This is a genomic window from Pseudoalteromonas sp. SS15 (genome assembly GCF_049257195.1).
Classification (GTDB): Bacteria; Pseudomonadota; Gammaproteobacteria; order Enterobacterales; family Alteromonadaceae; genus Pseudoalteromonas.
Genome location: NZ_JBMMUD010000003.1, coordinates 1 through 57,671, shown reverse-complemented (window position 1 = coordinate 57,671; position 57,671 = coordinate 1). Strand labels below are relative to the sequence as shown.

Below are 57,671 nucleotides of genomic sequence, written 5' to 3'. Positions count from 1 at the left end.
TTTTCTGCCATCATGGTTTTTATCACCATAAGTCGACTCAAGCACTAGCACATCGGCTTTATAAGGAGGTTTTGGCGAAGGTAAAAGAGGCGTGTAAGGCGCACCCAAGTCACCAGAAAAAACTATTCGCTTGGTTTTTTGGGATTGTTCATGACATTGCCCTACATCGATTTCAACATACGCAGAACCTAGTATGTGACCTGCACGCTGAAATCGTATTTTTGCCTCAGACTCGCAGCTTAAATTAACTTTATGCCATTGATTAAACTCTATAGGCACAATCAGTTTTTGTAACAAATTTAGACAAGTATTAATTAATGCTTGTTCTCGTGTCACGCCAACTTTCAGTGCATCTTCTATCACTAGCGGTAATAATTTGGCGGTTGCAGGGGTACAATAAATTGGCTTGGAAAAACCTGCGGCCAACAAATAAGGAATACGCCCAACATGATCAATATGACAATGGGTGATGATAAGCGCTGAGACGGTTTGTATATCAAATTCGATACTTAGAGATTGCCGTGATTCTCCTCCTTGAAACAAGCCGCAATCAATGAGCAAGCTAGATAGCTCGCTGATAACCAGCTCATGACAAGAACCGGTTACCCCTTGGTTTGCACCATGGTGTTTTATAATTATTTCGCCATCTCCATTTGGCATAATGCGCTCCTTTTTAAAACAAGAGCAACAATATCTGAGTTAAAGGCATGGGTAAAGTGAAGAAAGCGATGGTTGGTGGAGAAGTGAATTTAATAATGCCTCAAGAACCCGACATAAAGTACGTTGTGCTTTAGCGCAACAAGGCTTTTAAATTGATGCTATAAATTGAATTACCCGACATAAAGTCGGTGCTACCGAAACGTAAAACAACTTGCCGCCATGAACGATGATAAAACTACAGATTGAGTACTCCATTGCAACTGTTAAAGTTACTCATTTCACCTTGCGCAAAAATAACCTTGCTTCGCAACGTGTATTTTGCACGAAAATAAATACCTACATAATCACAAAACCAACCACTTTTAGAAGTGCATTGAGAAATACACTAACTTTATTCTTTCAGCTTCCAGCTTTTCGCTCATCTTCAATCACACCCAAAAATATCCCTTGTATACACTTTATGTTCAACATCTCTAAGCTCTTCGACCATTCGGTTTGATAAGATCACATCACTTTTTTGTTTTAGTTCTTCAAGTGAAGAAATAACTTTTGAATTGTAAAAACTATCTTCTTCTAAACTAGGCTCATAAATAATTACCTCTATGCCCTCTGCCTTTATGCGCTTCATTATTCCCTGTATAGCAGAAGCCCTAAAGTTATCAGAGCCTGTTTTCATAACGAGTCTATATATGCCAACGGTATTCGGTTTAAATTTTAAGACACTTTCAGCTACAAAGTCTTTGCGGGTGCGGTTTGCATCTACAATCGCCTTTATCATGTTGTTAGGAACTATTTCATAGTTTGCCAACAGCTGCTTAGTATCTTTAGGCAAACAATACCCACCATAACCAAATGAGGGGTTGTTATAATGGTCACCAATTCTGGGATCTAAGCCAACGCCTTCAATAATCTCCTTTGAGCATAATCCGAAAGACTCAGCATAACTATCAAGCTCATTGAAATAGGCAACTCGCATTGCAAGATAAGTATTTGAAAATAACTTAATCGCTTCCGCCTCAGTGGAAGGGAGAAGCAGCACTTTTACATCATCTTTTAATGCAGCTTGTTGTAGCAGTGATGCAAATTTTTCTGCTCGCTCGGACTTCTCACCAACAATGATCCGTGAAGGATACAGGTTATCGAAAAGCGCTCTGCCTTCTCTTAAAAACTCAGGTGAAAAAATTATATTTCCCCAACATTTTTCTGCCTTCATACGTTCAGTAAAACCCACAGGCACAGTAGATTTAATTATAACAATGGCATTTGGGTTTAAACATTTAACATCATCAATCACAGCTTCGACTGAAGCAGTATTAAAGAAGTTCGTTTCAGGGTCATAGTCTGTGGGTGTTGCAACAACGACATACTCTGCATCGGTCAAAGCCTGCAGTTTATTCGTTGTAGCTTCGAATTGAATTTCATTATTAAGCAAGACCTGTTCAATGTCTTTGTCTGAGAACGGTGCTATTCTTTGCTTGAGCTTTGCTACGCGTGTCTCGTCTATATCTAACGCTGTAACCTGATTATTTTTTGCAAGCAAAAGCGTATTAGATAGACCGACATAACCTGTGCCAACTACTGTTATTTTTGCCATACAAAGTCCTTGGACATTACATTTATAATTTAAGTATAGGAAATGTCATGATTTCATCTAGTTATATAAAAATAAAAATTTGTAGCTTTATAAAATGGAAATAAAACGCCTGTGGGGTGTGCTTTAACGCAACAAGGGTTTTATAACTCCCCTATAAATAGAATTACCCGACATAAAGTCGGTGCTACCGAATAAAATACTTTGGGCCATAAATAACTGCCTACCAATACAGATTGAGTACTCTATAGCAGCGACTAAAGTTGCTCATTTAACCTTGCGCTCAACGCTAGTCTTGCTGCGTGCACTATAAATGAAAAGTTCTGGATGCTGTGTTGTTTTACATCCATGTAGCTTCGCCCATCGGGTATCCATACCCTCACCTCCTCGTGCTGCGAAACTTCGTTTCGGTCTTAATAAGAGCTGAGTTGTAATACTTCCATGTAGCTTGAGAATATCTTGGCACTTTTTAAAACGGCTTAATTCACCTTGCGCAAAAATAACCTTGCTTCGCAACGTGTATTTTGCACGATTAGGCCTCACGCTCAACGCTAGTCTTGCTGCGCGCACTATAAATGGAAAGTTCTGGATGCAGTGTTGTTTTACATCCATGTAGCTTCGCCCATCGGGTATCCATACCCTCACCTCCTCGTGCTGCGAAACTTCGTTTCGGTCTTAATAAGAGCTGAGTTGTAATACTTCCATGTAGCTTGAGAATATCTTGGCACTTTTTAAAACGGCTTAATTCACCTTGCGCAAAAATAACCTTGCTTCGCAACGTGTATTTTGCACGATTAGGCCTCACGCTCAACGCTAGTCTTGCTGCGCGCACTCGCAAGCCTCAAGACGCGTTTCGCCCTTGTGCAAAAGTAACTTTGCTTCGCAACGTATATTTTGCACGATTGTAGGCGCTGACTTTATGTCACGCATAAAAAAGCGCGCTTCACCAAAAATGAACCGCGCCTTATTCTAGACTCGTAGACTAGCAAACTTTACGCTCGCTAACTTACAACTTATAACTTTTAAACACTTACTTATACGTCAAATAAGCTTCTCTTAATCTCGCTAAATTCGCATATACATAACTGCTAGAATTTCGGCCTTGATTCAAGAATGTGCGTTCCATGTTAATGCGCGTATACATTTTCGAAGCTTGACCTCTCACCAAGGCATTATGCGACTCACCAACACGCGTTGTTACCCCATGACGCCAAGCTTCATTGCCTTTAATTTGCCCATATGGCGTAACTGACATGTCTTTACGTGGGCTCAATGGAATACTGAACGCAATACCTACTTGTTGAGCAGCTGTATCAGCTGCGTAAATAGCAATATAGCTATCACCAAACCAGAAACGACTCTCTACTTTTACACCTTCATCAAGGGCCCAGAATTTACCCATACTGGCATGAAGCGTGATATCTTGCTCTGACCAATTATATTGATATTCAGCTAAATAATAATCACGAGAAGCATCATAATCTTGATACTCAAATTTAGCGATATTTGCACTTAGCTGATGGCGACCACCTGGGCTTATCCAAGTTGTTTCATTAATCACACCATAATATTCATGGTAGTTTCTGAACATACCCACTTGCGTCAGGTTATAAATATTAAACGGGAGTTCAAACGCTTGATAGAAAACGGCTTGATCAAGCCCGCCTTTTAAACGGCGCCCATTGAATGTATCGCCCTTCTCAAAATCTTCAGTATCCGCAACCACTTTTTGCATAGTCACATTTACACCAGCGCCTTTCCAAAGCGGTACTTCAACATCAGCACGAAGCGCCAATGAAAAATCATATACACCTAGCTCAGTTGCATAAGTTGCAGCCAGTGCAGGAGAGAAAGTAACCCGAGGTAGAAAGTATGGGCTTTGCTCTGCGGTATTGCCCACCCACATCATGCCAGATGGCGTTGCAACACTACCTTGGCGAACATCAAGATCTGGGCTTACACCTTCAGCTATAAACTGACGATAGTTATCAACAGAGCCTTGAATATTCAATAAACCAATATCGCTTTTCTCTAACTGAATTAAGAAGCGCGCATGCTCTTTGGTAATGAACTCACCGATTCGACCCATCACAAGACCCAATGCATCTAGGTCATTACGATTAAATACTCTGTTCTCGAACTTAACCACAACACTTGGCGTTTCGTTAAACCCAATACTGATATTTTCAAACCCATCTTCAATTAAAGCCAGTTTTAAACGGTGTACTTGGCTGCTCAAAGAAACGTTTTGTGTATTCTTAACCTGAGCGCTATCAGCTTCCGATTTGTCTACTTTAGTAATCTCTGTTTTTTTAAGCTCTGGCGCTCTTTCGTTAATAACGATTGACTTAGATAAGTCAGAAGGCTCTGAGTTTTTCGCTACAACAATAGCAGGCGCAGGTTTAATTTCTTTGTAGTTTTTACGTGCCTGGCTAGATAACGGCATAGTAAAGTTAACGCCATAATATGTGCTGTCATTTTCTGAATAGTCTGTATTACTATAAAAACGGCTAGTAAAAGTAAGTTCACCAATATCAAATAGCCACTCTTTCGGCACTGTTAAGCGCACAGCAGCGTTTACCGCTTCGGCATCATGCTCTACTTGCAATGCAAACCAATCAAGCGGCATCCACTCTACACCACCAAACGCGCCATTCATCATACCTGTTGCATGATCGCTTTTCGCAGCACCTAATGAAAACCTAAAGTCAGACCATTCTTTTGAAGCAACAGCAAAGTGAGTTCGATAGTTATTTGCAGCGCCACCAATATCTTTACTCCCTAAAGCAACACTAAGCCATTCTTTTGGAATAAATGGGATTTTATACTTAGCATTGAATGATAAATCACGGATTTGCTTTTGTTTTTCCACTTCATAATTAAAAAAGTTATCATGCATTGAGTTAGCAGCAATAAAACCACTTACTTCTAACCCATCAAACAATCCTGCAGAAAAAGCGAAATTATGACCATCCATATACTTAACCGCTTTATAATCAAGCATATTATTGTAGCTAAAATCAATATTACCGGATTCAAGCACTTCAGCGTTATTTGTATTTATTAAGCCAGTAAAGCCCGTAAAGTTACGGTATGTTTTAAGAGGCTCATCGGCAAAACTAGGCGCAGCAATAGCAACTAAGCCTGATGCGAGCAAAGGGAGTAGTTTAGACATAAATCCTAAGTCCAAGCGGTTATTATTTGTTCCAAAATTGTAAAAGCAATATAACACTGAAAGCGGAAAGCGGAAAGGACGAGTTGCGAGTTGCGAGTTGCGAGTTGCGAGTTGCGAGTTGCGAGTTGCGAGTTGCGAGTTGCGAGTTGCGAGTTGCGAGTTGCGAGTTGCGAGTTGCGAGTTGCGAGTTGCGAGTTGCGAGTTGCGATCAAATTGTACGTGAAATAGATTTCATGAGTCCACCTATCATTTTTGATAATTGCTCAGTTTCTGCAATCCAAGCATTTGCACAATCTTGAGATAATTCATTAATTTCTCTAGCAATATAGAGTTGAGTACGTAATTCACCGCAACTTCCTTTCGCATAAGATAAAAACTTAATGCAATCTTTAGCTGTAATTCTTTCATAACCTTCAGCAATATTAGAGGGAATAGATAAACTGGAACGTGTAATTTGATCTTTTAGTCCATATTCTTTAGATAACTTAAAAGCCTTATAAACTGAACAACTTAAAGCTAATGAGCGACGCCAAACTTCTAGATCTTCAAATCTCATATCAATCCCTGATAAAAACTACAACTTAATTTTAGTCAACCCGCAAACTTTGCTCTAGCTAACTCGCCAACTTGTATCTAGCTAACTCGCCAACTTGTATCTAGCTAACTCGCTAACTTGTAACTAGCTAACTAGCTAACTCGCTAACTTGTAACTAGCTAAATAATTACTTAAAACTAACAACTTTCCTATCTTCAACAATTTCTTGCTCAACACTTGTAGCTTTTGCATTCCAAACTAAATCACAAATTCCATCTGTTGGATTAAACCCTGTAGGTGCGTCTAACAATAGCTGGCGAATTTTTTCATGTTCAAAATTATGGCAAGCAATATCTAACGCTTCTAAAAAAACATTCAACTCAGCAAGTGGTAGCATTACCTCTTTAGCAGTCATAATGCGCTCATGAGTTGTGTTTTCGACGTTATCTCCAATCAATAACTCTTCATAAAGCTTTTCACCAGGTCGCAGACCTGTGCATTTAATCTCGATATCTCCATGAGGGTTAGATTCGGTTTTAACCTCAAGACCAGATAAATGCACCATCTTAGTAGCCAAATCTTTAATCTTTACAGATTCACCCATATCGAGAACAAAAACATCGCCACCTTTACCCATAGCCCCAGCTTGAATAACTAGCTGAGCGGCCTCAGGGATGGTCATAAAAAAACGAGTAATATCAGGATGAGTTAAAGTAATTGGCCCGCCTTCTTTTATCTGTCTTCTGAATAAAGGAACTACAGAACCTGAAGAACCTAATACATTGCCAAAACGCACCATACAGAAACGAGTTTTATGAACACCCTTTTCTTTGTTCTGAGCCAAGCCCTGCAAACAAAGTTCTGCCATGCGCTTAGTGGTACCCATTACATTAGTTGGGCGAACTGCTTTATCTGTACTCACCAAAACAAAAGTTTCAACTTTGGCATTAATTGCTGCTTTTGCTGAGTAATAAGTGCCAAATACATTATTGCGCACTCCTTCAACAACATTGTGCTCAACCAAAGGCACATGCTTATATGCCGCAGCGTGATAAACCGTTTGTACACCAAACGCAATCATACAGGTTTCTAAGCGATTAATGTGTTGTACAGAGCCCATGATAGGGATCAACTCAATATCTAACCCAAAAGAATTAATAGTTTCACTTAATTCTTTTTCAATTGAGTAAAGTGCAAATTCACTCAGCTCAAATAAAATGAGCTTTTTAGGTTTTTGCTTTATGATTTGACGACACAACTCAGAACCAATTGAACCGCCGGCACCTGTCACCATAACAGATTTAGCTTTGATATTTGCATCAAGTAAATCTTGCTTAGGTGAAACTGGATCTCGACCTAATAAATCTTCGATTTCAACATCTTTAATTTCATCAAGCGTGGCTCTGCCTTCAACTATATCTACCATGCCTGGAATAGTTAAGACTTCGAGCGGTAGGTTTTCTAGCTGCGCTAATATTTCTTTTCTTCTAGCCCTACTTTCACTTGGCATTGCTAGCAGAATTTTCTTAGCTTTTTTTCTCTCAATTAGACTAAAAATACCTTCAAACTGTATAACAGGTATACCTTGCAAAATAGCACCTTGTTTTGATTTGTCATCATCTAGAAAGGCACTAACAAAATATTCCTCCCCTACACCTATCGCCTGCGCTAGTTGCCTACCTGAAGAGCCCGCTCCATAAATAACAACTGGGGTTTTGTTGGCAGTAGCAATTCTACCTAGCATTGCTCTCACCATGATGCGTGAACCACCAACAGATAAAATTAATAACCAAGAATAGATGATAGGCATAGTACGAGGTATTGATACATGAGTAAAAAACGAACTCATTACCAAAACAACTGTACTAATTACAGCACCTATTACAATTGCGCCAACAACCTGCAGACCCACATACCGCAAAACTGCTCTATACAAGCCTAAATTGACAAAAACAAATAAGCTAGTAGGGAGTAAAATAGACAATAAAAGCCAATTACTTAATTCGAAAAACGGAGTGAAGCTATCTAAACGAACAACGAGTGCTAACCAAAAAGCACTAAAAATGAAAATAGAATCTATAAGAAGAGTAAAAAAACGCTTTTTTGAGCGAGAGGCATTACATAAAGCTCTAAACCAACTATCCACTGTATATCCCTGATAAATAAAACTCGGACTTATTAACTAGTCGAAGAAATTAAATATACACAAAAAATCAACAACTGTCATTTCAGAATTATTAAATAATCAACCTATTGTAGCCTTAGTAAATCCCCACCTTCCCCGTCTTTCCGAACTTGTCTCGGAATCCATTGCTTTTCAGACCCTGAAACAAGTTCTGGGTGACAACAACCCCGTCATTCCGAATTTGTTTCGAAATCTATGGTGTACTCATAGACCCTGAAACAAGATAATCTCGCCAACTTTAAACATAGCTAACTCGCAACTGCTAAAACCTGTAACTCTAGGCTTCAGCCCGTCAGCAACTAAAACCAGTCGCCATAAATGACGACCTACATTACAACAAAAACGCGCGGTGCAATTACCACATCACATTGCGCTTCTTAATATTTACTCGCTAACTTTTATCTCGCTAACTCGCAACTGATCGCTTACAGCTTCTTCACTCTATCTCCAGATCCCTTACCACCAACAGTCATGAATATGTATTTAAAGTAGTTACCAATATTCATCGTTTCTATCATTTCCCTATCAGTTTTAGCTAACAACTCTGGTGTTGACATGTCTATTTCATTCACTTGTGATAGCCCAGTAATTCCAGGGCGCACATCAAATACTTTTTGCTTATCTCGCGCAACAGTTAATTCTTCTTGATTGAACAAACCCGGTCTAGGCCCGACCAAGCTCATTTCACCTTTTAAAACATTCCAAAGCTGAGGTAACTCATCTAATTTAGTTTTACGTAAAAAGCCACCCAGAGGCGTTATTGAAGCAGTACTTGCTAAATGACTTGCAACAGACGCAGTTTCAACCTTCATTGTTCTGAACTTAACTAAAGTAAAAGGTTTTTTGTTACGACCCACTCTTTCTTGAGTAAATATGGGCGATCCAGTATCAAATAAACCAATGATGTAAATAATAACTAAAAATGGAAAAGCAAATAACAAACCAAATAAAGCTAAGAAGAAATCTAGTATGCGCAACATTAAGTTATTTATCCTTATAATTCTCATTAAAACAGCGAGCTATCCCTTCATCTAAAGATATTGGAGGTAGCCAGCCCAATGTTTTTTTAGTATGTTCAATATCGACAGTCAAGGAGTTAGTAAAACGCTCGATAACTGCTTTTCTTTTAAATATACTCCCTAAAAGTTTGAGGATATTAACAGGAATTGGTATCAACATGTTTGGTTTACCTTGAGCACTTAGCATCTTTACCAACAGCTGACTTGTCGACACATCCTCATCATCACTCACAAGAAAAGTCTCATTCTTAGCTTGTGGGTGGTCTATGCAAGTAACTATCAAATCCGTCAGATTATCAACTGAGACAAAGCTTCTCTTATTATTAATAGCACCCAGAGGCAAAGGTAAATTCCTACTTGTTAGTTTAACTAAACGCTCAAAGTTACCTGGCGCACCTTTGCCATAAACTAAAGGAGGCCTAATAATCACAACCTCCATACCCGTTTCTTTAGCTAGGCACCTAAGGTCTTGTTCTGCTTCTAATTTAGACAAGGCATAATCATCAACCGGCATCGGGTCATCACTAAACTTAAAAGGGCTTTCATTACAAACACCATTGACACCTATAGAGCTAATGTATATGAAGCGTTTTACTCCATTTTTTGCAGCTTGCTTTGCCAAATTTAAAGTCAGATCTCTATTCACCGCTCTAAACTGTTCTAGTGGCAAAGCAGCCTGTTCCTTGAGTATATGGGCTCTAGCAGCTAAATGAATCACACAATCAATACTACCCAATGCCGTTGAAAAGTCTGAACTAGCATCAATATTTTCATAAACATGAGTATATTCATGTATTTTTGATGGGCTTCTTAACAACAAATGTACTTGGTAGTTTAATTTTATTTTTTCAAATAGGTGCTTACCAATGAAGCCACTTGCCCCTGTCAAAAGTATATTTTTCATTACTTTTCTTTCTTAAAAAAGCTTAATAATTTAAATGGCAACTTCAGAGCAACCAGGACTAAATTAGTATAAAGATGATTTTCTCTGCAAGCTCTAACTATTTCTGAATTTTGATGAATTCTCCACTTTAGGCCCGAAGAGCTAATACCGCCCTCTCGCATAGAAACAAGTATTTTATCAATCCTCTGATACTTTATACCACGCAGAAAAAAACGAGCCATAAGCTCAAAATCAGCTGCTACGCGATAGTTCAACTTATAGTAGCCAAATTTATCAAACAGCTCTTTCCTAGCATAAAAAGTAGGGTGAGGAACCATAAAGCCAAATCTCATCTTCCATAATTTAAAACCTGACGATGAGTATATCCTTGAAAGCTGGTCTGAGCTTTCTTGTTTTACATATTTTAGATCGCCAAATACTGCATCCACATCTTCTGAAAAAGATTTAACCAGATGTTCGACACTTTTTTCACTAGAAAAAAAGTCATCAGAGTTTAAAATACCCACCACATCACCAGAAGCGACTTTAATACCCTTGTTCATGGCATCATATATGCCTTTATCAGGCTCACTGATGACCACGTCAATTTGCTCTTTTCTTTTTTCTAGGATATCTAAAGTACCGTCAGACGAAGCACCATCGATAACTATATATTCTATATTTGGGTAAGTTTGAGAAGCGACAGAATTAATTGTGTCTTCAATTGTTTTTGCGCTGTTATAGCAAACAGTAATAATACTTACCTTCATAATTTCAGACTCTGTATTTGAGAAAAAGCACCTAACATTAAGTTAATCGCTATCGATTCGACAGTTGACTCAACATAACATCTTAACTCCGGTGCATTACCAGAAGGTCTCAAGTGAACAACATCACCACATTCTGCCGTCAATCTTAAGCCATCTGTTTTACAAACAGACTTCACTTTACCTAACCCTAAGCTTTCTAAAAACTCATTCGGGTTTTCACTTAACTCAGCTATCAGCACCTTGCTCTTCTCTGTCGCAAAGTCTTTTAACCTATCACTCGCTGTAAAGCGTTGTGGTAAGTCTTTTAGCGAGCTTGCTATGCTGTCATCCATGGTTGCTACTATCAGCGCAGGCAATACCGCATCTCTTGTTGGCAGCGCTTTGAGAGGTTTACCATTAAATTCAAAATCACTCGCCAGTAAGTAACCACCATTCGCTTCAAAACCTGCTACACGCTGATAAGTTTTGCTTAACTCTGCAAAAGCCTCAATGACATAAGGTGAGCCTATTTTTGTTCTGGTTACGGTTTTAAAGCTACCAGACAGCTCAATGGCGGTATTACAGCTAACAGGGGTTGCGAGTGCTTCTATTGAGAGCGCTTGACTACAAAGCAGACCTAAAATATCACCCCTTAGCCACTCACCATCTTCACCAGCAACGAGTGGTCTATCGCCATCACCATCTGTTGAGAACAACATATCTAGGCGATATTCACTGACCCACTCTTTGGCTCTTTGTTTATCTTCATCTGATACAGCCTCAGTATCGATTGGGATAAATTCATCACTGCGACCTAGGCAAATAACCTCTGCGCCCAATTGCTCAAATAATGATTTATAAATATCTCTACCTGCACTCGAGTGCTCATAAATGCCCACTCGCTTACCTGCTAACGTCTCTTCGTTAAACAGGTGTGTATATCGAGTGGTATAAGCATTTTTTGCTTTATCACTTATCGGTAGACTGATGTCGACCAGATTCAAGTCAGCAAAATCAAAATCAGCACTCAGAATGGCTTGCTCATCTTGTTTGGTGATTTCACCATCAGGACGGTAGAACTTTAAGCCATTTCTATCAAATGGAATATGGCTGCCTGTAACCATAATACAAGGCATATTGTCTTGCATCGCTGTATAAGCAAGCGCCGGAGTAGGAACCACACCGTAATAAACAACGTCTATATTTAGTTGCTTTAAACCTGCTGCGCAGGCTTTGGCGATATCAAAACTGCTCGGGCGATTATCAATTGCAATGGCCATTGTATTAAATGCGAATTCACTTTTAATACTCTGAGCGAACGCAATTGAAAAGGCTGCACACACTTCTGGTGTAAAATCGGCAACAAGGCCTCTGGCACCACTAGTACCGAATGCAATACCACTTGTCTGAATGACTGATCTTGTATTCATAACTTAACCTTTCACTCTTCCGTAACGGTCTTCAAAACGCACAATGTCGTCTTCGCCTAAATAAGAGCCTGACTGCACTTCAATAAGCTCTAAATCTACTTTGCCAGGGTTTTCTAGTGCATGAACCGCGGTAATAGGAATGTATACTGATTCATTTTCAGTCACAAACTGCTCGGTATCATCGATTTGTACTTTTGCAGTACCAGAAACCACAATCCAATGCTCAGCTCTGTGGTGGTGCATTTGCACAGATAGTTTTGCACCTGGTTTAACCGTGATACGTTTTACTTGGAAGCGCTCACCGTTATCTACTGAGTCGTATTTACCCCAAGGACGGTATACTTCTCGGTGGAATGTCATCTCTGAGCGTTCGTCCAATTTTAATTGGTTAACAATTTGTTTTACTTTTTGAGATTCGTCTTTATGAGCAACTAGTACAGCATCTTTTGTATTAACGATGACTAAGTCTTCAACACCTACAGTTGTCACTAGCTTGTCTTCACCAAATACTAGCGTGTTCTTTGTATCAACAGATTTGACGTCACCGATGAAAGCGTTACCATTTTCATCTTGCTCAGACACTTCCCATAATGCTGCAAAGCCGCCTACATCATTCCAGTTTGCATCCATTGGTACTACAACAGCATCCTGTGTGTGTTCCATCACAGCATAATCAACAGATTCATCTGGGCATGCTTCAAATGCTTCTTTATCTACGCGCACAAAGTCCATGTCATTATTTTGTACTTGAACTGCTTTTTCACACGCTTCATAAATATCTGGACGAAATGCTTTTAGCTCTTCAAGGTAGCGACTTGCTTTAAACAAGAACATGCCGCTATTCCAGTAATAGTTACCACTGGCAATATATTCTTGCGCTGTTTCAAAATTTGGTTTTTCGACAAAGCTATCAACAACAAAGCCGTGTTCAACTTCAGCACCACGCTTAATATAGCCATAACCCGTTTCGGGCGTATTGCCAACAATACCAAAGGTCACTAATTTACCTTGCTCTGCTAACAATGTTGCTTTGTTAACACTTTCTTGGAAAGCAGCTTGGTTTTCAATGACGTGGTCAGCAGCTAGAACAAGCAATAGCGCATCTTGATTATCTTCAACTGCTTTGAAAGCGGCTAACGCAATAGCAGGCGCGGTATTACGACCCACTGGCTCTAAGAAGATGCCGCTATGTGCAGCTCCTATTTGACGAACTTGCTCTGCGGCAATAAAACGGTGCTCTTCATTACAAATTAACATCGCGGGTGCATGTTCAAGACCATTTAATCTTAAAATAGTCTCTTGCAGCATGGTGTTTTCACCATGCAACTTTAAAAATTGTTTTGGGTAGTTACCGCGTGATAATGGCCATAAACGTGTGCCTGAGCCGCCTGCCATAATGATTGGAAGTATCATATTCTTTATCCCTGTGTTTTTTGTAATGCTTCAAAGTACCATTTTGTATGCTTATGGACTTTTTTGTCTTCTAATAGGCTGCCTATATCGAACCATTGATATTTACCATGTTGAATATCATGCGGTAAGTCATTTAACGGTTTGCTCAACCTTAAGATGTAAGCAATGGCGACATAATGTGTGCTAAAGCCATCACCAAAAACATTGTCATCATAAAAATGGTCGTAAGGCCCTAAAAGAGTCGCTTCTGAGAGTGGAAATACTTCGCCAAGCTCTTCTTGAGTTAACCTTTCAAATGCCTCTGCAAGCGATTCATTTTTTAAAATCCGTCCGCCAGGCACAAACCAATTCCCTTGTGCTGGTTTATTTAGCCGCTCACCTAACAGTGCTTGGTTATTTTCATCTAATATAACCAAATCGATTGAAACAAGTGGCGCGCTTTCTATTACTGTCGAAAACGTATTTTTGTCTAGAAACATCCTATGTTCTCAATTATTTTCTAAAGTTATCTTGGTTTGCTAAAAACCATTCATATGTATCTTTTAAACCTGCCTCTAGGGAGATGCTATATTCCCACCCCAGTGACTTAAGGCGAGACACGTCCATCAGTTTACGCGGCGTGCCATCAGGCTTAGTCACATCAAATTCTATAGCACCTTCAAAACCGACTACTTTCGCAACTGTTTCGACAAGCTCTCTAATTGTACAATCTACGCCTGTGCCTACATTGATATGACTTAGCATCTCTTGTGTATTTGCACTGTATGTTTCTGCATCTAAGTTCATTACATGGATTGAGGCAGCTGCCATGTCGTCTACATGTAAAAACTCTCGCATCGGCTTACCTGTACCCCACGCAATCACTTTATCATCACCTGCCAATTTCGCTTCATGAAAGCGACGTATAAGTGCTGGAATAACATGAGAGTTTTCAGGGTGGAAGTTATCATTTTCACCATATAGATTGGTTGGCATAACAGAGCGATAATTACGACCATATTGACGATTATAGGATTCACACAGTTTGATACCTGCAATTTTAGCTATCGCATAAGGCTCATTAGTAGACTCTAAAATACCAGTTAACAGTGCGCTTTCTGTCATTGGTTGCTCTGCAAATTTAGGGTAGATACAACTTGACCCTAAAAACAGCAAATCATTAACATCAGATAAGTGTGCACTATGGATGATATTATTTTGAATCGTTAGATTTTCATAAATGAATTCTGCAGGGTAACTGTTATTCGCTACAATCCCGCCTACTTTTGCCGCAGCAAGATATACTTGGTCTATTTGATTCTCTTCAAAAAATGTACGAACCGCCTGCTGGTCAAGCAAGTTTAGCTCCGCTCTGCTTTTTGTAATAACCTTGATATCTTCTGATTGCTTTAACTTTCTAACAATCGCACTGCCAACCATACCATTATGGCCCGCGACAAACACTGTTTTAGAACTCATTTCTTTATCCATTATAAAACCCAGCATAAGCTGGGTTATCATTTAATTTCTGACTTGCTGCTTTGGGGTTACTCGACTGAAACACTCACATCATAGCCGTGAGACTTTAATAATGCATGCTGCTTCGCTTTAGCTAAATCGTGCTGAACCATCTCTGCACACATTTCTTCTACTGTAATTTCTGGTTCCCAACCTAACTTCTCTTTCGCCTTAGTTGGGTCGCCCAGTAATGTTTCAACTTCTGCTGGACGGAAATAACGCGGATCTACACGAACAATCACATCACCTACTGACAATGCCTCTGCGTTTTCGCCTTCAATCGCAACCACTGTTGCTATTTCATCAACACCTTCGCCGCTGAACTCAAGTGTTACACCCAGCTCTTTTGCTGATAAAGATACAAACTCTCTTACTGAGATTTGCTTACCTGTCGCGATTACAAAATCTTCTGGTGTATCTTGCTGAAGCATCATCCACTGCATGCGAACATAATCTTTTGCATGACCCCAGTCACGTAACGCATCCATATTACCTAGATATAAACATTTCTCTAAACCTTGAGAGATATTAGCAAGACCGCGTGTGATTTTACGCGTTACGAACGTTTCACCACGACGAGGAGATTCGTGGTTGAATAAAATACCGTTACATGCATACATACCGTAAGACTCACGGTAATTTACCGCAATCCAGTATGCATACATTTTTGCGACAGCGTAAGGTGAGCGAGGGTGAAAAGGCGTAGTTTCCTTTTGTGGGATCTCTTGTACCTCACCATAAAGCTCAGACGTTGAAGCTTGATAGAATTTAGTCTTTTTCTCTAATCCAAGAAAACGGATTGCTTCTAACAGGCGAAGTGTACCAATTGCATCTACATCAGCAGTATATTCTGGTGCTTCAAACGATACAGCTACATGGCTTTGAGCACCTAGATTGTATACCTCATCAGGTTGTACTTGTTTAAGAATACGAGTTAAGTTTGAAGTATCTGTTAGGTCACCATAATGAAGGAAAAAATTAGGGTTTTCTTCATGCCTGTCTTGATAGATATGATCTACACGCTCAGTATTAAAGCTTGAAGCACGACGTTTAATACCATGAACCTCATAACCTTTTTCAAGCAAAAACTCTGCTAAATATGAGCCATCCTGACCGGTAACCCCTGTTATTAATGCCACTTTAGACATATATTTTACCTTAAAATATTTGTTGTAGATATAAAGTATTTTTTGAATAAAATTTCAAATACTAAAAAGAATACCACCATAACAAGAATAATTACATCTCGTAGAGGGAAAATAAACAAGTTCATAAGTATAGCAGCACAAAAAACCCTAGAAGCTAAGTAGGAATATCTTGAGAAGAAAGCCGTTACATGGGTTAAAATCACAAAAAACAAACAACCTAAATAACCAAAATCAAGGTATATTTGCAGATAACCACTTGCCCACTGACGCCCAAAAACTTGAGTTAAAGAATCAACCGAAAACTGAATGTGATACATATAATTCTGTATATCATATGGAGTATAAAAAATATCTCTTAAAAACTTAAATGTATATACAAATGGTGGGATTTCAGGTCTCAACTCCCCATAGAACATACTAAAAACTGTAGGGTTCGGAAAATAGAGTGTAAACCAACCTAAAACAGCGTAAAAAGTATTTAGATCCTGTCCCTGTCCGCTAACAGCAAGTAAACCTAATAAAAAGTTTGATGACATACCAGCCCTGACAAACTGATATAGAAAAGCTATAAAAATTAGAGAGCAGAGAGCAAGGAGCAGCTTATATTTAATCTTGCACCATTGATTTTTCAGTAATACATCAACGAAAATAAATGCCGAAAAAAAAAGTAAAATTTGCCTATTACCTAAAAGTAACATTACTAGAATAAAGCACAAAATTGGCAAATAGTTCTTTGTAACAATTACAGAATAAAAATACATAAAAACCAAAAGCATTAGAATTTTACCAACAAAACTAAAACCTATTCCAGAATCATTTAGCTCCCTAATATTCCAGTTTAGTATAACAAACCTATAAATATCTTGAGCTCTATCAGCTAGTAAAAGGCATGGCAAAATGAACAAAAAGCATAATAGGAGCTTTTTATATTTGAAAACAGGGGCCCCTCTTCCAACATTCTTTGTTGCTATAAGCATTGCAGATGATGAAAATAAAGGGACTAAAATATAAAACAGTACACCTTCAAAATTGATATAACCAGTATCCAACCCTATAAATAGATACAGAAGAAAACCAATTCCGTAAATAACTAAGGGGGCAGCAAGTAAAACTGCCCTGCTATTTCCAACATTTGTTGATTCAATATAGTTTTTCATCAGGAATATAAATAGAGTGCTATTATGGAAAAAAACAACTCGACTCTATTTCTCCTTCTAAAGGCCCTAACCCAAGAAACTAATTTACTAGCAACTAAAGGTAGGAGGAGTATAGATAAAGTCAGCGGAACATACAGAGAAACATATCCAAAGTACACACTAGCCAATAGAAATGCTGTAGCAAGAAAAGGAGCTAGCTTTTTAAAATTTCGCGAAACTAACAAATGGCCTAGCATAGGCATCCTGCCTTGGTTAGTAAGATTATATTCTTTAGCAATTTCAGATAATGAAATCGTACCATCTTCAAGTTTTGAATCAGTGAAACCATCTTTACTAGAATATTTATACTTTGGAAAAATACTAAGTTCACTAGCTTTAGAGTAATTTCTTATTGTCACCCCTTTCTTTGCAAGAAATAAACTTGCTAACGCATAATTTAACTCAGACTCTAGAAGATCTGGGGCTTGCCATGCAATACCTTTGGGAAAATAGTTTGGCAAATAATGGTTCACGTCTTTTTTTAAACCATCGAGGGTTTTGTGTGGTTGATCACTCACAGGAAAAGAGTGATCTAAACCTACAATATTAATATCTTTAGCACCCATTGAAGCTGCAATTTGAATCATGGGGTAAGTTACCGTTGCCCCGACAAAAACACCATCATCCATATTGTCAGAGAAACCAGCCCCGGGTAGCTCATCTAAAAACTTTACTCTAGTATCATCTTTAAAGAAGCTTCTATATCTTTTTAATGTGTATACATCACAGTTTAAAGCCTCTAGATCATCAGAGAACTGCTCAGCGACAAGCTTATTAACAACGATATGTATATGATGTATGCCATCCGGAAAATCATTGAATGAAAGGTATGCCCTGTTGGAGGTTAGAATCGTATTTCCTTCAAAATGATTAAAATCTATTTCTTTTAAGCTTGGACCATTACAAACAACTATAAACTTTGACATATATAATTACCTACCCCTTAATTCTCAAGTCAATTTCTATTGACAACAACCTTTGATTTTGACTTTTAATTTCAAAGTCGCGTACTATTTCACTAGAAGGAATATTTTTTATGTACTCTTCTGCGAAAGGTATTATCTCACTATAAAAAAGATTTCTAGGCACTTTAATAGCCCCTTTAAAATCAAACGTTGAGATAAAACTATCCTCCCAAATCAAAACAGGGGTTCCTTGTTGCAAGCTTTTAAATACTATGCCACTTGACTGGTCTTTAATATACAAACAAAAGACTACTTTGGTTCGGCGTATGTGATCATACAAGACAGATAGTTCTACTCTTTTGTTTATTATAGTAGATTTTGCATTAATAAGTTTAGTTTCCAAAATTGGATTAGCTATCCTACCAACACTTCCTGACTTTAACTTAGCTGACTTTGTGATATTACAGAAAAGCTCTACGTTTTTATTTTCTTTAATCTCACCTATTATAGTCAAATCAAAATCCTTATTAACTCCCAATCTCTTATCTACTTCAACTTGCCCTAAACCACTTAATTCGGGGTCAGGATAATAATCAAAATATGAAATTATAGAACGACAGGATTTCTTATGATTACCTTTAACAACTGGTGTAATCATATACAACTTACCACTTTTAGCCAAAACAGTTAATGAGAGCTTCCATATTATATAAGTAAACCACCCCCTTTTATCATGAGGTCTTATGGAGAATGCAACAACTTTAAAGCCAAAGAGCAAATTAATGATTGCGATTGGAAAAAAATACTTTTCATTACCGTCTAACGTACTAAAAATAGTGTTTTTAAAAAAAGCGTCGAATATACTCTTAGCACCTCGAGCATTAAACCTACTTTTAAAATATTCTATATAACCAGATCTATGTCCATCATTACGGCTATCAAAGACAACCCAGACATTACCATTTACGCTCAAGATACCTCCAACTCTAATAGTTCTTTTCGCTTTTTCAAGGAAAAAACCATAGTTACACATGTCATAAATAAAAATGATATTAATGTTGTAGCTGCTGCACCTACATCACTAAAAGTAGGCACAAAAATAAAATTCAATATTAAATTACAAAATGCAGTAAATAAAGATAAGCTAGCAATGAACTTTGTGGAGTTTGATAAATACAAATAACAACAGAAAAACTTCCTAACACCTTCAATTGAATAAGCAAAAGAAATAATGATGATTAACATACTTAGACCACTATAAGAATCAGGTAATATTAGGCTATATATATTCGACAATACTATTGCAACCAAAGCTCCAAGAAATAAAGCTAAAAGACTGAGATAAATCGAGCCCCTAAAAACGATTAATTCAGAGTGTTTACTTTTTTTGGCATTTGCAAAAAAATAAGGCGACCAAGCTCTAATAACCGCATCAAATACTACACCACAAACCATGGATATTGTATAAGCAGCTATGTATTTTCCTACGACTTGCTGGCCAAAATAATAGTTTAAAATTAATCTATCCGATAGATTTAAGACTACTACTGATAATGAGTGCCATACAAGAGGCGTAAGGAACTTCGCTGAATCAATAACCTTTAACTTTAAAAGCTTTCTTCTAAACCTTCTAAAATTGAATTGAAAGAAATAGAACATTATCAAGCTAACGAATACCGCAGCACTAACTTCTGCAAGTACACGCTCTTCCCAACTAATTCCAACAAAAAAGTATGTTATAAAAACAAATATTGCGGAAATTAAAGTTACTGATATTTGTAAGACCAAAACTTTGAAGACTTTGTTGTTGGCCTGATAAACACTCTCGACAACCACTCTAAGAGCCTGCAAAACAGACAAAATAACAATGCATACAAAAGCAAAAAAATGATTAAACTCATTATCAAAAGAAAGTTTTGTTATAAAAAAAATAAAAGGCGAAACAACAAAGGCAGATAAAGGTATAATTATGAAGCAAGCTACAATAATGTAATGTGTATCTTTAGCTCTATTCGTCTTACTGGACAGCTCTTTAACGATATATGTATTTGGCTTTAAACCTACAAAAACAGCAGACAGACTGAACAAGGACATAAAAATACCATATATCCCGAAGTCTTCAACTGTCATTACTCGAGTATAAAATGGGAGTAACAGAAAAGGAATTGCTTTATTTAAGAGCGCACCAAATGTATAAAATAAAGCAATTTTTTTTTCAAAGCTCAATCTGATATACCCAAAAGAATAAATGAAAATTAGCCATTACTTTAAAACCCTATGACGGATCCTTTAAACAACCTGATATACCACCATCCAAAGCAATACAACTACCATGTAAAAAACCAGAAGCATCACTACAAAGATAATAAGCTAAATTTGCTACCTCTTCAGGTGTACCTATTCTACCTTGCGGGTGATAGGACTCTAATTTACCATACTCATTCTCTTTACCAATGAAACCTTCTCTGAGCATATCAGTGGCAATGGCAGCAGGTTCAATGGCATTAATACGAACTTTACCTTGAAAGTCTAGTGCTAGATTACGGGTAAGGGAGCTTAAAGCTGCTTTTGATGTTGCATATGCTGAAAACGTTTTTTTTGTTAAGCGAGCATGTATTGAGCTCACATTAATTACAGAACCGTTATTATCTGATAATGCTTTATAAAACGTTTTAGACAAAATAAAAGGGGCATGTAAATTAATATCAAAAGTTCGCATCCAGTCATCAAGCGGGAAATCTTGAGCTGTGTCTAAAAGTTGGACTGCAGCATTATTGATTAATACAGAGATCCCTTTTCCAGAGGTTAACTCTTTTACCGACTCTTCTAGGGTAGCCAAATAATCAGCTTCTTTTACAAGACGCCTAATGTCTATTTGTAAAGGAAATAAGCCCTCTACTTTTGGCTGAGTGTTAAGGTCTAGCCCAATAACACTGTACCCTTCAGCTATGAACTTTGTAACCAAAGCCCGGCCAATTCCACCTGCCGAGCCTGTAATTAATACAAATTTTTCAGTCATTACTTGTCCATTAAGAATGATGATATATGCTCTAATGCTTTATAAGTCGCTCTCTGAACTCCCTCAACAGCATTACTACCGTTATGCGAGCCAAAAATACATTGCTCCATATCTCTTAACGGAGAATTTTTTGGTAGTGGTTCAACTTCAAATACATCTAAGCCAACAGCTTTGAGCTTACCACTCTGTAATGCATCAATGAGCGCAGATTCATCAATTAGAGGACCTCGAGCTACGTTGATGACCATTGCGCCATCTTTTAACATCGCTATTGTTTCTTTATTCAACATGTGTTTATTTTTATCATTTAATGCGCACGTAAATATTAAAACATCTATACTTTCTAACTGTTGAGGGAAATCACTGCGCGTAATATAAGAGAACCCTTTATTACCATAAACACCAGGATCATAAGCAATTACTTCAACATCAAACCCCATTAATCGCTTAGCTACGCTTTGGCCAATATCACCAAAACCAACGATGCCAACCCTTTTATTACTAATACTCATACCTGCCGGTTTAGGCCATGAAAAGTTAGTTCGTATTTCTCGATCAATAAAATGAGTCTGTCTTGTGAGTGCCAGTAACATAGATATAGCTACATCAGCAACTTCTCCACCAAACATATTAGGTGTATTTGTAATAGGAATTCCTAAATCTTTACAAGCAGAAAAATCTACATTATCAACACCAATTCCCCACTTTACAGCGGCTTTTAATTTTCCTTTAACACCGGCTTCAAAAACCTGTCTCGTGGCAGGATCATCACCAATAATCCAACCGTCATACTCTGGCAGTAGTTCAATTAATTCTTGCTCCGAAAGAACTTGGGTTGTTTTCGCTGCAACTATTTCAATCCCCAATTCCTTTGCTGGTTCAACAAATTCATCAAATAAACCGATCATCGGCGGGCAGGTAACTAAAACTTTCATTAAATCTCTTCCTTATTTGGTGAATTTACGATTCGCTCAGCTAATGCACTTGCTAGTTCCCAGTCCTCTGGCTCATCTATATCGACAGATTCGAGTTTTGGTGTTTGATACATCATTGGTTTCTTACCAATACGAGCATTTGTTTTGCCAAAGCTCTCTCTTGTAAATAAAAATAAACAAGAGTTTTCTTCAAACCAGGGTTCTAAATCTTGAGTTCTAATTAAATTGTCAGGATCATGGTTCACAGGTGATAAATCATCACGATAAAAGCGTGTTTGAATTTTATTAACACTGAATAGTGAATCAAATTCTTGTTGATTGACAAATTTATTTATCGCTTCATAAATTGTTTTGTCAGTTATAAGTGGGTTGGTTGTATGCGTCATCAAATAATAATCTGCTGGCACATTTTCAATATCGTCTTCTAGAATCAAGTTCATGCTAACAAAATCCCCACATAAATGAGGCTTTCTTTCACGAATGACGACCCTTTCAGACTCAACTAATCCATTTTCTAAAAGAATATGCTTAGCATCGGTATTAATAACAACTTGGTCAATCTGATCATTTGCCAGTAAGGCGTCCAAAATCCATTGAAAAAGAGGTTTACCAGCAAGCTTTCTAAAATTTTTACCTTTAACTCGCTCACTATTCGCTTTCATTGGTAATAATGCGACTATTTTTGACATTCCTCTGACCCTTTCACTTCTTTATATTCTGTAGTTACTTTCATATCAGTTACCCTTGGATAAAAGTATTTCAACTTCATTTGTTGGGATAACTTTCTATTGATGTGATTCCCTTTATACGCGCCATAATATTGCGCAACTCGAAAGCGAATAATGGAGTAGATTTCTTTAAAAAATACATTTTTCTTTATCGAAATTTTTACGTCTTTTACAATCCCTACCACAATATATTTGATCATGTCTTGAACACTGACATGCACTTGAGGCATTATTTTTTGGAGGGCTATTGCTTCTCGTTCATAACGAATTTGAACATTTTTCCATGATTCGTCATGGATATGATAAACACCGGCTTCTGCAACATAACCAATTAACCCGCCTTTAGCTACAATGTCTTTTGCTAAATACATGTCTTCACAACCAGTCAATTGCTCATCGAACTTAAATTGCTCCCAAACATCCTTCCTTAATGCAGAGTTTGCGTTGTTACAAAAAAAACCTTCTTGAGGTATAGATGATTTTTCTGGAAAATATTTCAAGAATAGCTGGCGTTCACTAAACTTAGTTGTATCCCTACCCAATTGCCTACCATATGTATAATCACATGTTTCTACCAACGGTTTAACAAGGTTCTCAACCCAGCTTTTGTCACAAGGAATACAATGCCCGCTGATAAACACGAGGAAGTCACCATTAGCAAACTCACATCCAATATTTAGTGAACGACCAAATGTAAACTCACTCTTTTTGATATATGTAATTCGACAGTTATAGCTTTTTGCTATTGGTAAGGTGTTGTCCGTAGAACCAGAATCAACTAACACAACTTCAATATCAAATAAATCTGATTCTTGAACCTTTATGCTAGCTAAAAGCTCTTCCAGGTACCTTTCTTCATTAAGAGTTCGTATCACGACACTTACAAGTAACTTATCCACATACTTCTCCTAATTGAAATCTAAATAAAGCTCCTGACAACGGATATGTAACCAGCTCGTCGTCCGAAAGTCCATCTCGCGCTGTAGTTACATAAAGTTCTGAATCCGAAATGACACAGTTTGTAGGTTGTAAAGCAGGAACATTTATCTCATGAAGCTCATTGCCTTTTAAGTCAAAACATTTCACGCATGCGCCGCCCCACATAGCTATAAATACTTTTCCGTCGATAGATAAACATCCACCATCAGGTGTCATATTTGTATCAGAAAAATCAGCCCAGACTCGCCTTTCAGAAAACAAGCTACGCTTATTATAAGCGTATACCTTTTGCTCTTGCGAATCACTTATTAGTAATTCGTCATCTAATTCGATAAATGTATTAGGAATAGAAATATTTGCTACGGATGATAATAGTTTTGAATTGTTGGGGTCATATAAAAAAAGCTTCCCCTTTCCTTTTGACGGGTCTTTAAACATAGTTCCGAAAAGATACTTACCATCAAGCATCGCTCCGTCATTCGTCCTCATATCAAGTCCATCTGATATATTTTCTCCCAATGCGTATAACCTTTTAGTCTGCTGAGAATCAGTGTTAAATACAGCGATACCTTTTGCATCAGAAAAATACACATGAGGTAACTCTACCTTAAAGATCGTACTAGGATTTAAATCTAGATTAAATCTCATCACATTATCTGATTTATCAATACGCTTTATAAATAAAGTTGAGTTTATTATATCTAGCCAAAGTATATTCCCCCCTATAGAGTCATAGAAAATACCTTCACCTAATTCACACAACTTCTTTGAATAAAAAACGCTGTCCATTTTCATGCTTTTCTAACCATAAAACCATACTTACTTATCAGATTTATATTCATAGTTGTAATATCCATAGTAACCGTAAGCATTACTAGCCTTTTTAATTACGCCGTTGAATACAACACCTTTAACATCAATCCCATTTTGTTCAAAACGATTGCGAGTAATCTCTAGCTCTTTCGCATGATTTTGACCAAAACGCGTTACAAGCAATGTGCTACCTGCATGCGCACTCACAATCGCAGGGTCTGTCACCGCAAGAATTGGCGGCGTATCAATAATAACCAAATCGTATTTAGTACTCACGTCTTCAACCAGTTTTGAAAAGTTTTCGTGCATTAGTAGCTCTGAAGGGTTAGGTGGTATTTGACCTCGAGTCATTACATCTAGCCCTTCAACTTGGCTATGCTTAACGGCCTGTTCTAAGTTAATTCGACCAGAAAGGTAATCACTCAAGCCGTTGTCCCATTGCATGCCAAACTGGGTTTGTAGGTAACCTTTTCGCATATCAGCGTCAATAATAAGCACTTTTTTATTACTTTGTGCGAGTACAGTAGCTAAATTTACTGAAATAAATGACTTACCTACGCCAGGGCTTGGACCTGAAATAGCAATGACATTATTTTTGGCTTCCATCATTGCAAAGTGCAGACTTGTACGTAAACTTCTCAATGCTTCAATTGAAAGGTCTGCCGGGTTATCGACTGCTAGTATCGACTTAGCTTTGGCCGTTTTACCTTTTCGGGCTTTTGCAAAACCTGTCAGCTTAACCTGATATTCTGAATAAGGCACACTTGCATAAACAGGTAAACCCAATGCTTCAATTTCACTAGGGTCTTCAATACCTTTATGAATTGCTTTTTGAATCAGTACAATGGCTACTGCTAGCATGCCACCAAGCATAGTTGCCATAACTACTATTAGCGCTTTTTTAGGTTTAACTGGCTTTGAGGTATTTACTTCGGCAAGGTCAATCACACGTACATTACCTACGGTTCCAGCACGCACAATGTCTAGCTCTTGTGTTTTTGCCAATAGCAATGTGTAAATCTCATTATTGACTTCAACATCACGTGTTAGGCGAAGTAGTTCTTGCTGTGTTTCTGGTAACACTTGCACTTCAGCTGCTAAGCGGCGTTTTTGGTTCTCAACCGCGTTAATTTGCTCAACGGCTGCTTGGTAGCTTGGGTGGCTTTGCTTGAATTTACGACCTAACTCTAACTTTTTAAGTTCAAGTTCTTGTAATTGCGTTTCAAGCTTAACAAGCTGTCTTAGTACGCCTTCGGTTTCGAGCGTAATATCAACTGATTGCTGTTTTACCTGATAATCATTAAAACGCTGCTCTGCAGCTTCAAGTTGCTTTTTAACTTGAGGGAGTTGATATTCTAAAAAATCTAATGACTTCTGCGCTTCGGCACTATTACGCTCAACATTCCGGCGAACATAAATGCTTGCCACTTTATTAAGAACAGATTCAGCATAGGAAGAATCAGCGCTTTGTAGACTTAGGTTGATAATGCCTGAATCTTTACCTTTTTCACTCGCACCGATTGCAGCTTGCAGATCAAGAATGGTATTTAAGCGATCACGCTTAGTTAAGGTAAACTCAGTGCCAGGGCGAGCAGTTAAAGTTTTCAATGTTATTGAAAACGAGCCGTTTGATACCTCTTCACCTACCTTGCCTTTTAGAACGCTATCCCCAATATCATTAAGCAGTTCAAATTGGTTATTTGCTAACGCAACCAAAGTAAAATCATCACCAATTGCATTTGGTGGTACTTCGAATTTAAATGTTTCTATTTTCTCGCCGCCCCACGCATAACTAGATGCCCCAAAACTTGGCTCTGCTAATTCACCTTCTTGCATAGGCGTGAATTTACGAAAGGCTCTACCGCCAATAACTGGGAAAAGTTTAGGCTCAGCCACTATATCTAGCTTTAAACTGTCTACGGCCTCACCAATGATGCTACGAGATTTTAATAGTTCGATTTCGGTTACTGCCGCCGAGGTACTTTCAAACATACCGCCAAGCTCATCAAAACCTGGGACCGAGCCACCTTTTTCTTCTACCTGGATCATCGCAGTCGCTTGATAAATCGGCGTACTAAATACTGCAACTGCAACACCAACAATCATAAATAAGGCTGTAACAGCAATAATGAACCACTTTCGATCAAGCAAAGCGCCTAACAAGGCCATTAAATCGATTTCTTGCGCTTGTTCTGTAGACTGCTTTTGTTGCGAGCCACTTAATAGGTTTGATTGAGCATTCATTGACTCTTTCATCCTTATAAATACTTCTGCCAAGCGCTGCACGCGCTATCGATTAATTCGTAGACATGTTCAAAGGCTTCACGGCTTTGTCGATACGGGTCAGGTACTTCTTTGTCGCCTAACCATTTACCAAGGAGAAATGTTTTGCCTCGAGCTTGAGGGTAACGTGTACACAAGTCTTCTAGGTGACGTTTCTCCATGACCAAGATCACACTATTATGAGTCACAAGGCTTGTACTGATTTGCTGACCTTTATGCTCAGACATATCAACGCCATGTTGCAGCGCTAATTCTTGCGCAAAGCTATCAGCTGATTTACCTTCAAGGGCAGTTAAACCTGCAGAACTCACTTTGACATTTTTGCCCGCTAACTTGCTTTTTAAAACATATTCAGCGGTAGGACTTCGGCAGATATTACCTGCACATACCATTAAAACACTATCGAACATACTGGTTTGCCTACTACTGGTTATCTATATCTTGTAATCTATCAACGGTTGTTAACGCTGGTAACAATAAGCTAATGACTTTGTTCCAACGAGCAAGCGGTGCACTAGTCACATAAACGATGTCTTGCGGATCTAATTCAAATTGCTCTGCTAGCACTAATGCAGCAACATTTTTAGCATGAAGTTGATATACGTCGGCAATGACGCCGTCTTTTTCAAGGTCACGTTTACGAAGCACAAAAATGCCGTTTGCGTCAGCTGAGCGCTCGTCAATACCGCCAACTTCACTGAGTGCTTCGGCTAAGTTAAGACCATAACGATTCACTTCTACTGTACCAGCACGCTTTACATCACCAAGCACGTATACGTTTCTTTGGTCGTTACGTGTTACATGTACAATATCACCGTGCTGCAATAAACGGTTTTGTGAAATATCGCCTTTGGAATAAAAGTCATCTAAGCGAATAACTTCAGTTTCATTGCCTCGCGTGAATGTCACTGTTTTCCAGTCAGCACGCTCATTTAAACCACCTGCTTGGTTTAGTGCATCAATTAAGGTTAATGGCGTTTCGGTCACAGGGTAGACCCCAGGCTTTTTCACTTCACCTGTAACATAGGCTTTTTGGCTTCTGAAACCCACTACTTTTACGTCAATTTGCGGGTCTTCTATCACGCGACTTAAGCGCTTAACTAGTTCTTCACGCACTTCTGCAACCGTTTTTCCTGCAGCAGGCACTTTAGGGGCATAAGCATATGTAATGGTACCATCAGCTTGAACACGGAAACCATCGAACTCAGCAGTACGCTGTACAGCGGCTGGAATAGTCAACTCAGGATGGTCCCATACCCCTATGGTGAGTACGTCACCCACTCCGAGTTTGTATTCATAGTTAGAAAGATCGAGTCCTGCAATATTCTTGCTCGAGTTAGATGCGCCAATTTCAGCTGCAGTTTTTTTATTGAGGTCTTTTTGTTGGGAAATAAGAGCAGAGTCAATAAGTTGGATATTTACTTTCGCCAATTCCTTCTCAAGGTTCTCAGTTTGTTCACCTTGTTTTAGTCCTTCAAAATGACCGCCAGGTATAATTGTACAGCCACTCATTGCCAGAAAACATGCTGAAGCAATGAAAGTTTTATAGCGTTGCGCCATTCGTTCTTCCTAAAATCGTTCTTGTTAGCCTTGTCTAAAGCCTTTATATAAAGCTGAGTAATTAAACCACTTGTAGATTTTGTTAGCAAGTAATCGTCGTGTGAATTTTTTTATGTATTGAAGATAGAAGCTGAAAGCTGAAAGCTGAAAGTTGAAAGTTGAAAGCTGAAAGCTGAAAGTCACGAATTAGCGAGTTGTTTTGTAGGCGCTAGTTAATCCTGCGTTTTTAATAATTAAGCGTGACGAAGAGTATCTGCCTACATATGAACTGCATATATAGGTTGCATCGGCTTTATGTAAGTTTTTCTAAATATTTAATCTAAAGTTAAAATGTTATGGGCAGCGCCAAAACTATTACGTAAATTTTAGGCGCCACAACCTATTTTGATGCAAATTTTAGTTAAGCTTATTGAACATATCGACCAAAATTTTATTACCACTTTCTGATAAATGGTTATCATCAAAATAGCTCGGCATACCGCTTATTGACGTTTTACACATCTTGCCATCACATAAGTATTCTTCTGGGCTTAAAATATTAAAATCACAATGTGACGCTTTCTCTTTGAGCATAAATTCAAAGCTTCTCGCTTTTCCCATTACTTTTTCGAATTTAACCGGCAAACCATCCTCATGACCTAGTAACAAGTCTTGTGCAACCTTATTAGGCACTAAATAATCAAACTCAGGGGTTGAGCTTATAATCGACACTTTATTTTCTTTAGACAGCGAACAGGCTACGTTGAAAAATGCAGAGTAATCATTTGGAGTTGAGATTCTATTTTCGTATAAGGGCCATCTTGAGCTAATAAATATATTTTTGTCCTTAAAGTTTTTTATATTACTTTCTGTGAAAGTCTTGCAATCTTCTTTGTATAAAAGTTTGTTATCAATACTACCGTCATTTATCAAGCAGCCTGCTTTTGCAACTAGTAAAATTCCATTACTACCAAATTTCGAGGACTCCATTGCTGTTATTAGACTGCTTGCGTGACTATCACCTAATAGCACAGTTGCATAACTGTCTTTTTCTCTTGGGTAAACGCAATTCGCTGAATGGCTACCAGACGTATTTAAGCACTGGTCTTTTCTTGGGTCTTTATCTGTTAAAGCTCGATCAGCGACAATAACGTTATTTGGTAAAGGACTAATTTTTTCCGCATAGGGAGTCAGCATAAACTTAAAAGATAAAAAGCTAATAATAGTTACAACACCCACTAGTACTACATTAAATACAAAGTATTTAATACTTTTCTTTCTTAGAGGCGTCTCAATAAATCGATAGGTAATCTCAGCGAAAATAAATGTCAAGACGATCGCCATTAAGGCCTGTTTGTTTAGCAAATGAAAAACAGGCCAGTGCCATAGATAAATGGAGTAGGAGCGCTCTGAAACATAATTTACAGCTTTAAAGATAAAAGTAGATTGCTTATCGCATTTAAAACTACCAATGAGTAGCGCAAATACTGTAATTGAAATGACAAGAAGCGCACTAATATTTGGCCAGTGATCGCTCGGAGAAATCATAATGGCGCAAAAGGGTAGTAAAACTATGAATAATAAAAACAGCTTGAATCTTGGAGCTAAAGCTTTTTTTCTCTCTGAAAAATAGACCATGCTACCAGCTAATAATTCCCAACCTCTAAATATCGTATTATAGTAATTAGCTTCTAAAACAAACGTTGACGATAAGCTTAATAAAAGCAATATCGAACATAAAATAAAGCTGTTCTTGAGCCCATCTTTCTTATTCTTAATTAAAAATGCAAAAGAAATTACAAATGGAAAAAGAATATAAAACTGCCACTCAACTGAAAGAGACCAAGTATGTAAAAGTAAGTTTATGTTAAATTGACTAACGTCAAAGTAACCTGATTTAGACATATATACCCAGTTAGAAACTGGAATTAAACTTACTAAACTATTTTTACCAAAGTTTCTCAGAATAGACGGTAACTCAAAAAAGAATAAATAAACACTTACTACAAAAATCATGAATGCGAGTGCAGGTAGCAAACGATTAACACGTGACATAAAGAAGTCCATAATAGAAAAGTCACCTTTGACTTGCTTTTCTATGATGATTTTTGTCATTAAATAACCAGAAAGAACAAAAAAGATGTCTACACCGATAAACCCCCCCTTAAAAAGTGCGATTTCATAGTGAAACAAAACAACCAAGATAATCGCTAAGCTTCTTAAAGAGGCAATATCAAACCTGTAATTCATTTTTCTTATTCCGTTCTTTGTGACAGTGTTTTTTAGCAGTGCGCTTTAATATAATTAAAGATAAAACGAGGATAATCAGACAGGAGTCTTTTTCTCACATGTTTGTGCATAATGGCTCGTTGCAACCATCTAAGACCCAACTTTTTAACAATCGGATGATAATAATCACCCTTTGTCGCAGTTTGCTCCAAAAAGCCACCACAAGTATAGAACTCTCGAGCAGAAGACACACCATCAAATGCCCTTAAAAGAAACTCTTCTTGTAAAGGCGTTCCCATACCAATAATAACAATGTCTGGCTGTAACTCTTGTAAAACTGTAATGCATTCTTGCTTTTCTTGTTCATCACAAAAATAGCCGTCACGGCAAAAAACAATATTCAGCTCCGGAAATAATTCCAAGAGCTTACAAGGTAAGGCTTCAGAATGTTCAGGTTTACCACCAATAAAAGCAACTCTCAAATTCGATTTTTGCGCTCTGATTAACGTATCTTTTGCGATTGATGAAAAATCAAAACTAACTCTGTCTATCTTATTGCTACAAAAGATATTATGAAGTTTTGTATGCAATGCGCCATCCGAAAAAATATAATCAAATTCACTAAGTAAGTCTTGTCTATCTACAAGTAGACCGTACGAAAAAGGATTTACAAAAGTAACTTTGATCTTTTCACTTGGACTTTCAGTGGAATAAAGTTGACTCAACCTTTCATTTAGTGATTTTTTTGGTGCTATTTTTTTATCAAGAACTGTAAAATTACTCTTCATTTTCACCCCTTTTTCAACGTGGCAGGCGATTCTACATGAGTTTTTGTGCGCTGTCTGCTAAGCAAAGAGGTTAGAGAAGCCTTTTAACAAGCCAATTTGGCATTACACTCAACAATTGAATTGCAATAGCATGAATACCAAAGCGGACATTAGTGTTTGCCACTAAATCTCTCGCTAACACCTTATTACCCTCTTTAAGGTTTTGTAGTGCTGTATATATATAGCTTCTGTGGACTAGGTTTTTGGCTTCGTGTACTTGCCGCTCTGGAACTCGACTTGTATCTAACCACTCTTCTAAAGCCTTAACATGGGGTAAGATGTTTAATACTTTATTTTTTTTTGTTGCGCTACCGATATCACTCTCATCATATATTGCAAGTTGTTTCATACAAATCGCCAACTGATAGTCAATAGCAATTCGCATCCATACAAAAATATCTTCACCCATTTTCCAACCTACTGGAAAACCACCTATTTCATTTAAAGTAGATCTTTTTATAGAAACAGATGAAGCTGTGACGGGTAGGTTTCCTCTGCAAGTAGTGTAGAAGTAGTTATCTATAAGCCTATAATCTGTCTCGCCAGGAATACACAATTTAGCAGGCTTTCTTCCATTCGGACTATCAAAACAATACGCACTACAACATAATGATGCACTTGAGTATTTGCTTTGCAGAATAGTCATTTCATGTAAATATTCTGGCTCCCAAAAGTCATCAGCATCTAAGAAAGCAACCCACTCTCCAACAGCATTACTTATGCCTGTATTTCTTGCTTTTGAAACACCACCATTTTCTTGCTGTATTAGCCTTAAATTTGAAATTTTCAGCTGATTAACTAACTCAACGCTCATATCGGTAGAACCATCATCAACAACAATTATTTCATAATTATCATAAACTTGAGCGGCAACACTTCTGATACATCGCTCAATATAATCTTCCTTATTGAATAGGGGGATAACAACTGAAAACTTTATCATTTCAACTCTCTAATCTTTGATGGGTGATAACGCGCGCTGAGTAAAAGAAACATAAACACTAGCATAATTGAAGAAGTGCCATTGAAAAGTACATGTCCTGCTAAAATTGAATGCAAAAAAACAAGAGAAAAACAAGCAGTTAGGAAGTAACGACCTTTTAAAAGGCCTTTAAATATAGCCATTAATCCAAATAAAAAATAAGCTGATGCGGCAAGGATCCCATAGCAAAAAAACAGTTCAAAAAGATCATTCTCTAAGGTTTTTCTGCGTATATCTGAGAGTAGCTCCAAGTTTTCATAGGCAAAATACCCTCCCCCTCCAATTAGTAGCCTTAAACTAAAAATATCATCCCAATTTATTTTAGCAAATGCATTATAAATAAACACATCCCTAGAGCTAGATAACAACACAGCCTTATCTTCTATCTTATTGAATTTATTTATTATATTCTCAAAAACCAGACTCAGAGCATCCACAACAACAGGTACTATATACAAACCAATTAAAATGGAAAAAATAACAGTTAACCAAGGAAAGAATCTAAAACTGAGGATGAAAAACAATATACAACTAAGTAATGCAAACAAAAGAGCGGTTTTAGTCCCAATTATTACCGTACTAAATATCATAAAGGCCCCCATAAAATAGAAAACCTTTCTTCTTGTTTTTAATGCATAATATAAAGCTAACAAACTACAAGTACCTATTGTTACACCAACCCCATTACCTGAAACGAACAGCCCCCTAGTCGCAAATTTACTGCCATAATTTGAAATATGAAAGCCACTGATAAATGCACTTGATAAAAGAACTGCAACCACCAGACCATAAGCTATCACCAGACGAAAGAACAAATCATAATAGGACAAACTTTCATGGACCCAGCATTTGAAGTAAACATAAACTAAAATGCAAAAAACAACCTTGCTAAAAAAAACAATACCCGAAATATAAGGAACTAAGCCCAAATGCAAGATTGCCACTAAGCTTTCAGAGAGTAAGAAAAATATAGTTAAATATAAAATCCGCTTTTTTATTGTTTTAGTTATTTTTTCAGACGAAAAAACAAAGAAAAACAATAACCCTAGAATAAATAATCGGCCAAGTTGCGAAGGTGTTGCAAGACCACCTTCACCCATTATTTTCAGCTTAAATAAAGCGCCGGTCATTGAATCGAAAATAGGTAAGGCCAACACACAAAAAAGCGTTACAAAGACAAGCTTGCTTGTAAACACATGCGGAATTAATTGTTTTAACTTTAACCTTTCTTCTTGATCAAAAGACATCTTATTGATCTCAGAGTTTAATATGCTTTGCCGCTATTTTTAAAAAGCGATTTACATGTGATGAAAATGAGTATTCTTGAGCAGCTTTCACCATTAATTGAGAAGGGCCGCTTGCATTCCTTGCATCCTGAATTGCATCATGCATACTTCGCAACAATTCACTTTGTGACTCTTCTTTTGCAGCGAAAAAGTTATTAAAGCCTTCAACCTGTCTGAAAATATCATTATCCCAGCAAACAATTCGATTACCTGAGGCCATTGCTTCAATTAATGAATGCGAAACACCGCCACCACCTAAAATTTTGGTTCCAGTTAAGTGAAAACTAATATCTAGCTTGGACAGTAACTCTGGTACTTTGTGATTATCAACTACGCCAACATATTGAATAGAAACTTTGCCGTTGAGTCGCTTCTTCGCTTCTAAAAGTGCCTCTTTTTCAAAACCGTCGCCAGCAACTATCACTTCGATATCTTGCTCGCCTTGAAGTTCATCCAAACACTGAATAAAATAATTTATTCCTTTCTCTAAATTTAACCTACCAACAAAACCAAGCCGAATTTTATCCCCTTTCTGAGATTGGCTAAATTTATCTAGATAAATGCCGTTATTTATTACTTTAGAAGGGATTCCCTTCTTGATATAAAAGTCTGCAGTGTCCTGACCATTAGATAACACTAGCTGGTTCCGTTTTAGTAAAAAAATTTCCAGCTTTTTAAATAACTCAAGTATTACACCAGAATGTCTTTGCGCTAACTCTTTTTCAAGGATCCCCCTTATCCAAGTTACTTTGAAAGCTTTTGTTCCTCTGCATGCAAAATAGCCAGCAATGCTCTCAATGTATGAGCCAAGACAAATCACCAATTGCTTATCACCGAGCTTATCTGAGGCTTTTATATGGTGAGAGCAAAAGCTTGCAAAGGTCGAGATACGCTTTACATTATTAAATGGTGTCACATCTACGCTTCTGTGATTGACTTCTCTCGGAAAGTTAATTGGAGTACCTTGCTCAACATTTGAAGTTGCATTCAATACGGTTATAGATTTAAAGCTTTTTAGAATTTCACTTGCGTTAGTAAAGTTAGCGAGCCATGTTTCGCGCCCACCACCACCTATAGAAAGGTTGCTATAAATTATTATTACTAAATTGATATCTTTCATAGTTTGTGCAACATTATTAACCAACATTAATTAACACTTAAAAACTAACTTTTTAAAAGCACTTAAGCCTAATATCACTGAACGCTTGAATGTGAGTAAACCTAGCACTAATAATAAAGCCCATATAATATTTCCCATAAAACCCTGTTGCCAATAAGTGCAGTGCAAAATTGACGTTATCAGTAATATGACTATTACTATATATGTTTTCATTGTCGGCATGTTACGCCATACTTTTCTTGAGAATTCAGTTCTCAAAGTATAAAAAGCAGCGAAAGCAACCGCCGTTGATATTGCCGCTCCTTGTGCTCCAAACTTTTCAACTAAGACATAATTACCAAATGCATTGATAACTAGCGCTAAAACCGAAGCCCACATCGAAAGGCTTGTCTTTCTAGTAAGTGTAATGCCAACGGCAGTAGTCTCTGACAGTGTATATAGTAATGGCGCGAGCAAACATACTGTAATTAAACTTTGTATCGCTGAATATTCTTCAGGAAGAAAATAAGGCAGCAAAAACGAAAAACTACCAGCTATTGCCATAACAAAAAAAATAGCTGCTAATAGATGCTCTGATACACCATCAACTATATTAAGGTCCAAATCTCCATTTGAAGTCCACTTATATACCATCGGCGACCAAATTAAGTTGAAGATACTTGCAAAAATACTTGCGACAGCTGCAATACTCACTGTAACAGAGTAAACCCCAAGTTCTGTAAAAGTAGAAAAGCTTCTAATAAATACTTTATCCATAACTTGCAGCCCAAATGCAGCGAAGCCTCCTGCCATCAGAGGGAGAGCAAACTTGAGTAAATCAGTTAAATTTAGATGAGTAGCTTTGGCTATAAATGATTTATGTACATCATTTCGCGTGCTCCATAAAAGCACTAACAACACTGTAAATACAGAAGCAAATTGCGCACTAATCAAACTAACATCAGTTTTAGGAAGCTCACTAACTACAATCCCAATAATACATAATAAAAAAATTAATTTTGGTAATAACTGACTTAATGAGTAAGCTATTGCACGCTCTTGCATTCTTAAAATTAATGACAAGTAGCGAGAAATCACAGCGAATACAATACAGAAAAGCGTAAGTAAAGCTAAATATGTATTCTCTGTACCATACAAAAGCACCGATATAATTGATGGTTCAAAAAGTAATACAAATAATGCGAACAAGCTCATTAGTAACAAGGAAGGAGTACAGACCAAACGCAATAATGCAGGCTTCGAATTTACTTCATGATACTCTCTTACATATGCTTGATCTAAACCTAAACAAAAAGTAAGGATCCCAAAGTTCATAACAAGCAAGAGCATGGATATTTTACCAACATCCTCAACTGAGTAAAACCAAGTAAGTAAAGGGAGTGAGATAAACCCTAAAGCCGCAGATCCTAAAGGACCTAAAGCGTAGCCTAGTAACTTACTTTTGTTCATTTAAGCTTCTTGATAGTTTTGAAATAAACTCAATATGATTAGTCTTTGCATCGAAATTCGTTTTCACCCAATTTCTGGCAGCAAGTCTTCTTTTACTTGGGTTTTTATCAGAGTTTAAAGCAATAAACGCATTTACTAATTCTTCTTCTAAGCAATATTCTGATAATAAAAAACCATTAGATTGATTAACAAGCTCTGATATACCACCAACATTAGGTGCTATCGCAGGAATGCCGTAACTCATAGCTTCCATGAGAGAAACTGGTACACCTTCTGATTCCGACGCATTTACAATTGCATCAAACTGCTCTAATTTTAAGGTGTTATGTACTTCTGTGTTATCGAGTGCACCTTTCAACTCTACGGTTAAGTTACTAATACCCAGTGTTTTATCTTGCACTTTATTTTGCAAATTTAAAAAACCATCCCCGCTGCCAATATGCTTCCATATGACTTTTACTTCGGGAGAACACTTTGCATAAAGAATTACTGCAGAAAGTATTTTATCTAAACGCTTAACTGGAACACAATAGGATAAACTTAGCAACTGAAGGGTATTCTCTATATTTATAAATTCCTGTTCAAGATGGGGGGTGTTAACACCCAACCGGGCAATATCAGTAGTTGCTTTATCCCCACCATAGTTAAGCAAGTAATATTGCTGAGCTTTTGAAGATAAAAAAAACGCTATGTCGGCATCTTCAGAAAATTGTCTTTTAAGAGGCATGTAGTTATAAGGACGCCTTTCTTTATATAAGTCATAACCATGAGCTCGAACAAATACTTTCTTAACTTTACCTTCTCTTTTTAAAAGGCTCGCTGCATAAAAGGCAAATTCACTCCAATAGCAATATATACCATCGATTTCACCAGTTTTCGTAATTAGAGCTTCTAATCTTTTTTTATGCTTTATTACATTTGAGCAAGATAATAACGCCTCTTTCAGCAAAGCTAGCTTTTTAGTTTTGAGTTCATAACGAAAAATATTGAGTACTTCTTTCCAAAAAAGAATTGAAAATAGCGCCCCCACTAAATTTGATAATTTGGCTAGCGGACCCGAAGCAAAAGGAACACATTGCACCTTCAAACCTTTAATTGAATCAATTTCCGATTCGTTAGAATCAAATATTTCTGGGGCTAATATAACTTCATCTATACCAGAGCATTTCTCCCAGCTTTCTACTTCAGCTTTAAGAAACTGCTCTCCCCCAGGGAAAGGGTAGAAAAAGTTTGAGATCAATAAACGCTTCATATTTATTACAGATACCCATGCATAGGCAAACTAAAAACAGAGTTCGCTAAACGCTCTGCCACTGGAAAATCGCCTTCCTGGTAACCTAGCGATTTGAATGCGGTTTGTTGATGCATACACGTGCCGTAATAGACCATAGTTGGAATGCCTTCGGCTTTGTATTTAGCCATTTCTGCATCTCGGTCTGCTGCCGTCAGTGTATATTGTGCCCAAGAGCTGACATAACCTTCTGGGACAACTGGTGTTTTGTATGTATCTTTTAATTCCGCGGTATACTTATCTGCTGCTTGGTTTCTATTAACAAGTTCCTGTGGAAACGCCGCTAATTTTTCTAGCAAAATGGCAGCTTGAATGGTGTCTAGGCGAGAATTCATACCAATACGCACGTTGTCGTATTTATCTTTACCTTTACCATGCACACGGTATGACTTTAATAACTCTGCATATTCATCATTATCTGTAAATAGTGCACCACCATCACCATAGCAACCTAGTGGCTTTGCTGGGAAGAAACTTGTTGTTGCAATATCACCAAACGAGCCTGCACGTTGACCATTGATTTCACCACCAAAGCCTTGCGCCGCATCTTCGATGATTTTTAAATCATATTTGTCTGCGATTTTTCTAAGTGCAGGATAATCTGCAGGTAGGCCAAACAAATCTACTGCAATGATTGCTTTTGGCTTGAGCTTACCTTCTGCGATTACAGCTTCGATGCGCTTTTCAAGGTCTATTGGGCAAATGTTAAATGTATCTTCATTTGAATCAACAAATACTGGCGTTGCACCTTCAAATGCGATGGTTTCTGCTGTGGCGAAGAACGTAAATGTAGGACAAAAAACCGCATCGCCTTCTTTAACATCTAACACCATCAGTGCGAGGGTTAATGCGTCTGTGCCATTGGCGCAACTAATTGTGTGCTTAACACCTACATATTCCGATAATTGTTGCTCTAACTCTTGTACTTCAGGACCCATGATATATTTACCATGGTCTAAAACCGCCTGAATGCGAGCATCGATTTTTTCTTTCAAGTGCTGATATTGCGCAGCTAAATCTATAAATTGCATTTAATAATTACTTCTACGAATTATTTAATTGAAACAAAGCCATTTTCTAACTGATATTGCTCGCCTGTATGTTCACAAGTTGCAGTACCATTTCCTTCGAGCGGTAGGTCTAGCTGCTCACCGTATTTGCTTATCCAGCCAATTTGCTTGGCTGGTACGCCAACCATCAATGCAAAGGGTTTGACGTCTTTATTGATTACAGCGCCTGCACCAATCAGTGAATATTCACCAATGGTTACACCACATACGATAGTACTGTTAGCACCTAACGTAGCACCGCGTTTTACTAATGTATCGCGGTACTCTGTTTTTCGCTCAATAAATGAACGCGGGTTGTACACATTGGTAAATACCATGCTAGGACCACAAAACACATCATCTTCTAAGTGAACATTGTCATACACAGAGACGTTGTTTTGTACTTTTACGTTATTGCCGATGGTCACTTTATTGCCGACAAAAACATTTTGACCTAGCGAACACCCCTCGCCTATTTGAGCACCACCACACACATGTACAAAATGCCATACACGTGTGTTTGCACCAATTTGTGCACCTTCGTCAACTATGGCACTTTCATGTACATGGTAGTCCATAAGTTATAGCACCTTAGATAGCAGTGGGTGTGCTTTTTCGCCTGCTTCTACAATGTCTTGAACACGAATGTTTTCAACTGTTTCGATTGCAATGCGGTTTTCATCAATACCAAAACCATTGTCTGCAAGCACATTTTGATAGCTTTGAGTATGTAGGTCTGTAAAGCCGCCTGAGAACTCTAACTCTTCTGTATTGTCACCATCATTGATTGTGATGCTGCGGTAAGTTAGCTTTTCACCTTTAACCGCATTGTCAGGTAGGTTGTTTGAGTCGATTGATAAGAACCACTTAACGCGTGCACGTTCATATTCTAGATAGCCACTGGCAGTCTTTTCATCTCTGAAGTGTACTTCATTGCTTTTCAGCTCACCGAAGATGAAGTGCAACATATCATAGAAATGAACACCAATATTCGTCGCTACACCACCAGACTTGTGGTCAAAGCCTTTCCAAGACTTCATATACCATTTACCGCGTGATGTCATATACGTTAAATCAACATCAAATACTTTATCAGCAGGTGCTGCAGCTACTTTTTCTCTTAAAGCAATAATTGATGGGTGTAAGCGTAATTGCAGAATTGAATTAACTTTTGCACCATACTTTTGCTCGTAGTCTTTTAGTACATCCATATCCTCTGAATGTAAAACCAACGGCTTCTCACAAATGACGTCTATGCCATTTTTAAGCGCGTATTTCATGTGCGGTGCATGTAAGTAGTTTGGGCTACAAATTGAGATGTAATCTAGTTTATTACCTTGTAAGGCTTGGTCTTCAACAAATGCTGTGAAGTCTTCGAATTCTGTAAAAAACTCAGCGTCAGGGAAATGGCTGTCCATAATACCCACAGAATCATTGATATCCATCGCTGCAACTAGGTTATTACCAGTATCTTTAATCGCGCGAAGGTGGCGTGGTGCGATATATCCCGCCGCACCAATTAATGCAAAATTTTTCATGTTACAAAAATTCCTTAAAGTCTAATATCTGCTTCTGAAGGTTTTAACACATGCTTCACATCGTAAAGTACGTGATTTTCTTTACCGAATGCACGTAGTTTCTTCTCGCCCATTTCTTTTAGCTCTGAATGGTCTACCGCCAATACAACACCGTCGTACTTGCCTTCTTCTAGCTCAGTGATTAGGTCAATACCGTACTCGTGTTTAACTTCTTCTGGATTTGCCCAATCATCATAGACATCCACAGACATATTGAAATCTTGTAACTCTTTCACGATATCGATGATTTTAGTGTTACGAACATCAGGACAATCGCCTTTGAAAGTAAAACCTAGAATAAGCACTTTCGCTTCATCAATATGGATTTTCTTACTTGATAACTTCTTAACCAATTGAGTGGCTACATACTCACCCATACCATCATTAATTCGACGACCCGCTAAGATAACTTCTGGGCGGTAGCCTACTTCTTGCGCTTTATGTGTCAGGTAATAAGGGTCAACACTGATACAGTGACCACCAACCAAGCCTGGCTTGAACTTTAAGAAATTCCACTTAGTGCCAGCGGCGTTAAGTACTTCTTCTGTATCGATGTGCAAACGATTAAAGATTTTCGCAAACTCATTAATAATTGCGATATTTAAGTCACGCTGTGTATTTTCAATAACCTTTGCAGCCTCTGCAACTTTAATCGAGCTTGCTTTATGCGTACCAGCTTCAACAATTGAGCCGTACAGAGCATCAACAAAGTCAGCAACTTCTGGCGTTGAGCCCGAGGTGATTTTCATGATTTTTGTAAGAGTGTTAACCTTGTCGCCTGGATTAATTCTCTCAGGAGAATAACCAGCAAAGAAGTCTTTGTTGAATGTTAAACCAGACACTTTTTCGATGATAGGTAAACACACTTCTTCTGTCGCACCTGGGTAAACTGTTGACTCATAAATAACAACATCACCCTTTTTCACAAACTCACCCAGCATTTCAGAAGCTTTTTGTAATGGAGTTAAGTCAGGAGCGTTATTGTCATCAATTGGCGTAGGTACAGTAACAATGTATACAGTGCTGTCTGAAAGTTCGCACTTATTACTAGCAAAACGTAGTGATGTCGCTGCTTGAAGTGCCTCATCTGATACTTCTAATGTTGAGTCATGACCAGACTGCAACTCTTCAACACGCGCTGAATTAATGTCAAAACCCAAAACATTGTATTTTTTTGACAGCTCTACCGCTAATGGTAGACCAACGTAACCTAGACCTATTACGGCCACTTGTGAGGACTCTAATAAAGTCTGCATGGAAACCTTCTATTTTAAAAAACAATAATCAACCCAAGAAAACAGCTTTTTAAGAGCGTTTACTCGTGGCTTTAATGTTAAATCTAACTATAAGTAATATTATCACAAGAACCCCACCCAAAAGGGCACCTAATACACAAATTAGAGCTCTTTTAGGTTTAAATTTTCTCTCAGGTGTCAGAGCTGGATCTATTGTTTGAAAAACATACTCATCCCTTACTCGAGCAAACATAATCGTTTTCGCTTGCTCTTCTATCAATCGATATAGCACATTCTTCATCTCAGAAACCTGAACTAGCTCTAACTGTTCACTCAGGTAATCTGTACTTTTCTTAGCCTCTAACAAATCTCTTTGCTTAATTTTTTCATTTATATCTTCAACTAACCAGTCAACCCACTGCCTAGCAACCGATGGTGACAAATGCTCGACGCTAAGGGTATAAGTGCCTATATCTGTATTTTCTTTTATTGAAACTATGCTTTTGAACACTTCGTAAGCTTCTTGGATAGAAGGCTTAGGTAACAAAGGCTTATCAACAACTCGAATCCATTCCTTTGTTTGGGCATCATAAAGTAATGGGTTATAAAACACTTGATCTGTGCTTAAATTCCATGACTCTGCAGCCATTAGGTCTGGAAGGATATCTCGCTTTTCAATAAATTCACTTAAAAAGCGTCTTGATTGTAAGACAGTTACAGCCAATTCTGTTTTATTTAGCTGGTTACTACCACCAAGGTTAATCCCAGCCATAGAAGCTAAACCTCCAAATTGGCCACTTAAACTCGCGAGTTCTGAACTTCCCCCTTCATTACCTGAAGGGGCTAGTAATGCTTCTGCTTTATAAATATTCGGTAACTGCAGAGAGAAGTAAACTGCAAAAGCAAAACCAATACCTGAAGAAATGAATAAAAATAGCCATTTAGATAAAATATATTTGAATAGCTCATCTAAAAAAAAGCTATCTCCGTTATCATTCACTTTAAAACTCATTCACTTTACTCAACTAAATAATTTAATAAGATCAACCTTTGGCATTGGGAACTCTTAAACGAAGCCACCGACAAAACTTCCATGAATGAATGACCATAAAGCTATACCCTAAACACATAACCCCAAAAAGGAATAAGACTACTACATCTGGCGTATCAAAATATTCAAGGGTTAAGCCTAACAGTGCACCGAGTAGCGACAAAAATGACAAAACGAATAGAGTTTGCTTAGGTGTTAAGCCCCCCCTCATAAAAATATGGTGTATATGATCTCTATCAGCAACAAATGGAGACTTCCCTTTTCGTAACCTGCGGATGATGATCGCAACCATATCAATAATAGGTAAAGCCGCAAAGAAAAGAACGGTGACAGGGCGAACTATTGGCTCAGCACTTTGTGTTGATTCAACGGTTAACCAAACAATTGACAACCCCATAAACATAGAGCCAGCATCTCCCATGAAGATCTTTTTATTTCCTATTGGTTTTAGACCTAAGTTAGCCATCAGGAAAGGAATTAAGCAAGCAACAAAAAGAAGGCAAATTAATAAAATAAAAGAATTACCATTAACGCACGCTTGAATACCAAGGGCTATAAAAAAGATGGCAGAGACAAAACCTAGTAACCCATCTATCCCGTCAATCATATTAAATGCATTAATTACAGCTAAAATTGCTAGTACAGTAAACGGAATACCAAACGCATGAAGCTCAAGGTTCCCTCCAAATGAGAATAAATCACCTAAATGAAAAAAATGATTTTCTAGTCCTGCAATCAATATTAAAGAGACTAAACTTTGCCCTATTAACCGAGATCTAACTGTTAAATCATACTTATCGTCAAGTACACCTATAAAAACAATTATTGCATTTGCAATAAGAAAAAGATTTCTATTTACACTAGGTTCTAGGAAAAGTAGCGACATAACTGACAAAGCCAAAAAGACAGCAAGACCTCCTACTAATGGTACATTTCCGCTGTGAGCTTTTCTTTCACAAGGAGTGTCAAGTAATCCTAAAGGTATAGCTAATTTATGTAAAATTAGTACACATATACTGGATACTAAAACACCTATCATGAATATTGTTATAAAGTAAGTTAATATCATATCGAGCTCAAAATTACTCTTAAATTCTCGTAATTGCAGCAATACTTGCTGACAGTTGAAATAGTATCTGGGTTGCTGTATTCCAAAGGGTTAAATTATCCATATGTGAAGGGTCCATCGGCACAACAATCGTATCGCCGGGCTCTAATTGGCTATGGTAATTAACAGAGAACCACCCCGATGACTTAGGAATGAAAACAGCACCATTTGCTTTGATTACATAAATCTGCTCTTCATTTGCTCGGTCTTTGATGCCACCACTCAACTCTAAATACTGTTCTATTGATACACCTGATTTATACAAATGCGAGGATGAGTAATTAACTTCACCGATAATTGAAATAGAGTCTTGTCTACCTGGTACATATAAAGAGTCGCCATCTTGCAAAATTAAAAGCTCTTCTTTTTGTAAAATATCTGGCAAATCTATTACTAACCTTCCAACAGCTTCCACATTAGCCAAATCATTCAAAAGCCTGCTCATTTCATCATAGTTAATTGAGCTTCCACCACCAACTGATTGCTGAAAACTCTTAGATGCGATTTCTCGTCTTAATTCATCAGAAAGTTTAGATAACTGGGCCTGTTCTTGCTCTTTAATAGCTAGCCTAGTAAAAATCGCGGCTTTAGGTTCTGCATGAGCCGATAAACCACCAGCACGCTCAATCACATCATATAGAGTTTCACCGCGGTTTACGGTGTAGGTTCCTGGGAAACGAACTTCTCCCGCAAGATTCACCTTGTAATCATCTTGCCAATTCGGTTGCATGAGTACATTTAATGTGTCTTTGCCTTCCAGTTGCATAGCTAAGACTTTTTCATCATTAATATCGATTTGCAGATGCTCAAAAAGACTAGCTTCTGTGTTAATAAACCTTGTTAGCTCTGCCTTTTCAGTAAATGCTGATTCTAACAAACCACCCGCAGCATCGATCGCTAACTGAACTGATGAGTTTGACGAAAGTGGGTATTTTCCTGGGAATCGAACTTGCCCACGCACTTCAAAAGTATTTGGTTTTATGAGATTAGAGCTTTGGAATTCTAAGCGCTTTAAAACAGGCTTCAACAACTCTTTACGGCTAAAGTTGGCAAACTTGTCCTTTTTTGATTTATTTTGGGATGCTAGCGCTTCTTCTAATGCTTCATCGGGTAATTTGATTGAACTCTTAAAGTTTTCAAACTCAAAAACATGCCATAGCTTTACTTTTTCTTGTTGACGCTTTTGCTCTTCTGTCAACGCTAAATTTGCTAATGCAAGCTCTTCTACTTGCTTCATCTGAAAACGACTAAAAACATAGATCTCATCATTCTTCTTCAGAGCAATATTTTTGTTTTGAAGCGCGTCTGCAAGAGAGAATTGAACTACCTCAATTTCACCTAGTGCAGATTTCTCTCTGACAATAATTGAGTAATTAAAATCGGCTTGAGGAAGTAAGTCATCTCGGAAGTTTAAAAACAACTTATCAACGGTAATACCTTCATACCATTCGTACGATCCAGGTCTAACAACCGCACCGATTAAAGTTACTGAATTTGTAACTACTTCACTCACTTCTTTTACAGTAAGTTGATCTCCAGCTTTTGGTTTAAAACCATTTATTAAATTAGAAAAATCAGCTGAAACAATGCGGCTTTTAGCACCATCGACAATTCGGCGGACAGTTACATTCTTAGTGAATGCATTTTCTTTAAAGCCACCAAACATTTTTACCAATGATGCTTGATCATCTTCTTGCGTTAATTCAAAAACACCTTCTCTTTTAACTGCACCCTTTACTGTTATTTGTGGGCCAACCGATGGAATAAACACGACATCACCAGAGCGAAGGTTAATGTCCCCCTCGGTGTTACCATCTAGAAGCAGGTCGTATAAGTCTAAAGTAGCGACTGTTTTACCATTTCGCTTTACTTGAATATTTCTCAAACTTGCTATATCAGTCACACCACCCGAAGCATATAAAGCATGAGTCACTGTAGATAGTGGCGAAACCATAAAACTACCTGGTTTGTAAGCTTCACCAACAACTAAAATTCGCATTGGATTTAATTGAGACATTGAAACGAAAACGTTTAAACCAATTGCTTCTTTTTCGATTTTATTTTGAATTAGCTTTTTAAACTCACCATATTTAAGGCCAGCAACTTGCTCAGGTGAAAAGTTTGGGATCGATAAACGACCTTCATTGTCTATTTTAATAGTATGAGAAGCGCTTTCTTTACCATAGAAAGTAACATTGACTACATCACCTCGGCTTAGCACATAAGTATCTGGTACTGATGCATTTTCAGGCGGAGCGAAAGTCGTCGGGCTTCCAGAAAAAAGCGCATAACCAAACGGCTGGAGAGGTTTTTCGGTCGGATTTAAACGCGCGATTTCGTTCTTTTGTTCATCAGCCTCTAACTCACGTTCATTCACAGATTGCTTTGCTTGAATCGATGTTTCTGACTGCTGAGAGACATTTCCTAAAGAAGATAAATTGATGCCATATTGCTTCGCAAGTGCTTCTTGCTGAGCTCTTGGCAATTTTTTAAACTGTTCAATTTGTGCTTGGGTTGGTGTAAATGCCAGTGAAATGCTTGAAAAAAGCATTAAAATCAATACAAAAACACGTTTAAAAAACATATTCAAACTTAAATCCTATAAGCTATGGCCAAAAAGATTGCATATTCTACACGAATTACCATACATAGAAAAAGGGGCTAGCGCCCCTTTTTTTGTCTATATTACAAGTTTACGACAATGCTCTGTTAAAAGCTGTAAACTAATGTTAAAGACGTTTCAGTATCTGTATTTTCTTTATCATCACTTACATCTGAGTTATGCGTGATGTTATAAGCAAATTTCATCTGTAGTGAGCCGTTGATTTTTGTCAATAGTGCAGATTCAGATACCGTTTTTGTGTTGGTATCACCATATTCAACGGCAACTAGTTGAGTGAAACGTGCGTTATCAGAGATCTGCCAGTTATAATCTAACTTAGCAACACCAATTGCTTCACTTTCTGTTTCTCCAGCTAATGAAAAACCATTTTCATCAAGGTCAGAGCTATCCTCTTGGTGTTCAAAGCGCTTAACACCAGGACCGATTTCAGCATTTAAATACATATCGCTACGATTAAGTAAACGTAAGCCATAACCTACAGAAAGTACAGCTTCATTACGGTATGCACCAAAGTAATCTGAGTCATATGAGCCATAGACAAATAAGTGGCTATGATCTTCATTTAGCTTATAGTTACCTTGTGCTGATGCTGAATACTTTTCATTGGTACGCTTTTTCTCACGCTCACCCGCATCATTATCGATTTCATCTTCTTTATAGATGCCACTTAGCTTGTACTCGTTATTCCAGTTTTCTAAGTGATGCTTTGCTTTGATGCCACCTTTAAGTGTAGTAGTTGAGGTGTTACCACTGGTGATAATCGCACCTACTTCACTTGTTACATCCCATGTTTTCTGCTCTTTCGCTTCTTCCGCGAAACTTTGAAAAGAGGTTGCTGCAATAACGCAAAGAGATAAAAGTTTTAATTTCATTTATAAATTACCCTGTAATTAATCTTTATGTAGGTGAACATCCATTTGTGGATATGGGATAGCAATATTTGCTTCGTCTAAAGCGATTTTAATGTTCTCGACCAAAGCGAAGTAAGTGGGCCAATACTCTGTTGTGTTAACCCAAGGTCTAACAACAAAGTTTACGCTTGAATCAGCTAGTTCAGAAACAGCAACAGTATAGGCTGGATCTTTTAATATACGGGACTCTTTGTCTAGTACACTCTTTAACACTTCTTTTGCTTGGCGAAGATCTGCGTCATAACTCACACCGATAACTAAATCGATACGGCGAGTTTTTTGGCGAGAGTAATTTACAATCGCGCCACCCATGATTGCTGAGTTAGGCATGATGATGACTTTATTATCTGGAGTGCGTAATTCTGTCGCAAATATCTCTATGCGTTCAACGCTACCCGCTTTTCCACCTGCTTCAATATAGTCACCAGACTTGAACGGGCGAAGAATGATAATTAACACACCTGAAGCAAAATTAGATAAAGAGCCTTGAAGCGCCAAACCTACGGCTAAGCCTGCAGCACCTAAGATAGCAACGAACGATGTTGTTTCGATACCAACTTGCGATAAGGCCATTAATACCGTCGCAGCGAATACCAGCGCGTAGACAATATTTGAGATAAAGCCAGCAACCGCTTTATCAATTTTTCTTTTTGCAAATGCTTTCTCGGTTAAATTACCAAAGAACTTAGCGACCTTTAACCCTAATAGTAGGATTACGATGGCTAAAATGCCTTGCAAAATATAGTGAGTAATTAGATCTGAATTTTCGTTGATCCAGTTGATTAGAACGTCCATGCACTCTCCTTAATTTTTTTGATGAGTGATTTTTTGCGCATTATACATGCTGAATATGAACTTTACCTTTATGAAAAAATACTTTTTCATTAAATTTAAATAAAATCGAATTTATGCTTTGCAAGCCGAGTTTTTTTATGTATTATGCGCGCCACACCAAACAAGGTGGTATTGCGGCGGCTGTAGCTCAGTTGGTAGAGCCCTGGATTGTGATTCCGGTTGTCGTGGGTTCGAGCCCCATCAGTCGCCCCATCTTCTCTTCTGTGTTTTCAGATTCAAGAATTTTTCTTAAAACTTCTAAATTTCATCTTTTTTAATTATAAACTTCATCAAAATATTACACTTATTTTCTTGTTGCCATAAACGATGGCCTGCAGAATACAAAACCAAGCTCCTGTAGGTTGTGCTTTAGCGCAACAAAATGTTTAAATCTTGCTGATTTAAATTACCCGACATAAAGTCGGTGCTACCGAAATGAAAAATACTTTGTCGCCATAAGACGACCTAAAAACTACAGATTAAGTACTCCATTGCAGCTGTTAAGATTGCTCATTTCACCTTGCGCAAAAGTAACCTTGCTTCGCAATGTGTATTTTGCACGATAAGTCGGTGCTACCGAAATGAAAAATACTTTGTCGCCAGAAATGACGACCCACATTAAAAGTGCATCCTTTAATTTTTTCGAAAATTTAAAAATAAGAGTTGAAAGTAAAATCTAAGAGCCAAGCTTATTCTGAGCAAACACCATCAGTTCATCAACCGGCATAGGCTTGCCGAGTAAGAAGCCTTGAATTTCATCACAGCCCATTTGCTGTAAACGCTCTAATTGAACTTGCGTTTCAACACCTTCGGCAATGGTTTTTAAACCAAGGTTTTTACCAAGTGACACGATTAATTCAGCAATCGCGCCAGTATCACTGTCAGGAATGTCTTTAATGAAAGCTCTGTCGATTTTGAGACGAGATAAAGGCAATTTTTGCAAATAGCTTAATGAAGAAAAACCTGTGCCAAAGTCATCGATGGCCACTTCAATACCATAACGTTTTAACTCGTCTAGTGTATCAATGACACTTCCTATTTCATCCATTACCACACTTTCAGTGACTTCAAGCTCTATTTTGCTACTTGGCACCTGATATTGCTCTAGTGTATTCATCACTGTTTTAGCGTAGTCGGGCGTTTTAAATTGAGGCACCGACACGTTTACAGCGACACAAATATCCAGCCCTAATTGAGCAAAACGTTTTTGCTGCTGACAAGCTTGCTCAAGCACCCATTGCCCTATTTCAACAATCAAACCTGAGCTTTCAGCCAGTGGCACAAAAATACCAGGGGAAATATAGCGCCCATTCCCCGATGGCCAGCGTAATAACGCCTCACAACCTATAATTTGCTGCGTTTTTAGAGAAAATTGTGGCTGGTACCAAACTTCTAATTTGTGTTGCTCAAAGTCACTTCTTAATTGCCTGATCAAACCTAAACGCCATGCCATTTTTTCTTCTAAGTCTGATGTATACCAATCAAAAACCTTATGACTCTGCTTTGCTTGGTTAAGCGCTATGTAACCTTTTTTCAAGGTTTCTAGACCTGTGTCACTGAAGTCTTCACATTTACATAAGCCAATGTGAAAGTGAATAGACAATAAATGCTCTTTTAACTGATAAGGAATGGTAAGCGCATCAACGAGCAACTCTTCATTAAAAGAGCTGGTCGGTAGTAAAAACGCAAAAACGTCAGCGCCAATTCTAGCTAAGGCTTTTGCGTTAGGGATATCTTGCTCTAGGCGCTGCATTACAGCCATCAGTAATTGATTGCCCACTTCTTGTCCTAAGCCATTATTGATGTCTGAGAACTGAGCAATGTCTAACAAAATTAAAGATAAGCCTTCGTCACAAGGTGTTTTCTCTAAGTGCTCTACAAAGCTAGTGCGATTTGCTAACTTTGTTAAGGGGTCTTTATATGCAACTTCTCTGATCTGGCTGAATAGCTTAATGTTATCTAAGCCTACACTGACGTTGGCTAAGAAGATCTCAGCGAACTGAATTTGCCGCGGCATCGGAGGTAAAGCTAGTTCAATAAAAATCGCCGCCTGTTCATTGTTTTTTTCAAGGAATAGCGTGAGGTCATGTTCTGTTTGTTGATGACATTGCTGCTCAATGCAAGTTTTGACCTGCATAATCGCACGGCCATTGTCGAGTTGCTCAACACCTTGCCCTATAAACTCGTGATATTGCGTTGTGCCACCTAACAAAACCAATGAATTAGTACCTGAAACTTGAGCACATACAAAGCCATTGGCGTCATTCGCTAAAATATTAGCTAACTGCATCACCACAGCCTGACTAAAACCACTGATATTGTTGTGCCCTAAAATCGCATTGGAGGCACTTAAAATATTCGTTAAACCTTCACTTTGGGCTTCTAGCTCACATATTTGTTGAAACGAACGCAAAGCGGTCATTAATGACGTCACTAACTTACTTCGCGTAAGCTCGGTTTTCATTTTGTAGTCATTGATGTCGTATTCACGAATAACTTGCTCTTCAGGCGCATGCCCAGGTTGGCCAGTTCTTAGAATAATTCGAACATTGTGATTATCGAGGTCGTCTCGAACTTTTTTGACAACTTTAAGACCAGCGTCGTCTGACTCCATCACCACATCAAGCAGCAATAAGCATATTTCAGGATGGTGGATTAACTCGTTAATTGCCTCTTCACCTGAATAAGCATGATGAAAGCGCAACGCCTTGCCCCAAAACTCAACGCCAGATAAAGCAAGTTTGGTCACCGAGTGTATTTCAGGATCATCGTCAACAACCAGAATATCCCAAAAGCCCTGAGGCTCGTTATTTTCTGGTGTATCATCTTCATGATCTAAAAACAAAAAGTCATCTTGCTCAGACGCCATTCAAATTCCTTCAACTTCTACCGCTTTAGTTAAAGTTTTATTATTTTTAATAAAACGTAAATGAAGTGGGTATGTTCGCTTGCTTTAAGGTATATCTTAATTGTTAGCAGAGGTAAACCCTAATGACTTCAACATCAATTGCTTAATTGCAACTTATTTATTTAGGTCATTGAATTAGTATAGACTATCTTATCGAAATAAAAGTAAAAACCAGCCAATATCATTTGAGGAGTACGGTTATTTCTATTCGTGCCAAAACGTTAAAGTTTAGCTTACTAACCATGGTGCTTGTGCTTCTGGTACTGGTGTTTTTACCGCGGCATTTTAGTATTCAGCAAACAAGTGACCTCAAGGGCTCTGATGAACAAGTAAGGCCTCTCTTATTTGACTTGAAACACTGGCCTCAGCTTATGGCGTGGGATAAGTTCAGCTCAAAGCTCAGTATTGATATTTCATCTCCAAGCAATACTTTAGGCGCAAATGTATTTTTACAAACCTCGAGTGCCAATATTGAGGTTACTATTACTGAAGTATCTCAAAGACACCTACAGTACTCTATCTTGATCAACAATGAGCATGCATTGCTTGGAAACTTAAGCCTTATTCACAATGAACATACATTAACTATCAACCACTCATTGACAGGCACCATTCATTCTACGGTGAGTGGAGGCATTATTGTTTTATATATTCGTTCACTGGCCGATAAAATGTTTACTTCCAGCGTAAATAATTTACGTTCACATATTCAACTTGCTGATAAGGACATGCAATGACGGTAAAGAAGGCGAACTCTAAAGCAAATCTGGCTTTGCTGATTGAAGAAAAGCTTGGTTACCCAATGGTAAAGAAGGCTTCTTTTAAAAAAGCGTCTGACCAATCTGAATACTCAGCACAAGGTAAACGCACCGTCGAGTACTCTGTACAATCGAATAACTCAGCACTCAAACGCGCACTAAAAAGGCAGCAGCTACAAAAAATACAGCGACAAATTAACATTGAAGCCATTATGGCTGGCGCCTTAAGTCTGTGCCCAGATGTGATCAGTAAAGGTCGCCCAGATCCCGATTGGCTCGAACATTTTATTGCGCTTGCTGAAGACATTACCAACCAGGCTATGCAAACTTTATGGGCTAAGATTTTAGTGGGTGAAACCCTATCTCCTGGCACATTTTCAATAAAAAGCTTACAAGCGCTTAAACAAATGACCCAAAAAGAAGCCAATGCACTTCAAAAATGTGCGCCCTTATGCGGTTTTGTTGAGCATGAAGGCAGCTACCTTATTATGCTTGGCTACTATAAAAAGCCGTCTTTCTTTGACCTTTTACGTAAAGGAAATAAAGAATCTATTAATTTAGCCCAGTCAGGTTTGAGTTTTCCCAACATTCTCACTTTGATGGATATTGGTTTGATGTATAGAAAAGAAATTGAATCCCCTAGTCTAAAGCAAGGGCAGAGTTTTACTTTAAGTTTTCAAGGTCAGAAATTAACGCTGACAGCTAAGAGCAATGAGTTAGTATTAAGTTATTACAAACTCACTCAAACCGGAGAGGAGCTAAAACGCCTGATCACTGCACCGGTAAATAAGCAGTATAAGCTGTTGTTAGAGCAAGCGATGCAGGAAGAGTTTAGTTGTGAATGGAGTTAGGTTCTAGAGCAGTAAGCAGTAAGCTGTAAGCTGTAAGCTGTAAGCTGTAAGCTGTAAGCTGTAAGCTGTAAGCTGTAAGCTGTAAGCAAATGATAGTTTGCTCGTTAAGGGTCAAAGTATAATTTTAAAGTTCACTATAAATAATGGCTTGTATGACACTAAACTCAATCAAATGTAGGTTGTACTTTAGTGCAACAAAGCTTTTAAATTGACGCCATAAATAACGTCCTACAAATAGAGCACTTCATTGCAGCTGCTAAAATTGCTCATTTCACCTTGCACAAAAGTAACCTTGCTTCGCAGTGTATATTTTGCACGGTTGTAGGCGCTGACTTTATATCACGCACAAAAAAGCGCGGGGTAAACCCGCGCCTACATATATTCACTGCCAGTAACTCGCTAACTTTTAACTCGCCAACTCGTTACTTTTAGCTTTTAGCTTTTAGCTTTAAAACCTTAGAAGTGAACCTGAATACCCGCAAATGGGCCAGATGCTTCTAAATCCGTGCTGATGTCATCTACATCATCTAATTCAATGATAAATGAACGATAACCTGCACGGATCGCCACATCGACCGCTAGATTGTCAATCACTTCCCAAGCGATACCTACTTGGTAATCTTGAATTTTGCTATCATCGATTGCCAATAGATTGCCTTCAGCAAAAACGCTCAAACCAGTTAATGGTAAACCTACTTCACCACGTAAATAACCTAGTGGAATAGGCGCCGAGAAATCAATTGATTCAGTTCTTGACTGACCTTCAACTGTACCAGAAACTGTTGCATCGCCATCAAAATGCTTTACCGTTACACCGAAATCGATTGACACTAAATCGTTGTCAAATAATTCGTAATACAGCGTGTAGTCAATATGACTGAAGTCAGTCATTAGTTGTGCATCTGTGTTTACGGTGAAGTTTTGACCATCGAACTCAAATGTTTCATTTAACGTTGTGTTACCTTCAAGCTCTAATTGTGTGTACTTCAGCTTAATGTTTGGAATTAATGGCACTGGGTGCTCGAACGCTGCATAGTAGCTTGAGAATGTCTTATCTTCAAAGTTGAAATTTTCTGCCTGACCTTTACCAGCAAAACTACCTGAGTTTTCACTCTGCCAGCCGTCAGCCCCTACATATAAACCTAACAACATATCTGCTTTTGCAACGGGTGCTAAGAAAGCCATTGATAATGCTGCAGCTAAACAGTACTTTTTCATTTTTTATCCTTGCGCTAGAAGTTCACTGAGTTCAATAAGAGCTGCATTTGCTCTTGATATATAGTTTGCCATTACCAGCGAGTGGTTAGCAACAAAACCAAAGCCATTACCATTTAAAATCATTGGACTCCACACGGTTTCTTGCGTTGACTCAAGCTCGCGAATAATTTGCTGTAAACTAACTTTAGCATTCTTTTTCTCAAGTACATCAGCAAAATCATGTTCTACCGCTTTTAAAAAGTGCAATAATGCCCAAGTTGCGCCGCGCGACTCATAAAAAACATCATCAATTTTCCACCATGATGTTTTCACTACATGATGACTAGGTGCACTGGTCGCTTGGTTTGCCGCTGAGTCACCAGCGAGATCTGTATTAACTCTATCTTGCCCTACACTAGCGCTTAATCTTTGACTTAAGCTACCCAAACGTTTTTCAGCTTCTTTTAACCAGCCACGCAAATTATCTGCACGCGCATAAAACTGGCTCTCTCTATCTTGAGGGTTCGCAATCTGCGCGCGGTACAGCTTTAACTGCTCGATCCCTACTTGATACTCGCCTTCTGCACTTGGCCAGATCCAAGCTGTTGAGCTGATGTTAAATTGTGGCTGCGCTTTTTTTAGCGCAGGGTGTTCTGTAGATTGAGATTGAGAGCGGCTGAAGTCTTTTCGCATCGACAAAGCCAAATCACGCACCATTTCAAGGGCACCATATTCCCACGCTGGCATATTATCCATAAACACACTCGGTGGCATTTTATCATTTGATAAATACCCACCTGGCTTATTTAGTAAGGTTTCACTCACTTCAATAAGTGCTGTTGACGTGACATAACCAGGTACTAATTTCACTTGTTGCTGCTCAGCAGTTTGCTTAGCCTTTTCAACGACATTGAATGCCGCAGGTTCAAAACTCCAGTAAACCGCGATTAAATAGCCGATTACAACTAAACCAGCTAACCCGCCTGCAATTTTTCCTAAATGCTGTTGCATAAACCCTCCTTAATGGTGGTTATGATGAGAATTTTTTGGCTTTTCAAAAGTATCTTTCAAGGATACCACTTCGACAAAACTATACAGCCTATCGCCGTTATCAAAATATAACGTCAACTTGCGCTTTTCACCGACTTTTAATGTATGCTCAGGCTCAAAAGCCATTAAATGAAAACCACCCGGTTGAAACACTATTTGCTGATTCGCAGGTAATTCAACTGATTCAACTCTTTGCATATGCATCATGCCATTTTTATGCACATGCTCATGGATCTCAACACGCCCAATACCACGAATAGTCGCTTTCTTTAGAAAAACTGATTTATCCATCGGGTTATGAATGGTGAAATAAGCTGCAGTTGATTTTGCCGCTGGTAAGAATGTTCGAATTTGAGCATCTGTCACCATGAGTTCTTTTTGTACGTGACTATGGTCGTGACTGTGACCTTCATGTGCCTGCGATAAACCAGAAAGTAATAGTGCCGCCGCCAGAGAAAGGGTTCTTAATAACATGCTTATTCCTTTGAAAAAAGTTTAACTTGCAACATCATAGCATGAAAAATCAAGAAACCCTTTGATCTGGTAGAGATCTAATATGCTGGAGACTCTTCCTTAAGTAACCAAGCTAATCCAACTAACATAAGTAGTGGCAGAGCAATAAAGATGGAATTAAATAATAATGCTAACACTAGCCCAATGAGCACAACTAACACCAATCCAATTACTCCGACACTCACTAATGCCACCAGCGCGATCACAGCAATAATGCCAGCTAAGAGCGCGAATAGCTCGATACCGACCCAGCTTATTTCCCAAATAAATTCAGGCATCGCAAAGAACATAACAGGTGTTTGAACCCAGCTTAATGCGCTAATAAATAGTAATGCTGCTAATAAAATCAATGCTGTTTTCATAATTACCTCCTACGTCTTTACAACTTAATATCTAGCAATTACTGCTTTGGCCACAGTACAGCGCATAATCCATATGCCATCACCGTCATCATTGGGAACTTTAAAAATACCAACAAAGTTAATACTCGAGTTAGCCATACTGGTAAATCAAAACGTTCTGCTAGCCCAGCACATACGCCTGCAATTTTCTTTCTCGCTAAAATACGACGACATGTTTTCGTTGTTTGTTGCATATTCATAACCTTACTCCTGAAAAACAAGGGAGGCGCCTCGTTGCGCCGAGCCTGTCAAAACGAATTAATACCTAGCAAACTTTTATTTACTGTGCAGAAATTGATTGCTCTACAGCCTGCTTGCCAGACACTTTTTGCTTCAATGCAGCCAGCTCTTCGCTTAGCTTTTCGTCTTGTTCCATTTGCTTGAACTCTTGATAAACATCATTTTTACCAAGGTCGTAGCTTTCAACTTGCGCTTCGATACGCTCCACTTTCTGTTCTAGTTGCGAGAAACGTGCACACACGTTTTGCACTTCTTCACTATTTAACGTGCTACGTACTTTTAATCTTGCTAATGCGCTATTTTGTGCTCTGTAAAATTGCTGCTGTTTTGCTTTTACCTCAGCAATTTTATTACTTAGCCTGGCGGCATCTTCATTCAGCTTGTGTAGCGCATCTTCTAATTGTGCCGCTTGCTTTTGGTTGTCTTCCTGAGCGTCTTCAAGCTTTTGCTTTTCGATAAGTGCAGATTTTGCTAGATCATCACGACCTTTACTTACCGCTAGCTCAGCTTGTTGCTGCCAACGCTCAATACCTTTTTCAAGATCTTCATGCTGTCTTGATAAGCCTTTTTGCTCTGCAATAATTTGTGCAGCAGTTGAACGACACTCAGCCAAGGCATCTTGTAACTCACTCTCAATCTGCGCAGTCATTTTTTGTGGATCTTCTGCTTTGTCTAAAAACGCATTAATTTCTGATTTAATAAGATCTTCAATTCTGTCGATTAAGGCCATGTTCTGCTCCTATGCATTTGGCAATTGGGTTACTAGAGTTATTCCAATCTTTGTGCCAAAAGATAAAAACCATTTAAAACATACACTTAATAATTTCTTGGAGTTTTTATAGAAGAGACAAATTTCATGATTTAGTTAAATAAACTAAAAAGTAGTCAATTTAGTTAATGGGGAGTAGTTAGCGAGTTACGAGTTGCGAGTTGCGAGTTGCGAGTTGCGAGTTGCGAGTTGCGAGTTGCGAGTTGCGAGTTGCGAGTTGCGAGTTATCAGGATAAACCAAACCCTTCGTCACCCTGAATTTATTTCAGGGTCTATTTTATCAATAATGAATTCTGACCTTCGTAAGGATGACAATCCAACGACAGCCAAAACCAGATATGTACGCGGGTTTACCACGCGCTTTTTGGCGCGACATAAAGTCATCGCCTACAATCGTGCAAAATATACGTTGCGAAGCCAGGTTACTTTTGCGTAAGGTGAAATGAGCAATTTTAGCCGCCGCAATGGAGTGCTCTATTTTTAGTTTTGTAGATACCATCTCTCCTAACCAGTCTCAAGTTTGATTTAAACAACTTGAGACTGGTATTCAGTTTGATTCTTCACAACACCAAAGCAGATGTGAGCAAGCTTTCTCATAGCTGCACCGATAGCTTGCATTTTTGTTTTGCCATGCCTTATGAGCCTATTTTTTTGCTCCTTTATATCAGGGTTATGTTGTCCTGCTACGACGGCTGCCATATATAATTTAGCCCTGATATAACCTGGCCCTTCTTTGCTTAAGGTTGTCTTTCCTACCTGTTTACCTGACT

General features: G+C 38.1%; 51 protein-coding genes and 1 tRNA gene (1 of these 52 running past the window's edge). 3 read left to right on the top strand and 49 right to left on the bottom strand.

What is annotated here, in order from left to right; all coding sequences use genetic code 11:
- The 41 genes from AAEU28_RS07305 to AAEU28_RS07105 form a co-directional block, all read right to left on the bottom strand.
- A protein-coding gene (locus AAEU28_RS07305) for an MBL fold metallo-hydrolase RNA specificity domain-containing protein (RefSeq protein ID WP_421963860.1) crosses the window boundary here: on the bottom strand, positions 1-639 show its beginning. The gene continues 738 nt to the left of window position 1, outside the view; 639 of the gene's 1,377 nt are visible here — the first part of the coding sequence; its start codon is at positions 637-639; its stop codon lies off the left edge, out of view.
- 445 nt (positions 640-1,084) lie between these two features.
- Positions 1,085-2,254 (bottom strand): nucleotide sugar dehydrogenase, encoded by a 1,170-nt coding sequence (locus AAEU28_RS07300; RefSeq protein WP_421963537.1) that lies wholly within the window; start codon positions 2,252-2,254, stop codon positions 1,085-1,087.
- A 1,027-nt stretch (positions 2,255-3,281) separates the two neighbouring features.
- Complete coding sequence (locus tag AAEU28_RS07295) at positions 3,282-5,426, bottom strand: YjbH domain-containing protein (RefSeq protein ID WP_421963536.1); 2,145 nt, start codon at positions 5,424-5,426, stop codon at positions 3,282-3,284.
- A gap of 208 nt (positions 5,427-5,634) precedes the next feature.
- Positions 5,635-5,982 (bottom strand): four helix bundle protein, encoded by a 348-nt coding sequence (locus tag AAEU28_RS07290; RefSeq protein ID WP_421963535.1) that lies wholly within the window; start codon positions 5,980-5,982, stop codon positions 5,635-5,637.
- A gap of 166 nt (positions 5,983-6,148) precedes the next feature.
- Complete coding sequence (locus AAEU28_RS07285) at positions 6,149-8,107, bottom strand: polysaccharide biosynthesis protein (RefSeq protein ID WP_421963534.1); 1,959 nt, start codon at positions 8,105-8,107, stop codon at positions 6,149-6,151.
- Between the two features lie 464 nt (positions 8,108-8,571).
- Positions 8,572-9,126 (bottom strand): sugar transferase, encoded by a 555-nt coding sequence (locus AAEU28_RS07280; RefSeq protein ID WP_421963533.1) that lies wholly within the window; start codon positions 9,124-9,126, stop codon positions 8,572-8,574.
- A gap of 4 nt (positions 9,127-9,130) precedes the next feature.
- Positions 9,131-10,069, bottom strand: coding sequence for a UDP-glucose 4-epimerase family protein (locus AAEU28_RS07275; RefSeq protein ID WP_421963532.1), 939 nt, complete (start codon positions 10,067-10,069; stop codon positions 9,131-9,133).
- Positions 10,069-10,818: a glycosyltransferase family 2 protein gene (locus AAEU28_RS07270; protein WP_421963531.1), complete on the bottom strand. Its 750-nt coding sequence runs from the start codon at positions 10,816-10,818 to the stop codon at positions 10,069-10,071. The genes AAEU28_RS07275 and AAEU28_RS07270 overlap by 1 nt, the downstream gene beginning before the upstream one ends.
- Positions 10,815-12,227, bottom strand: a complete 1,413-nt coding sequence (locus tag AAEU28_RS07265) for a phosphomannomutase (RefSeq protein ID WP_421963530.1) — start codon at positions 12,225-12,227, stop codon at positions 10,815-10,817. The genes AAEU28_RS07270 and AAEU28_RS07265 overlap by 4 nt, the downstream gene beginning before the upstream one ends.
- 3 nt (positions 12,228-12,230) lie before the next feature.
- Positions 12,231-13,640, bottom strand: a complete 1,410-nt coding sequence (locus AAEU28_RS07260) for a mannose-1-phosphate guanylyltransferase/mannose-6-phosphate isomerase (RefSeq protein WP_421963529.1) — start codon at positions 13,638-13,640, stop codon at positions 12,231-12,233.
- A gap of 5 nt (positions 13,641-13,645) precedes the next feature.
- On the bottom strand, positions 13,646-14,119 hold the full coding sequence (locus tag AAEU28_RS07255; protein WP_421963528.1) for a GDP-mannose mannosyl hydrolase: 474 nt from the start codon (positions 14,117-14,119) through the stop codon (positions 13,646-13,648).
- Between the two features lie 13 nt (positions 14,120-14,132).
- Positions 14,133-15,098 carry a GDP-L-fucose synthase gene (gene fcl, locus AAEU28_RS07250; RefSeq protein WP_421963527.1) on the bottom strand — a complete coding sequence of 322 codons (966 nt, stop codon included), beginning with the start codon at positions 15,096-15,098 and terminating at the stop codon, positions 14,133-14,135.
- A gap of 68 nt (positions 15,099-15,166) precedes the next feature.
- The gene (gene gmd / locus AAEU28_RS07245) at positions 15,167-16,285 is read right to left on the bottom strand and encodes a GDP-mannose 4,6-dehydratase (RefSeq protein ID WP_421963526.1); all 1,119 of its coding nucleotides are present in this window, start codon (positions 16,283-16,285) and stop codon (positions 15,167-15,169) included.
- 5 nt (positions 16,286-16,290) lie between these two features.
- Positions 16,291-17,442, bottom strand: coding sequence for a hypothetical protein (locus AAEU28_RS07240; RefSeq protein ID WP_421963525.1), 1,152 nt, complete (start codon positions 17,440-17,442; stop codon positions 16,291-16,293).
- Complete coding sequence (locus tag AAEU28_RS07235) at positions 17,442-18,407, bottom strand: hypothetical protein (protein WP_421963524.1); 966 nt, start codon at positions 18,405-18,407, stop codon at positions 17,442-17,444. The genes AAEU28_RS07240 and AAEU28_RS07235 overlap by 1 nt, the downstream gene beginning before the upstream one ends.
- 10 nt (positions 18,408-18,417) lie before the next feature.
- On the bottom strand, positions 18,418-19,359 hold the full coding sequence (locus AAEU28_RS07230; RefSeq protein WP_421963523.1) for a hypothetical protein: 942 nt from the start codon (positions 19,357-19,359) through the stop codon (positions 18,418-18,420).
- Complete coding sequence (locus AAEU28_RS07225; RefSeq protein ID WP_421963522.1) at positions 19,356-20,612, bottom strand: oligosaccharide flippase family protein; 1,257 nt, start codon at positions 20,610-20,612, stop codon at positions 19,356-19,358. The genes AAEU28_RS07230 and AAEU28_RS07225 overlap by 4 nt, the downstream gene beginning before the upstream one ends.
- A gap of 49 nt (positions 20,613-20,661) precedes the next feature.
- The gene (locus AAEU28_RS07220) at positions 20,662-21,405 is read right to left on the bottom strand and encodes an SDR family NAD(P)-dependent oxidoreductase (RefSeq protein ID WP_421963521.1); all 744 of its coding nucleotides are present in this window, start codon (positions 21,403-21,405) and stop codon (positions 20,662-20,664) included.
- A complete protein-coding gene (locus tag AAEU28_RS07215) occupies positions 21,405-22,340 on the bottom strand; it encodes a phosphoglycerate dehydrogenase (RefSeq protein ID WP_421963520.1) in 936 nt (311 codons plus the stop codon). The genes AAEU28_RS07220 and AAEU28_RS07215 overlap by 1 nt, the downstream gene beginning before the upstream one ends.
- The gene (locus tag AAEU28_RS07210; protein ID WP_421963519.1) at positions 22,340-23,029 is read right to left on the bottom strand and encodes a cytidylyltransferase domain-containing protein; all 690 of its coding nucleotides are present in this window, start codon (positions 23,027-23,029) and stop codon (positions 22,340-22,342) included. The genes AAEU28_RS07215 and AAEU28_RS07210 overlap by 1 nt, the downstream gene beginning before the upstream one ends.
- Positions 23,017-23,967 (bottom strand): glycosyltransferase, encoded by a 951-nt coding sequence (locus tag AAEU28_RS07205; protein WP_421963518.1) that lies wholly within the window; start codon positions 23,965-23,967, stop codon positions 23,017-23,019. The genes AAEU28_RS07210 and AAEU28_RS07205 overlap by 13 nt, the downstream gene beginning before the upstream one ends.
- A complete protein-coding gene (locus tag AAEU28_RS07200; protein ID WP_421963517.1) occupies positions 23,960-24,796 on the bottom strand; it encodes an SMP-30/gluconolactonase/LRE family protein in 837 nt (278 codons plus the stop codon). Before AAEU28_RS07200 ends, AAEU28_RS07205 begins: the two co-directional genes overlap by 8 nt.
- A 30-nt stretch (positions 24,797-24,826) precedes the next feature.
- Positions 24,827-27,064 carry a polysaccharide biosynthesis tyrosine autokinase gene (locus tag AAEU28_RS07195; protein WP_421963516.1) on the bottom strand — a complete coding sequence of 746 codons (2,238 nt, stop codon included), beginning with the start codon at positions 27,062-27,064 and terminating at the stop codon, positions 24,827-24,829.
- 14 nt (positions 27,065-27,078) lie between these two features.
- Complete coding sequence (locus tag AAEU28_RS07190; protein WP_138568519.1) at positions 27,079-27,513, bottom strand: low molecular weight protein-tyrosine-phosphatase; 435 nt, start codon at positions 27,511-27,513, stop codon at positions 27,079-27,081.
- 13 nt (positions 27,514-27,526) lie between these two features.
- On the bottom strand, positions 27,527-28,663 hold the full coding sequence (locus tag AAEU28_RS07185) for a polysaccharide export protein (protein ID WP_421963515.1): 1,137 nt from the start codon (positions 28,661-28,663) through the stop codon (positions 27,527-27,529).
- 396 nt (positions 28,664-29,059) lie between these two features.
- Positions 29,060-30,892, bottom strand: a complete 1,833-nt coding sequence (locus AAEU28_RS07180; RefSeq protein WP_421963514.1) for an acyltransferase family protein — start codon at positions 30,890-30,892, stop codon at positions 29,060-29,062.
- Between the two features lie 32 nt (positions 30,893-30,924).
- On the bottom strand, positions 30,925-31,659 hold the full coding sequence (locus AAEU28_RS07175; protein ID WP_421963513.1) for a WecB/TagA/CpsF family glycosyltransferase: 735 nt from the start codon (positions 31,657-31,659) through the stop codon (positions 30,925-30,927).
- A 70-nt stretch (positions 31,660-31,729) separates the two neighbouring features.
- Positions 31,730-32,641 carry a glycosyltransferase family 2 protein gene (locus AAEU28_RS07170; RefSeq protein WP_421963512.1) on the bottom strand — a complete coding sequence of 304 codons (912 nt, stop codon included), beginning with the start codon at positions 32,639-32,641 and terminating at the stop codon, positions 31,730-31,732.
- Positions 32,638-33,927, bottom strand: coding sequence for a hypothetical protein (locus AAEU28_RS07165; RefSeq protein WP_421963511.1), 1,290 nt, complete (start codon positions 33,925-33,927; stop codon positions 32,638-32,640). The genes AAEU28_RS07170 and AAEU28_RS07165 overlap by 4 nt, the downstream gene beginning before the upstream one ends.
- Positions 33,928-33,937: 10 nt before the next feature.
- Positions 33,938-35,086 carry a glycosyltransferase family 4 protein gene (locus AAEU28_RS07160; RefSeq protein WP_421963510.1) on the bottom strand — a complete coding sequence of 383 codons (1,149 nt, stop codon included), beginning with the start codon at positions 35,084-35,086 and terminating at the stop codon, positions 33,938-33,940.
- A 30-nt stretch (positions 35,087-35,116) separates the two neighbouring features.
- Positions 35,117-36,535 (bottom strand): lipopolysaccharide biosynthesis protein, encoded by a 1,419-nt coding sequence (locus tag AAEU28_RS07155; protein ID WP_421963509.1) that lies wholly within the window; start codon positions 36,533-36,535, stop codon positions 35,117-35,119.
- Positions 36,522-37,787, bottom strand: coding sequence for a glycosyltransferase (locus tag AAEU28_RS07150; RefSeq protein ID WP_421963508.1), 1,266 nt, complete (start codon positions 37,785-37,787; stop codon positions 36,522-36,524). The genes AAEU28_RS07155 and AAEU28_RS07150 overlap by 14 nt, the downstream gene beginning before the upstream one ends.
- A 5-nt stretch (positions 37,788-37,792) precedes the next feature.
- Complete coding sequence (locus AAEU28_RS07145; RefSeq protein WP_421963507.1) at positions 37,793-38,857, bottom strand: DegT/DnrJ/EryC1/StrS family aminotransferase; 1,065 nt, start codon at positions 38,855-38,857, stop codon at positions 37,793-37,795.
- Positions 38,858-38,877: 20 nt separating this feature from the next.
- Positions 38,878-39,453 carry an acyltransferase gene (locus tag AAEU28_RS07140; protein WP_421963506.1) on the bottom strand — a complete coding sequence of 192 codons (576 nt, stop codon included), beginning with the start codon at positions 39,451-39,453 and terminating at the stop codon, positions 38,878-38,880.
- A gap of 3 nt (positions 39,454-39,456) precedes the next feature.
- A complete protein-coding gene (locus AAEU28_RS07135; protein ID WP_421963505.1) occupies positions 39,457-40,413 on the bottom strand; it encodes a Gfo/Idh/MocA family oxidoreductase in 957 nt (318 codons plus the stop codon).
- A gap of 14 nt (positions 40,414-40,427) precedes the next feature.
- A complete protein-coding gene (gene tviB, locus AAEU28_RS07130) occupies positions 40,428-41,708 on the bottom strand; it encodes a Vi polysaccharide biosynthesis UDP-N-acetylglucosamine C-6 dehydrogenase TviB (RefSeq protein WP_421963504.1) in 1,281 nt (426 codons plus the stop codon).
- Positions 41,709-41,757: 49 nt separating this feature from the next.
- Positions 41,758-42,699: a Wzz/FepE/Etk N-terminal domain-containing protein gene (locus AAEU28_RS07125; RefSeq protein ID WP_421963503.1), complete on the bottom strand. Its 942-nt coding sequence runs from the start codon at positions 42,697-42,699 to the stop codon at positions 41,758-41,760.
- A gap of 31 nt (positions 42,700-42,730) precedes the next feature.
- Positions 42,731-43,807: a UDP-N-acetylglucosamine--undecaprenyl-phosphate N-acetylglucosaminephosphotransferase gene (gene wecA, locus AAEU28_RS07120; RefSeq protein ID WP_421963502.1), complete on the bottom strand. Its 1,077-nt coding sequence runs from the start codon at positions 43,805-43,807 to the stop codon at positions 42,731-42,733.
- Between the two features lie 19 nt (positions 43,808-43,826).
- A complete protein-coding gene (locus AAEU28_RS07115; RefSeq protein ID WP_421963859.1) occupies positions 43,827-46,430 on the bottom strand; it encodes an SLBB domain-containing protein in 2,604 nt (867 codons plus the stop codon).
- A 125-nt stretch (positions 46,431-46,555) separates the two neighbouring features.
- Entirely contained in the window at positions 46,556-47,341 is a 786-nt protein-coding gene (locus AAEU28_RS07110) for a DUF481 domain-containing protein (protein ID WP_421963501.1), read from the bottom strand.
- 18 nt (positions 47,342-47,359) lie between these two features.
- Positions 47,360-48,175: a mechanosensitive ion channel family protein gene (locus tag AAEU28_RS07105; protein WP_421963500.1), complete on the bottom strand. Its 816-nt coding sequence runs from the start codon at positions 48,173-48,175 to the stop codon at positions 47,360-47,362.
- A 176-nt stretch (positions 48,176-48,351) separates the two neighbouring features.
- Between AAEU28_RS07105 and AAEU28_RS07100 the strand changes: the two genes are divergently transcribed.
- A tRNA-His gene (locus tag AAEU28_RS07100) sits at positions 48,352-48,427 on the top strand.
- A 463-nt stretch (positions 48,428-48,890) separates the two neighbouring features.
- On the opposite strand, the gene AAEU28_RS07095 is transcribed toward AAEU28_RS07100, so the two are convergent.
- Positions 48,891-51,083 carry a bifunctional diguanylate cyclase/phosphodiesterase gene (locus AAEU28_RS07095; RefSeq protein WP_421963499.1) on the bottom strand — a complete coding sequence of 731 codons (2,193 nt, stop codon included), beginning with the start codon at positions 51,081-51,083 and terminating at the stop codon, positions 48,891-48,893.
- 281 nt (positions 51,084-51,364) lie between these two features.
- Between AAEU28_RS07095 and AAEU28_RS07090 the strand changes: the two genes are divergently transcribed.
- Positions 51,365-51,859 carry a hypothetical protein gene (locus tag AAEU28_RS07090; RefSeq protein WP_421963498.1) on the top strand — a complete coding sequence of 165 codons (495 nt, stop codon included), beginning with the start codon at positions 51,365-51,367 and terminating at the stop codon, positions 51,857-51,859.
- Positions 51,856-52,731 carry a TIGR03899 family protein gene (locus AAEU28_RS07085; RefSeq protein WP_421963497.1) on the top strand — a complete coding sequence of 292 codons (876 nt, stop codon included), beginning with the start codon at positions 51,856-51,858 and terminating at the stop codon, positions 52,729-52,731. Before AAEU28_RS07090 ends, AAEU28_RS07085 begins: the two co-directional genes overlap by 4 nt.
- A 456-nt stretch (positions 52,732-53,187) precedes the next feature.
- On the opposite strand, the gene AAEU28_RS07080 is transcribed toward AAEU28_RS07085, so the two are convergent.
- The 7 genes from AAEU28_RS07080 to AAEU28_RS07050 form a co-directional block, all read right to left on the bottom strand.
- Positions 53,188-53,949 carry a TIGR04219 family outer membrane beta-barrel protein gene (locus AAEU28_RS07080; protein ID WP_421963496.1) on the bottom strand — a complete coding sequence of 254 codons (762 nt, stop codon included), beginning with the start codon at positions 53,947-53,949 and terminating at the stop codon, positions 53,188-53,190.
- A 3-nt stretch (positions 53,950-53,952) separates the two neighbouring features.
- The gene (locus tag AAEU28_RS07075) at positions 53,953-54,939 is read right to left on the bottom strand and encodes a DUF2333 family protein (RefSeq protein WP_421963495.1); all 987 of its coding nucleotides are present in this window, start codon (positions 54,937-54,939) and stop codon (positions 53,953-53,955) included.
- Positions 54,940-54,948: 9 nt separating this feature from the next.
- A complete protein-coding gene (locus tag AAEU28_RS07070; protein WP_421963494.1) occupies positions 54,949-55,452 on the bottom strand; it encodes a copper chaperone PCu(A)C in 504 nt (167 codons plus the stop codon).
- 77 nt (positions 55,453-55,529) lie between these two features.
- Positions 55,530-55,853 carry a hypothetical protein gene (locus AAEU28_RS07065; RefSeq protein WP_058028692.1) on the bottom strand — a complete coding sequence of 108 codons (324 nt, stop codon included), beginning with the start codon at positions 55,851-55,853 and terminating at the stop codon, positions 55,530-55,532.
- Positions 55,854-55,891: 38 nt separating this feature from the next.
- Positions 55,892-56,092 carry a PspC domain-containing protein gene (locus AAEU28_RS07060; RefSeq protein ID WP_390446544.1) on the bottom strand — a complete coding sequence of 67 codons (201 nt, stop codon included), beginning with the start codon at positions 56,090-56,092 and terminating at the stop codon, positions 55,892-55,894.
- An 80-nt stretch (positions 56,093-56,172) separates the two neighbouring features.
- The gene (locus AAEU28_RS07055) at positions 56,173-56,862 is read right to left on the bottom strand and encodes a PspA/IM30 family protein (protein WP_421963493.1); all 690 of its coding nucleotides are present in this window, start codon (positions 56,860-56,862) and stop codon (positions 56,173-56,175) included.
- A 564-nt stretch (positions 56,863-57,426) separates the two neighbouring features.
- A partial coding sequence (locus AAEU28_RS07050) for a transposase (RefSeq protein ID WP_421963492.1) occupies positions 57,427-57,671 on the bottom strand: 245 nt, incomplete at its 5' end.

Bases quoted from the DNA above. Each gene is read 5' to 3' on its own strand.
- AAEU28_RS07080 (WP_421963496.1), bottom strand. From the start codon at position 53,949: ATGAAAAAGTACTGTTTAGCTGCAGCATTATCAATGGCTTTCTTAGCA.
- AAEU28_RS07180 (WP_421963514.1), bottom strand. From the start codon at position 30,892: ATGAATTACAGGTTTGATATTGCCTCTTTAAGAAGCTTAGCGATTATC.
- tviB (WP_421963504.1), bottom strand. From the start codon at position 41,708: ATGCAGACTTTATTAGAGTCCTCACAAGTGGCCGTAATAGGTCTAGGT.
- fcl (WP_421963527.1), bottom strand. From the start codon at position 15,098: ATGAGTTCTAAAACAGTGTTTGTCGCGGGCCATAATGGTATGGTTGGC.
- AAEU28_RS07115 (WP_421963859.1), bottom strand. From the start codon at position 46,430: ATGTTTTTTAAACGTGTTTTTGTATTGATTTTAATGCTTTTTTCAAGC.
- wecA (WP_421963502.1), bottom strand. From the start codon at position 43,807: ATGATATTAACTTACTTTATAACAATATTCATGATAGGTGTTTTAGTA.
- gmd (WP_421963526.1), bottom strand. From the start codon at position 16,285: ATGTCTAAAGTGGCATTAATAACAGGGGTTACCGGTCAGGATGGCTCA.
- AAEU28_RS07275 (WP_421963532.1), bottom strand. From the start codon at position 10,069: ATGAAAAATATACTTTTGACAGGGGCAAGTGGCTTCATTGGTAAGCAC.
- AAEU28_RS07125 (WP_421963503.1), bottom strand. From the start codon at position 42,699: ATGAGTTTTAAAGTGAATGATAACGGAGATAGCTTTTTTTTAGATGAG.
- AAEU28_RS07235 (WP_421963524.1), bottom strand. From the start codon at position 18,407: ATGTCAAAGTTTATAGTTGTTTGTAATGGTCCAAGCTTAAAAGAAATA.
- AAEU28_RS07240 (WP_421963525.1), bottom strand. From the start codon at position 17,442: ATGAAAAACTATATTGAATCAACAAATGTTGGAAATAGCAGGGCAGTT.
- AAEU28_RS07070 (WP_421963494.1), bottom strand. From the start codon at position 55,452: ATGTTATTAAGAACCCTTTCTCTGGCGGCGGCACTATTACTTTCTGGT.
- AAEU28_RS07270 (WP_421963531.1), bottom strand. From the start codon at position 10,818: ATGAAGGTAAGTATTATTACTGTTTGCTATAACAGCGCAAAAACAATT.
- AAEU28_RS07190 (WP_138568519.1), bottom strand. From the start codon at position 27,513: ATGTTCGATAGTGTTTTAATGGTATGTGCAGGTAATATCTGCCGAAGT.
- AAEU28_RS07135 (WP_421963505.1), bottom strand. From the start codon at position 40,413: ATGAAAAATTTTGCATTAATTGGTGCGGCGGGATATATCGCACCACGC.
- AAEU28_RS07140 (WP_421963506.1), bottom strand. From the start codon at position 39,453: ATGGACTACCATGTACATGAAAGTGCCATAGTTGACGAAGGTGCACAA.
- AAEU28_RS07195 (WP_421963516.1), bottom strand. From the start codon at position 27,064: ATGAATGCTCAATCAAACCTATTAAGTGGCTCGCAACAAAAGCAGTCT.
- AAEU28_RS07210 (WP_421963519.1), bottom strand. From the start codon at position 23,029: ATGTCAAAAATAGTCGCATTATTACCAATGAAAGCGAATAGTGAGCGA.
- AAEU28_RS07185 (WP_421963515.1), bottom strand. From the start codon at position 28,663: ATGGCGCAACGCTATAAAACTTTCATTGCTTCAGCATGTTTTCTGGCA.
- AAEU28_RS07095 (WP_421963499.1), bottom strand. From the start codon at position 51,083: ATGGCGTCTGAGCAAGATGACTTTTTGTTTTTAGATCATGAAGATGAT.
- AAEU28_RS07145 (WP_421963507.1), bottom strand. From the start codon at position 38,857: ATGCAATTTATAGATTTAGCTGCGCAATATCAGCACTTGAAAGAAAAA.
- AAEU28_RS07280 (WP_421963533.1), bottom strand. From the start codon at position 9,126: ATGTTGCGCATACTAGATTTCTTCTTAGCTTTATTTGGTTTGTTATTT.
- AAEU28_RS07150 (WP_421963508.1), bottom strand. From the start codon at position 37,787: ATGAAGCGTTTATTGATCTCAAACTTTTTCTACCCTTTCCCTGGGGGA.
- AAEU28_RS07155 (WP_421963509.1), bottom strand. From the start codon at position 36,535: ATGAACAAAAGTAAGTTACTAGGCTACGCTTTAGGTCCTTTAGGATCT.
- AAEU28_RS07170 (WP_421963512.1), bottom strand. From the start codon at position 32,641: ATGATAAAGTTTTCAGTTGTTATCCCCCTATTCAATAAGGAAGATTAT.
- AAEU28_RS07160 (WP_421963510.1), bottom strand. From the start codon at position 35,086: ATGAAAGATATCAATTTAGTAATAATAATTTATAGCAACCTTTCTATA.
- AAEU28_RS07060 (WP_390446544.1), bottom strand. From the start codon at position 56,092: ATGAATATGCAACAAACAACGAAAACATGTCGTCGTATTTTAGCGAGA.
- AAEU28_RS07255 (WP_421963528.1), bottom strand. From the start codon at position 14,119: ATGTTTCTAGACAAAAATACGTTTTCGACAGTAATAGAAAGCGCGCCA.
- AAEU28_RS07300 (WP_421963537.1), bottom strand. From the start codon at position 2,254: ATGGCAAAAATAACAGTAGTTGGCACAGGTTATGTCGGTCTATCTAAT.
- AAEU28_RS07075 (WP_421963495.1), bottom strand. From the start codon at position 54,939: ATGCAACAGCATTTAGGAAAAATTGCAGGCGGGTTAGCTGGTTTAGTT.
- AAEU28_RS07260 (WP_421963529.1), bottom strand. From the start codon at position 13,640: ATGATACTTCCAATCATTATGGCAGGCGGCTCAGGCACACGTTTATGG.
- AAEU28_RS07105 (WP_421963500.1), bottom strand. From the start codon at position 48,175: ATGGACGTTCTAATCAACTGGATCAACGAAAATTCAGATCTAATTACT.
- AAEU28_RS07065 (WP_058028692.1), bottom strand. From the start codon at position 55,853: ATGAAAACAGCATTGATTTTATTAGCAGCATTACTATTTATTAGCGCA.
- AAEU28_RS07265 (WP_421963530.1), bottom strand. From the start codon at position 12,227: ATGAATACAAGATCAGTCATTCAGACAAGTGGTATTGCATTCGGTACT.
- AAEU28_RS07290 (WP_421963535.1), bottom strand. From the start codon at position 5,982: ATGAGATTTGAAGATCTAGAAGTTTGGCGTCGCTCATTAGCTTTAAGT.
- AAEU28_RS07090 (WP_421963498.1), top strand. From the start codon at position 51,365: ATGGTGCTTGTGCTTCTGGTACTGGTGTTTTTACCGCGGCATTTTAGT.
- AAEU28_RS07200 (WP_421963517.1), bottom strand. From the start codon at position 24,796: ATGGACAGCGTTTTTTATTCAAAGAAGTTGTGTGAATTAGGTGAAGGT.
- AAEU28_RS07165 (WP_421963511.1), bottom strand. From the start codon at position 33,927: ATGTCTTTTGATCAAGAAGAAAGGTTAAAGTTAAAACAATTAATTCCG.
- AAEU28_RS07215 (WP_421963520.1), bottom strand. From the start codon at position 22,340: ATGAAAGTTTTAGTTACCTGCCCGCCGATGATCGGTTTATTTGATGAA.
- AAEU28_RS07175 (WP_421963513.1), bottom strand. From the start codon at position 31,659: ATGAAGAGTAATTTTACAGTTCTTGATAAAAAAATAGCACCAAAAAAA.
- AAEU28_RS07220 (WP_421963521.1), bottom strand. From the start codon at position 21,405: ATGACTGAAAAATTTGTATTAATTACAGGCTCGGCAGGTGGAATTGGC.
- AAEU28_RS07085 (WP_421963497.1), top strand. From the start codon at position 51,856: ATGACGGTAAAGAAGGCGAACTCTAAAGCAAATCTGGCTTTGCTGATT.
- AAEU28_RS07295 (WP_421963536.1), bottom strand. From the start codon at position 5,426: ATGTCTAAACTACTCCCTTTGCTCGCATCAGGCTTAGTTGCTATTGCT.
- AAEU28_RS07055 (WP_421963493.1), bottom strand. From the start codon at position 56,862: ATGGCCTTAATCGACAGAATTGAAGATCTTATTAAATCAGAAATTAAT.
- AAEU28_RS07110 (WP_421963501.1), bottom strand. From the start codon at position 47,341: ATGAAATTAAAACTTTTATCTCTTTGCGTTATTGCAGCAACCTCTTTT.